This window comes from Pseudomonas abietaniphila (genome assembly GCF_900100795.1).
In the GTDB taxonomy this organism is placed as follows: domain Bacteria; phylum Pseudomonadota; class Gammaproteobacteria; order Pseudomonadales; family Pseudomonadaceae; genus Aquipseudomonas; species Aquipseudomonas abietaniphila.
This window is the reverse complement of the sequence record NZ_FNCO01000011.1, coordinates 1-57,671: the sequence shown is the minus strand read 5'-3', so window position 1 is coordinate 57,671 and position 57,671 is coordinate 1. Positions and strand designations below refer to the sequence as shown.

Sequence of the window (57,671 nt, the reverse complement as noted above, 5' to 3'; positions counted from 1 at the left end):
GCCCGCCGCCGAGCAGGCCGAGAATCAGGGCCGAGAGCAGCTGGGGGAGGAGATCAGGCATGCATGTGGCCCGAAGGTTCTGTAGCGATGACACCGACGCCATCGCGGGCAAGCGCGCTCCTGCAGTTGACGTGCCGTGCGTAGATCCTCGCACCAACACTGATCCCTTGTAGGAGCGCGCTTGCCCGCGAAGAGGCCAGCCGCTGCACCGCAAAACCTGAATTCATCACCCGTTATTCTTCTCGTCCGCTTTCTGACCGTTTTTCCCCGACGCTTCATCCACGCCAGCCTTGTGCCCCGGATCCTGATCATCGAAAAGAATGCTGTGCGCCGGACCGTCGAGGTCGTCGTACTGACCGCTGTCCACGGCCCAGAAGAACACGTAGATCGCCACGGCCACGATCAACAGGGCCACCGGGATCATGATGTATAGCGCGGGCATTGAGCCTCCGAAATCCAGGGCGTGTGGAGCGAGAACGGGTTCATGCCGGCAATGGCCGGTGGCTGTCGACCACCCCGGGCGTGGGCTTGTCGAACTTCGTGCGAGTCAGACGCAGCGCATTGAGCACGACGATCAGCGAACTGACGGACATGCCCGCAGCCGCCCACAGTGGCGTTATCCAGCCCAGCGCGGCGAATGGCAGCATGAGGCCATTGTAGAGCGCCGCCCACCACAGATTCTGCAGGATGACGCGGCGCGTCCGCCGAGCCAGCGTGAACGCCTGAACCAACGCCTGTAAGCGATTGGACAGCAGCACCGCGTCGGCAGTCGTTTTCGCCAGATCAGTGGCAGACCCCATGGCAACGCTGATGTCAGCGGCGGCCAGGACCGGCACGTCGTTGATGCCATCACCCAGCATCAACACCTTGTGCCCCTGAGCCCTGAGCTGTTGCAGGATCTGCAGCTTGTCATCCGGTCGCAGGCTGCCGCGCGCCTCGTCGATCCCCAGCTGTTCGGCCACGCTGGCGACCATCGGCGAGCTGTCCCCGGACAGCAGCAAGGTCTTCCAGCCACGCTGTTTGCAGGCCCGGACCAGGGCCGCCGCGTCATCGCGCAACCGATCATCCAGCACCAGCCAGGCCAGCGCCTGAGTCTCGTCGCCCAGCAACAACCATTGGCCGGGTTCGTCCGGCATGCTCGGCACGGGGCTGTCACTGAGCGCACAGACGAAATCTGCCTGGCCAATGCGCAGTCGTCGCGTTCCGACGCGTCCCTCAAGCCCCAGGCCCGGCGTGCTGAGCACGTCGTCAGCCATCAGCGGCGTGCTGCCAAATGCACGGGCGATAGGGTGTTCTGAGCGGCTTTCGAGCGCCGCCGCCAGGCTCAGACAGTCGTCACTGCCCAGCGGTCCCAGGCTGCGGATTGCCCTGAGCGTCAAACGGCCTTCGGTCAGCGTGCCGGTTTTGTCGAAGATCACCGTATCGATCTGATTAAGCCCTTCCAGCACATGCCCACGTGTCAGCAGCAGCCCGAGGGCGTGCAGCGTGCCGGTGGCGGTGGTCAACGCCGTGGGTGTCGCCAGTGACAGCGCGCACGGGCACGTCGCGACCAGCATGGCCAAAACGATCCAGAATGCCCGGCTGGGGTCCAGTTGCCACCACAGCGCCCCAATGACGGCGGCGGCGATCAGCGAGATCAGCAAGAACCACTGCGCCGCGCGATCAGCGACCTGCGCCAGACGCGGCTTTTGGGACTGGGCACGCTCGAGCAACCGGACGATGGCCGACAGTCGGGTGTCGAGGCCCAGGGCGAGGACTTCGACGGTCAGCACGCTTTCGACGTTCAACGTGCCCGCGGTCACGGCATCGCCGGGGACGCGCGGGTGAGGCAGGTATTCGCCGGTGAGCAGCGATTCATCGATGCTCGATTGACCGTGGACGATACGACCATCGGCGGGCAATACCGCGCCGGGATGCACCAGCACCTTGTCGTTGAGCCGCAGCTCACGGAGCAGAATCCGCTCGCTCTGACCGTCCTCGTTCACACGCAGGCATGACGCCGGCAGCAGATTGATCAATTGTGCGGTGGCGGCGGCGGTGCGTTCCCGAGCGCGCCGTTCCAGGTAGCGTCCGGTCAGCAGGAACAGCGCGAACATGCCCACCGCGTCGAAATACAGCTCGCCGACGCCGGTGATCGCCGTCCAGATGCCCGCCACGTAGGCCAGGCCGATGGCCAGCGACACCGAGACATCCATCGTCAGATGACGTGTGCGCAGGTCTCGAAAGGCGCCTCTGAAAAACGGCGCGCAGCTGTAGAACACGATGGGCGTGGTCAGAAACATCGCCACCCAGCGCAGGATGGTGTGCATTTCAGGGCTGAGGTCGATGTTGAATTCCGGCCACGTCGCCATCGTGGCCATCATGGCCTGAAACCACAGCAGGCCGGCAACTCCCAACTGACGCAGGCTGCGCCGGTTGTCCTGAGCCAACTGTTCGCTGGCCTCGTCGGCTTGCCAGGGATGGCCTGCGTAACCAATGCTGCGCAGTTCATTCAGCACCTGGCTGAGTGGCAGGGAGGCGTCTTTCCAGCGCAGGTAAAGCCGGTGACTGGACAGGTTCAGGCGTGCTTCGACGACGGCAGGCAGCGTGCGCAAATGGCGCTCGATCAACCAGCCACAAGCGGCACAACTGATGCCTTCGATCATCAGCGTGGTTTCGGCCAGGTCCTCGTCGTGATGCACGAAAGGTGCCTGCACGTCGGGCCGGTCGTACAGCGCCTGCTCGTCGAGCAAGTGTGACGGCAAGGCTTGCGGATGGGTCGAGGCTTCGCTGCGGTGGGCGTAATAGCCTTCCAGCCCGCCCGCGACGATGGCCTGTGCCACGGCCTGACAACCGGGGCAGCAGAATTCACGGGCTTGGCCGAGTACGACAGCGGTAAAACGACCTCCAGATGGAACGGGCAGGGCGCAGTGGAAACAAGGCGTTATGACCACGGATCATTCCCACGCGCAGCGTGGTGAAGAGGGTCGTGACGCTCGATGGTCATTCTCACTTCTTTTCCGCACCTTGAATCGGCTCGTCGCCCAGGATCAAGTCCTTGTCGCGGGTAATGGCTTCTTCTTCGAACAGGCGCCAGGTCTGGCTGTTTTCCACGCCCAGCAGTTCGACGAAGCGCCGGCCTTCGACCTTGTCGCTCATTTGTCCGACATAGCGACCCGGCTGGGCAGGGTTGCGCGCGAGCACGATCTTGCGGTCCTTTTCCGGTTGAGTCGGCGAGATCAGGTTCAGGACCAGCGTTTCAGGGCGGCTGTTCCCCGTCAGTCGCAGGTCGGCTTCGCCGGTGACGTCATCGAGGGTGACGGTCGCACGCAGTTTCAGTGTCTGGGCAAGCAGCTCACGGTCCAGCGAGCGGTTGATTCCTTTGCCGGCTTCGTAATAGTTGTCGTTGACCAGGTTGTCAGGGTTGTTGACCGCAATGGTCACCATGGACAGCGTCAGCGTGACCGAGCAGGCCAGAATGCCGATGATGATCCACGGCCAAAGATGCTTGTACCAAGGGCTTGAGGCGGTTGCTGCGGTCATGTCTGACATCTCTTAACGAACGTGTGGGCCGATGAATCGGCTCTTGGCTTGAATTTCGGTGCCGCTGTTTTCAATGTCCTTGAGGGTGAACGTCACCTCGTTGGTGCTCGACGGCAGCTGTTCCGGAGACACCGACAGCTCGACCGGCAGGGTGAAGATTTCACCGGCGGCGACCTTGATCTCGCGTTGCCCTTGCAGTTTCAGGTCCGGCAGGCCAGTCGCGTCGAGGACGTAGGTGTGATCGACCTGATCCTTGTTCATCACCTTCAGGCTGTAGACGTTTTCGATGCGCCCTTCGGCGTTTTCGCGGTACAGCACGCGGTCTTTGCTGACGTCGAAGCCCACCAGCGAGCGCATGAAGAAGGCGCCCGTCAGCGCGCCGATCATCACCACCAGGACCACCGCATAACCGATCAGGCGCGGCCGCAGTGTGTGTGTGGTTTGTCCGGACAGGTTGTGTTCGGTGGTGTAGCTGATCAGGCCGCGAGGGTAGTTCATCTTGTCCATGATGGTGTCGCAGGCATCGATACAGGCGGCGCAGCCGATGCACTCGATCTGCAGGCCGTCGCGGATGTCGATGCCGGTCGGGCAGACCTGCACGCACATCGTGCAATCGATGCAGTCGCCCAGTCCGTTCGCCTTGTAATCCAGCTCCTTTTTGCGCGGGCCGCGTTTCTCACCACGACGCGGGTCGTAGGAGACGATCAGGGTGTCTTTGTCGAACATCACGCTCTGAAAGCGCGCGTATGGGCACATATAGATGCACACCTGTTCGCGCAGCCAGCCAGCGTTGCCATAGGTGGCGAGGGTGAAGAACCCGATCCAGAAATAAGACCAGCCATCGGCCTGACCGGTGAAGAAGTCGACGGTCAGGTCGCGGATGGGTGAGAAATAACCGACGAAGGTCAGGCCTGTGACAAACCCGATCAGCAGCCACAGGCTGTGTTTGGCCAGTTTGCGGGTGAGCTTGTTGGCGCTCATCGGCGCCTTGTCCAGTTTCATGCGCTGGTTGCGGTCGCCCTCGGTGACCTTTTCGCACCACATGAAGATCCAGGTCCACACGCTCTGCGGACAGGTGTAACCGCACCAGACGCGGCCCGCGAACACGGTGATGAAAAACAGCCCGAAGGCGCTGACGATCAGAATGCCGGACAGCAGGATGAAGTCCTGTGGCCAGAACGTGGCTCCGAAAATGTAGAACTTGCGTTCGGGCAAATTCCACCAGACCGCCTGGTGTCCGCCCCAATCGAGCCAGACGGTGCCGAAGTACAACAGAAACAGCACGATCCCGCCGCCGATCCGCAGGTTGCGAAACAGTCCGGTGAACGCCCGGGTGTAGATCTTCTCCCGAGAGGCATAGAGGTCGACGGTGTCATCGTCTTTTTTGGCCGGCGGCGTGACGTTGTGTACCGGAATCTGGTTGCTCATCGCAGCATACTCATCGAGGCGTGCTCATTGAAGCGTTCCACGGCGGTGGCTAAATGCCTCGGTCAGTACGTGCCGGCCGAGGTCATTGGGTGGTGTCATGGCGCACATGATACTCCTGTCACTTTAGATCGTTTTGATGGCCGGGCAGGGGTATCACCGCCAGCTCCTTGCTGTTTTTCCAGTCGTTGTCAGCGACCTTGCTCACCCTGAGATGGCGTGCATCGCGGTCTATCTCGGCGATCAGGTAACTGCGTTGTGAGGCCGAGCCGCTGAGAAACAAAGGCACTGCGCCGAAGTAATCCGCTTCGTAGTAGCGGCCACTGTATCGGTGTAAATGCCCTGCGAAGACGGCCGTCACCTGGTACGTATTGATCATGGCCTTGAAACGCTGGAGATCCTGGGCGCTGGTCTGCCAGCCATTGGGTTTATGCATGTTCAGCAAAATGGTCAGGTTGTCGGCCCTTGCCTGTTTGAGCTGTTCTTCAAGCCAGTCGAGTGAGCTCTTTATCCTGAAATCGTACGTCTTGAACCTTTGTCGTGAGCTGAAACTCGCTTCGTAGGTCGGCTCGTTATTCAACTGAATAAGCTGAACGTCGCCGAATCGTTTGCTGTACGCGAGGCTGCCAACCCACGTCTCGTTCCAGCCGGCTTTCTCGACGTACAGCGCCATCGAATCGACTTTATTCAGCATCCGGTCACGCAGGTCGAACAGGCTGTCCCGGGCGCAGCCGTTGTTGGCGCAGTTGCCGACGTTGTTCTGGTAATCATGATTGCCCAGGCCGAAGTAATAATCACCGCCCAGATGAGCGTCCAGCGTGCGGTACAGATAATCGCGCTGCCAGCCGTGGCCATAGGCGGTCATGTCACCGTTGATCATCACGGGCACGTGCTGATCCGGATGGGCCTTGCGTAAATCGGCGATGCTTGTGTACTGCGCTTCAATCAATTCCCTCGACAGTTGCTGGTTGGTTTTGTCCGGGATGTCCTGTTGGTTGTCGCTGTAAGGGGTCCATGGGTATTGCGGGTCCGAGGCAAAGATCAGCACTGACGGCGTCGCGTGGGCGGTCATGCTCACAAGCCACAGGCTCAACGAGCTGATAAAAAGAGTCCATTTATTCATGTTCGGTACGTCCTTGAGAGAGCGAATGCCAAGTGCGCTTCCTGCGACTTGTGCGTGCAGTCTAGGGACGTAAACGCAAAATCAAGCGTATATAAAGCTCAAATTTCAACCGTCGGATCATCAAATGTAAGTGCGAGTTACCGGTGGCCGTTCTAGAGACCCTCGCCAGGGTGCGCTGGCAAAGGTCCCTCTACGTGAACGGTTTATGGGGCGTCGGCGGGTTTGTCTCCGTGAGACAGGCTGTACACGTAGGCGGCCAGCAAATGCACCTTGTCGTTGCCTTGCAGCAGTTCCTGCGCGGGCATCTGGCCCTGGCGACCGTAGCGGATGGTCTGCTGCAATTGCGCGAAGCTGGAGCCGTAAATGAAGGCGGCCGGGTGGGTCAGGTTCGGCGCACCCAAGGCGGGCGTCCCTTTGCCTTCAGGACCGTGGCAGGCCACGCAGTTGGCGGCGAAGATTTTTTGCCCGGCCACCGGGTCGGCCTTGGCGTCGTCCGGCAGTTTACGGCCATACAGTTGAGTCAGTACGTAGGCGGAGACATCACGCACGCCCTGGTCCAGAATCACTTCACCCCACGCCGGCATGACCGCATGACGGCCGCCCATGATGGTGGTCTTGATGGTCTGCGGCTCACCGCCCCAGCGCCAGTCGGCGTCGGTCAGGTTGGGGAAGCCGTAAGCGCCTTTGGCGTCGGAGCCGTGGCAGACCGAGCAGTTGGTGGCGAACAGGCGACCGCCCATTTTCAGTGCTTGCGGGTCTTTGGCCACGTCCTCGATCGGCATGGCCGCGAACTTGGCGAAGATTGGCCCGAAACGGGCGTCGGAACGGGCCATTTCCTTCTCCCATTCATGGACGCCGGTCCAGCCGGACTGGCCATTGGAGAAGGCGATCTTCTTGTCGTTATCAACGTAGTCGTACCCCGGCAGCAGGCCTTTCCAGTTGCCCAGGCCTGGGTAGAGCACCAGATAGCCCAAAGCGAAGATGATCGTGCCGATGAACAGCATGAACCACCACTTGGGCAGCGGGTTGTCGTACTCCTCAATGCCGTCGAACGAGTGGCCGACGGTCTCGTCGGTGGTGTCGGCGCGTTGGCCCTTGCGGGTCGCCAGCAACAGCCAGGTCAGGCAGAAAATCGTGCCCAGCGACAGCACCGTTACGTACAGGCTCCAAAACGTAGTCATTGTTTGTTGCTCCTGGAAGCTTTTGCTTGCTCGAGGTGCTTGATGGCCTCGGGGTCGTCGGCAAAGGGCAGCAGGGTGGCGTCGTCGAATTCAGCTTTGCGCCGCGGGCTGAAGACCCACAGCGCCAGACCGATGAAGGCCACCATCACGACCACGGTGCCCAGGCCTCGAATCATCCCGATATCCATAGCGATCACCGTTTGCTCTTGATGATGGTGCCCAGGCCCTGAAGGTAGGCGACCAAGGCGTCCATTTCGGTTTTGCCTTTCACGGCGGCGCCTGCACCGGCGATGTCTTCATCGGTGTAAGGGACGCCGAGGCTGCGCAGGACTTCCATCTTGCGACCGGTCAACTTGCCGTCGAGCTTGTTTTCCACCAGGAACGGATAGGCCGGCATGATCGATTCCGGCACCACGTTGCGCGGGTTGTACAGGTGCGCGCGGTGCCAGTCATCGGAGTAGCGACCGCCCACGCGGGCCAGGTCAGGGCCGGTACGCTTGGAACCCCACAGGAACGGGTGATCCCAGACGCTTTCACCGGCCACCGAGTAATGCCCGTAGCGTTCGGTTTCGGCGCGGAACGGTCGGATCATCTGCGAATGGCAGCCGACACAGCCATTGGCGATGAAGACATCGCGACCTTCCAGCTCCAGGGCCGGGCGGGGTTTCATGCCTTCGACCGGTTTGTTGGTCACGTCCTGAAAGAACAGCGGGACGATCTGGGTCAGGCCACCGACCGCAACGGCGATGACCATGAAGATCGACAGCAGGCCGATGTTCTTCTCGAGCATTTCATGTTTGATCATCAGTGGGCTCCCACGACAGCGATCTGGGCGGCTTCTTCGGCTTCCTCGGTGTTCGAGGCACGCACGGTGCGGAACACGTTGTAGGCCATGAACAGCATGCCGCTGGCGAAGAACGCCCCACCGAGGGCGCGCACGATGTAACCCGGATGGCTGGCTTGCAGCGCTTCGACGAAGGAGTAGGTGAGGGTGCCGTCATCGTTGATCGCACGCCACATCAGGCCTTGGGTGATGCCGTTGACCCACATCGATGCGATGTACAGCACGGTGCCGATGGTCGCGAGCCAGAAGTGCGTGTTGATCAGGCCGATGCTGTGCATCTGCGGACGGCCGTAGAGCCGCGGAATCATGTGGTAGACCGCACCGATGGAAATCATCGCCACCCAACCGAGCGCACCGGCGTGTACGTGACCGATGGTCCAGTCGGTGTAGTGCGAGAGCGAGTTGACGGTCTTGATCGCCATCATCGGGCCTTCGAACGTCGACATGCCGTAGAACGCCAGCGACACGACGAGGAAGCGCAGGATCGGGTCCGTGCGCAACTTATGCCAGGCACCGGAGAGCGTCATCATGCCGTTGATCATGCCGCCCCAGCTTGGCGCCAGCAGGATGATCGACATCACCATGCCCAGCGACTGCGCCCAGTCGGGCAGCGCGGTGTAGTGCAAATGGTGCGGGCCGGCCCAGATGTACAGGGTGATCAGTGCCCAGAAGTGCACGATCGACAGGCGATAGGAGTAGATCGGGCGTTCGGCCTGTTTCGGCACGAAGTAGTACATCATCCCGAGAAAGCCGGTGGTCAGGAAAAAGCCCACGGCGTTGTGGCCGTACCACCACTGAATCATCGCGTCGGTTGCACCCGAATACGCCGAGTACGACTTGAACAGGCTCACAGGCAGCGACATGTGGTTGACGATGTGCAGCATCGCCGTGACCACGATGAACGCGCCGTAGAACCAGTTACCGACATAGATGTGCTTGGTCTTGCGCTTGACGATGGTGCCGAAGAACACCGCCGCGTAGGTCACCCAGACGATGGCCAGCAGAATCGCGATCGGCCATTCCAGCTCGGCGTATTCCTTGGTCGTCGTGTAGCCCATGGGCAGCGTGATGAGGGCCCCGATGATCACGGCCTGCCAGCCCCAGAAGTGAAAGGCGGCCATGCCGTCGGAAATCAGTCGCGTCTGGCAGGTTCGTTGCACGACGTAGTAGGAGGTGCCGAACAGCGCGCATCCACCGAAGGCAAAGATCACGAGGTTGGTGTGCAGCGGGCGCAGGCGTCCGAACGTGGTCCAGGGAAGACCGAGGTTCAGGTCAGGCCACACAAGTTGTGAGGCGATGAAGACACCAAGCCCCATGCCAAGGATCCCCCAGACCACCGTCATGATGGCGAACTGGCGGACGACCTTATAGTTATAAGCAGTCGGACTGATTGCTGTGCTCATTCTAAGGTTCCACGGTTTGGGTGTTTTATTAGTGTGGTAACAGCCGCAACATCGAAATAAGCGTAGACCGTTTGCCGCGCAATGAGCGCATGACACGGACGACTGAAACGATAGATGCAGTTTTTTGGCAACCCGCCGCGCACGAGGCACAGCATTGAGTTGCCCGAGTGGGCCGCCAGGACGGGGAACAGGACGAGTGAGGCAGCGCGCGTGAGTGCCGAAAACTGGATACAACCCTGCGGGTGACGAACAGATCGATGCTGTCTGTCTGCAAGAGGGAAGGAGGGTCGAGCACAATCCTTTCACTGGGCCTGTGGCCAGCTGTCGCCGGACCACCATGGCGGCAAGCTTAGACGTGAATGGCCGGCGATGGAAGCCGTAAAAACAACTGCGACACTTGGCCGCGCGGGATTGCCGAGGCGCCGCGCCCCTCGTAAGGGCGCGGCGCACGACGATGTCAGAAGACAGCTGAAACGTTCCTCCCCCTGATCTCCCTGTCCTTTGGTGGAGGGTTTCTACGTCTAAAGTTGTATACAAAAGCCGCTAACGATTGCACTTTTTCACTGCCCAAAAATTTGGCCCGAGCTGGCAGAAAAGTCGGTGATCGTTGCGGTTGATCGACCGAAACCGGACAGAAAGATTGTGCCGTCGATGAAACCGCCCGGTTGTGTGTGGTTTGGGGCGCTCAGCGTGTCGGTGCTTTTGTCCGAAGTGCCACGACAGGGTAAAGAGCGGAAGCTGAACCCTGGCTGTCGTGTGCGGGCATCTTCATGGTGCGCGGAACATTCAGATTGCCCTGCGCGTTGGGCATAATGACGCGCATCAACAGATCAGGGCATGAGGCCAGCATGAGCAAAGAGCACCCGGTAACGCTTGCCGTCGATCACTGTGCGCAACTGGCCAAAGAGCGGGGTTGGTTGTGGCACGCGCCGACGACGCCAAACGTGGCTGCGACGTTGATCCTCGCGCACGGCGCAGGTGCGCCCATGGACAGCGATTTCATGAATGACATGGCGGACCGCCTGGCGGCTTTGGGCATCGGCGTGCTGCGGTTCGAGTTCCCTTACATGGCGCAGCGCCGTATTGATGGCGGTAAGCGTCCCCCCAATCCACAGCCTAAATTGCTCGAATCCTGGCACCAGGTGTACGCCGCCGTTCGTCCCCTTGTCAGCGGGCGTCTGGCCATCGGCGGTAAATCCATGGGAGGGCGCATGGCCAGCCTGATTGCCGATGAGGTCCAGGCCGATGCGCTGGTCTGCCTCGGCTACCCTTTTTACGCGGCGGGCAAGCCTGAAAAGCCGCGGGTCGCACACCTGGCTGAACTGCGCACACCGACCCTGATCATTCAGGGCGAACGGGACGCGCTGGGCAATCGAGAAACGGTGGAAGGTTACACGCTCTCGCGCCAGATCGATGTCCATTGGTTGCCCACCGCCAACCACGACCTGAAACCGTTGAAAGCAGCGGGCGTCAGTTATTCGGCCTGCTTGCAGGACGCCGCAGAACGCATCGCCGGTTTTCTATCTCGGTGACACCAAGCCGTCCTCCTCCCGTGGACACACCACGTCGAATTCGCCCCCGGACACGTCGAAGCCAATGGCCGACATGGCGAACTCGAACGTGCCGCGCAGGCGACCGGTATCAGAATTGAACTCAAGCAGTGTCACGCTCCCGCACTGGAAATCGCGGGAGTGAAAAACCTGCACGACTTGCTTGGGGGTGCGGTGGTAGACCACGGTGATGCGATCGTTGCGCACGAGATCGTAGGTGCCGGGCTCCAGCGTCTGATCGATGAACAGGCCAAGCATTGTCCGATGCCGGGCGACCTGTCCTTCGGCATGAATTTTCCAGATCCGGTGAGTACGCGCGCCAGACAACTCGGGCCGCAGACAGGACAAACCACTCAGGCGAGAGGCCACAAACGGTTTGGTGTTAACGAAGGCCCTGAAGATGTCGGGCCTGGGGCATGTTGGCGATGCAGGTTGATTGCGGGTGTTCATAAAGTGCTCTCCCTGATCGTGCACCTGCCCCGGCTGAATCGGCGTCAGCGAGGGCAGGTGCACGCGTTATGAACATGAAGGGGAACCGGACCCACCTTCAAGGCGGGTCCGGTCGGGTTTCAGCGTTTAATGTCGGTCAGGAAAAGTGCAGCCCGATGCCCAGAACTTTGTTAATGGTGAAGGCGTAGCCCTCTTGGCCGTTGCCAAAGTGTTTAATCGGCGCCTTGGGGAGCTTGGCGCTTGTGGATGCCCAGATATTGGTCTTCTCCAGCGGCCACTTATCGCCGAAGGCGTCGTAGACCTCTCGAAGCTCCTGCATCGTTGGCAAACGAGCGTTGTTGCGTTCCGCATCCCATACCACTTCCTGATACGTGTTGGGCTTGAGTCGGGAGCACTTGATCACGCCGCTGACCGTGACCTGATAGGAAAGCGTGGCCCCGGTGGCGTCGGTCACGCTGATGGTCGCCGTCCCGTTGCCACGTGACCAGACCACGCCATGTTCCTGAACGCGCGCGATCGCCGTGTTGCTGGACGTGTAGGTGTATGGCCTGACTCCCTCTTTGGCCACGCGTTGCGCGGAGTTGTCGGCGGTCCACTTTTGAGAGACATCCGGGTGGGAAATCACCGCATACGTTTTACCTGACAGCCTCAACGCACTGGTGTCGAACGTGAGCGTACTGAGCACCGACAGTTTCAGCTTCACCGATTCGCGTGTGGTGCCTGCGCGCGTGACTTGATAGGTCACCGAGGCCTTGGCGTTCTGCGTCGTCACTATCAACGACTTCGGCACAGTGAACACCAGTTGGTTGCTACCACCGGCCGTTTGCACCGGCGTCTCATACCGGGAAGCGCCCACCCAGATCACCTTGACCTGGTCTCCGCTGCGAATGTCATAGCGCACCCGAACCGTGGCGCCCGATTCCGGGATCAACCCGGGCGTGATCACCCCGTCTCCCCTCACGGTGTCCATCGTTGGCTCTGGCAGCGACAATTCGCCACCTGCCACCATCACCGAGTACCACCGGGAAAACAGCACGGAGCCGGTCGTGCGAATAATGCGATAGGACACCGAGATGTGCTGGCCCAGGTTGGCGTTCACCAAGGCACTGGAGAACACCACCGACAACGATTTGCCCACCTCATTGGCGCCGATGACGTTGTCTTTGTCCTCGTTGCCTTTAGGACTTCTCCAGCTCACCCTGACCTGATCGCCCAGGCGCAAATCGGCCGAGGCATCAACGATCACGGTTGCACCGTAGGGGGTGTTGGCCGGGTCGAGGATGTCGTTGACGGCTTCTTTGATGATGGGGAGGGGCAGCGGAGTGGTTTGGTCCTCGCTCACCGTCAAACGCAACGAAGGTGATTTGAAGAACGCGCGGCTGAAGGTGTTGACGGTGTAATAGACCTCAACCGACCCCCCGGCCAATGCCTTGACTTTTTCGTCTGGAATCAGGAAGTCGACCTGGCTGCCGACATCGCCTTCGGCGACCGTAATAAGCTGGTCGTGCATGACATTGGCGCCGCTACCGGTTTTACCCATCCAGAACAGGTGCACGTCATTGCCTGCTGCCATGAAGTAATACGGGGGCACTTCTGCACGGACATTGCGGGACGCCGGGTTCAGAACGCCATTGTTCTGTTCAGCCACAGGTACACGCGGCAGCGGAAGCTCCATCGGACTGCCCACGATCTTCAGCGGCAGACTCTTCGAACGGAGGGTGTTGCCCGATGGCTTGTTCACCCGGTACTGGAGACGAGCACGCCCTTGCGCCATCGGTAGGAATTGCGTGTTCGGCACCTGAAACTCATAGAAACTGTCCAAAGTGCTGACAGTCTTGATGGCCGTGAAGGTCTCCAGCGGCATGCCTTCGGCGGTATTGCGCTCCATCGACAGCACCAGTTCATCACCCCGCTGGATATCAGGATGGGCAATCACCAGCACCTGAAGATCAGCCGAGCCCAATTGGTCAAGGTTCAGTTCCATCCCCGGTGCCTGCGGGGTGATGGGCGCGGGCAAGCTGGTGTCACCGGCTTCCACTTCCACATGGGTGGGCAGCGACCAACGCGACCAGTTATTCACCACATCGCGAATCTCGTAACGCACTTCCAGCATGTCCGAGTCACCTGCAAGGTCGATGATGTCCTTGCTGACCGGGATGACGACGGGCTTACCCACCTGAGCCTGATCGGTGATTTCGGTGAGGATCAGTTCGCCGTGCCACGACAAGGTGATCTTGTCGCCCACAAACATGTTCAGGTAAGGCGCGATCTCGACACGCACGTTTTCAGGTGAGGTGATGACACCTTCCGGGAACACCTTGGGCTTGGCGAGGCGTTCGTTTTCGAAGGGCGTTGCGGGGTTGGTGTCGGTGCCGCCTGGGAGGGTGAGCTTGACGGGAATGGTGGCTGGAGAGGATTGATTTTTCTGGCCGCCAATGGGTTTGGTGACCTCATACACAAGGGTAATTGCGTCTTGACGGATAAACTTCTGATCAAGCGGCAGAACGACGAAGTTGAAACTTCCGGGCGTCAGGTCTTCGCGTTTTACGGTGTAGTTGATGGCCAGTTGATTGTCGCAGTAAAGATCGATGGCATCGCCTTCACTGATTTCCAGGTAGGGGCCAACACGCACTGAGAGCGGAACCTTTGGATCCAGCGTATCCGCATAACCGATGCCACTGGGATCGTGCAGGTTCTGCATCGCCGGTGCCGGCAGTAACGCTTTAGTTGCACTGTTCATAATGCTGTCTTCCTTGTTTTTGTAGTTTTGGTTGGCGAGCCCGGAGGCTCGCCGTTGGGTCTGCTCAGCAGCCCCCTCCCGGAATGGACATGGTGATGATCACTTGGGTGGTGATCGAGTTGACCATCACGCCACCAGGGCCCTCTACGCGGTAGTAGGCTTCGCCGCGACCCTCGCAGATCAGGCTCAGTTGCTGGGCCGAAACCCGGAAGGCGTAGCCTTGCGCTTGCTCCGAGGCGTCAAGCACATGGGTAAACTCGATGCTGGCGCCAGGTACAGGCGTATCTCCATGGATTCTGTTGTAGCCGTGGAAGACCACGCTGACGCGCGGGTACTTGTCAGCATTGACGTAAGGCGGAATGAAGATCGGCGTGCCATCAGGGCTGTTTACAGGGCTGATCGCATTGAATTGGTTGGCGTTGGTGAACACCGGACCGTCAAGCCCATCTGGCCCGCCAGGCAAATCGCCCTCGGAGGTGACGACCACCGTCTGCGCACCCGACTTCGACGTATTCGGGTTGCCGGCATGGGTCACGGTGTAATACACCTTGATTGCATCGCCCGTGCCTTCGGCGGTGAGCAATGCATTAGGAACACTCAGCACCAGATCGAGACCGATGTCGGGCGAGCGCAGGGTGTAAACAGCCGGTGTACGTTGCGAACCCCAATACACGCTGAGGGTGTCGCCGATGGCAAATTCGTCCTTCCAGCCAATGACCGCTTCGGCATCCAGCAGGAAGTCATCCTTGTCGATGACGTTGTCCTGATTGTCGGGATTATTGCTGGTGCCGCGGATGATCGGCAGGGCCAACGCTTCGTTTTCCGGGGTTTCCGGATCCGGATCCACCGGCCCTGGCAAGGTCAGGTTCACGGTCACAGGCAGCGACAGCGATACGCCCACGAGCACATCGTTGCGGCGAACTTCATACTGCAACTCGACATTACCCTCGCCAGCTTGGGCGATCAGCGCGTAGGGCACATTGAGGGTAAACACCGGATCCGAGGTTTCATCGCCGGACTGCAAAGCGACTTCCGGGAGCGCGGCGCTGCCCCAATACAACGTGATTTTGTCGCCTACCTGAGGGTTGGGGTACTGCGGAATGTCCACGGCCACTTTGGCGCGAGCGTCGGCGTCATCGATCAGCCCGTCGTCAGCCTGTGCACACACAGGCGCGGGGTAGTCGTTCGGAATTTCCGTCAGAAACAGTTGAAACGTCTCCGGGAGCGATGGGATCGAGGTATTTCCCGCTCGGTCGGTGACGGTATAGCTCACTGGCTCTCGAACATCGCCGAGGTTTTCGAGGAACGCGCGCGTGAAGTCGATCATCACGCGGTCCTGAGTCACCTCTGACGGGGTGACCGTATGCTGTGGGCCTGGGACGCTGCCCCAGAAGGTTTCAATCTTGTCGCCCCAGTCCATGCCTGCATAGCCCGGAACCTCGGCGGTGAGCACATCACCCATGGCGGTCAGTTCGTCCGAGGTCAGCGTGCCGTCTTGGGCTTCGGGCGGGAAGACCATTGGGGCCAGAAGGCCACCGCCTGGCGCGGTGAGGTCAACGATCAACGGGATTGTTGGCGAGTAGGCGGTCTGTCCTCCGAGTTCGTTCTTGGCGACGTAGCCGGCCGCATGGACCCCTTCGTTTTCCAGCAAACTGGCCGGAATAGGCAACGTCAATGCATCGCCAGGGATTTCATCGGCAATGTATTTTTTCTCACCCACCACGTCGCCGTTCCAAACCAATTGGTAAGAATGGCCAGGCAAAGACTCTCCCCATGCCACCAGATCCATGGTGACCGGTTGCTGCAGGTCTTCACGGGTCAGCAGGCCGTCCACAGGGTCGGCGACGGGAACGCTCGGTTGCGGCAACGCTCTGTTGTTACCGTGGCGGGTAACCAGTGATTGATGATTTAATTTACACATAGTGCTTCTCCATTAAATAGGCAGCCGGGATCTTTGATTGAAAAGGCCGCCGAGTTTTTTATTAAATTAACAGGGCATGGTGCGCCTGTTGGGTATGGCAGTTAAGGTTATCCGCGTATGTTTAAATTGGCTTTTCTATACGGGATGCAGTTCAACTAATCGTAGTGGGTGTGGCTTGTCAATGGGGGTGTGGTAGGTATTTATATTTTGGCGGGTCTAGATTGCTAAATATTTCAATCGTGTTTAATTAGCTGTGGCGTGGCGGAGCGTCTGTCAATATAAACGTCGCTCTTTAATGACCAGGCGCTGCCATAGTCGTTCTTAATCTGGTAGCGCGCTTCAATTCGCCCGAGGGTAAAATGATCGAGCAGTGTGGACGGGATTTTAAATAGCACGTCGTTGAGGTGGGTGTGTTCATCGACCGTTGCGGACATGCTTATCTCTGTGGCCTTAATGAGTTGCCCGTCAATAAACGCGTCATAACCTTTCAGAGACACTTCGATAAGATCTCCAGCACTCAGGTTGCGATAAGGTTTAACCCATAATGACGTGCCTTCTGTTACCGCAGGCAGTCGCAAGGTGTGGGTGGTGTCGGCGTCCACGAATACGGCACCGGCCAACCCGCACTCACCGCCGGGTAATTGCGCCTGGCTCACCACCCGGACGAGTTGCGTCGAAGAGTGTGAAGTGTTGGGGTTGTCTGTTCGGGTGGCGGTGTAATGCAAAGGAATCGCACGGCCGGTGCCTTCACCGACAATCAGCTTGTTGGGCAGGCAGATCACCAGGTCGGCACCGGCATCGATATCGTTTTGATCAAGTGTACGCATAACCGGGAGCGGCCATGTTCCCCAGAACAGCGCGATCTGATCAAACGCCTTGAAGCCCGTTTGCCAGGGAACGATCACATCCGCGTCGAGGCGGTAATCGTCTTCATCAAGAACGTTGTGCTCACGGTTGGCCTGCTCGCTTCTACCTCGCACCGTAGGCGCTGCCAGTTGCTCGTTGATCAAGGTGGCGGGTGTCGGGTCTTGTGGGCCTGGCAAGGTGACGAAGACGTTCACCTGCGTAGCGGGGGAGGTGCCGCCCAATACCCCATTGCGGTACACCTCATACCGAACCTCAGCGGGCCCGTCTCCGGCGGCCTGCACCGTGGCGTAGGGCACATGCCACGACAGAATCATCGGCTGTAAAACGGACGTGTCGTTCAGCAACTGGCCGTGCAGCGTCACCTTGCCCCAGTGCAGCACGACCTCATCGCCCGGCTGCACATTGCCATAACGGGGAATATCCACCCGTACACCATGGCGAGCGTCGTTGTGGTCCAGCAAGCCGTCGGCGGCGGAAGGCACGACAGGTGGCAGCAATGCCTGCGGCAGGTTACGCAGTTGCAGGCGCAGCAGCGCTGGCTCCGAAACCCTGGAGAGATTACCCGCGCGGTCGGTGACGGTGTAGGTCACCAGGACCTCGCCGTCGTTCAGTTGCGCCAGAAAATCGCGCGTGAAGCTGAACACGATGTTGCCGCCGCCCAGTTCATCCGCCTTGAGGGTGCGCTCCGGCCCTGGCTGCTCGCCCCAGTAGGTGCGCACCACATCGCCCCATTTGGCGTCGAAGTAACTGGGCAGCCGGGCGGTCAACACATCACCCGCCAGCGCCAGCGCCTCTTCGGTCAACGGCTGCTGGTGGGCCTCGAACAACAGCGTTGCCAGCAGATCACCACCGGGCGGGGTGCGGTCGACGATCAACGGGGATACGGCTGAGTAGGCGGTTTGTCCACCCGGTTCATTTTTGGGTCTGTAACCAACGGCATAGGTGCCCTCTTCCTCCAGCAGGCTTGCAGGAATGACCAACGTCAACGGATCGCCGGGACGTTCATCGCGAATGTATTTTTTCTCACCCGCCTCTCTACCGTTCCAAACCAGTTGATAAGAATGGCCAGGCAAGGCCTCTGCCCATGCCACCAGATTGATGATGATCGGCTGTTGCAGGGCCTCCAGGGTCAACAGTCCATCTACCGGGTCGGCTTGAGGGATGAGTGGTGGTTTCAACATATGCTTTGGTCTCTTGTTGGATGATGCAGGTTATATTTTTTTATTGTTGCTTCGTCTTCACAGATGCAGGCGTTTTCCAGCGTGTTGACGCGTCACTAACAGCAGGCTTCATTCACGCGTAAAGCGCGCGGTAGGTGAGTGACACTTTTTAACTAATAGCGGTTTCGTGGGGTTGTCAATGGTGGGCGTGTAAATATAGGGGGGCAGTTTTTTAGTTGGAGTAAAAAGACGCACTCACGAATGATCTGGCTCAGGTCAGTTGCGAGTGGCTCTTCTGATTTAGGGCAGTTGCTGGAATCTATCACGCATAGTGAAAGTCCTCTATTTATCTGAACGGAAATTGTTGCTCACTGGGTCTTGGCTCGGTCACTGGATCGAGTGTTGGTCGAAATGGGTTAGCTTCACCCCTGCGTTCTGAACATCCGGGCAGTCGTCTTGTTTGTTTGCGCGAGACATCACAATAAGCGTTTTTTCCGTAGGAAAGGTATGACACTCATTTGGGAGTGAGTAACTCTGTCCTGTATCCATTTTGATTGCTGGAAGAAAGTCTCTCTGTCGCAGTCTGTCGTTCTTTTAAAAGAAGGACGTATCGCGTGAACGATAAAAGCAGTAGATTTCAGGGCGCAGGCACCCACTGGCAACTTTTGGGGGTGTTATGTGGCATGTCGATCACATTACAGAGCATGGCACAGGAGCAACCTGTCAGGTTATCGCCTGGCGCCGTAACTGTTCCGGCGGGCGCCGTCGAAACGGTTGATCAGGCTACCGGCCTGGAGTATTACCTGAAGACGGGCTCTATGCTGAACTTGCTCGACGGAGGGGTGATCAACAACATTCGAACGGAGTCGTCTGGAAGCGTCGTAAATATCACAGGGGGCGTAGTCGAGCAGACGATCGATGCCCCCGGGATATTGGCCGCCATTTTGGTGAACGCCGGTACGCTGAATGCGACCGATGCGATTGTATGGAGCGATACCAAGACGGCGATAGAGGTCGTTGCTGTCGACGACTCCGGCAGCGCTTTGAACCTGAAAAACAGTTTCGTATCGGGCGCTGGTGACGCGATAAAAGTGGGGAGAAGCGACGCTGTTTTGACTGCTACCCACGTGCTCGGTGTTGCGGTGGCGGGCGTTACCGGGGTAGGCGTGCAGACAGGCGGTTCGAATCTTCGGATTGAAGATAACAGCCTTATCGAGGGTGAACGGGTGGGGCTGACGGTCACCACCTCTGGTCCAATACCTGGTTCCGGCAATCTTCCCCCCCCCCCAGACGTCGTGACGATTGATCACTCCACGGTGGTGGGGCACTTCGGGCCCGCGATAGAGCTTTTTGACAATGTTACTTCGCCCGCCGTTGCCACTATCACGCTGCAAAACAACACCGAACTGGTGGCTGGCAATGGCAATCTGGTGGAGGTCAAGGATAAGGGTCAGCTTGACCTGATCGTCGACGACAGCCGCCTCAAGGGCGATCTGCTGGCTGCAGAGGGCGCTCGTCTTGATGTCGTATTGCAAAACGACGCGCGATTGAGCGGGAATGTGAGTAACGTCAACAGCATGACCATCAACTCCGATGCGCGCTGGAGGTTGCTGGCCGATAACCAGGTGCCTACGTTGAAGATGGGGGCTGGCCGTGTCAGCTTCCGCGGTGAAGCGTTCAATACCCTCACCGTGGGCGAATTGTCTGGCCGCGGTGTATTCGACATGCGCATCAACCTGGACAATGCCACGGGCGACCTGCTGAACGTCACTGGACAGGCCACCGGCTTTCACCACGTGAACGTCGAAAATACCGGAGCAGAAGTCGTGCCTGCGGAGTTCAACGCGTTGCGGATCATTCATACGGAGAGCGGCAACGCGATTTTCGAGCTGGCCGGTGATCGAGGCCGTGCCGACCTCGGCGTTTACTCCTACGCGCTGGAGCAGCAAGGCACCGACTGGTTCATCGTCGGCTCCGGCAAGATCGTCAGCCCGTCGACGCAAAGTGCGTTGGCGTTGTTCAGCGCAGGGCCGACGATCTGGAACAGTGAATTGACCACCTTGCGCAGTCGTATGGGTGAGGTGCGTGGTCAGGAGGAGGGCGGTGGCTGGATTCGCAGTAACGGCAGCCGCTTCAAGGCGTCGCTGGATTCGGGCGTTGATTATCAGCAGAAGCAGCAAGGGCTGTCGTTCGGTGCGGATGCGCCGATTCCGGTCAGCGATGGGCATCTGTTGGTGGGGTTGATGGGGGGTTACAGCAAATCCAATCTGGACATGAGCCGTGGCACCTCGGGTGAGGTGGACAGCTACTACGTCGGCGCTTATGGCACCTGGCTGTCGGACGAGGGTTACTACGTGGATGGCGTGTTGAAGCTGAACCAGTTTCACAACGCGTCCAAGGTGGCGATGAGCGATGGCAGCAAGGCCAAAGGCGACTACAGCAACAAGGCGGTAGGCGGCTCTGTAGAGTTCGGCAAGCACATCAAGCTGCCTGACGATTACTTCGTGGCACCTTATGCCCAGCTGTCGAGCGTGTGGATCGAAGGCGACAGCTACACGCTGGACAATGGCCTGCAGGCCAGGACCCGCCAGACTCAATCGGTACTGGGTAAGGTGGGCAGCACCGTAGGGCGTCAGTTTGCGCTCAAGGACGGTGGTGTCGTTCAACCCTATGTGCGTGTTGCCTTGGCTCATGAGTTCTCCCGTAGCAATGACGTGAGCGTCAACGATCAGCGTTTCGATAACGACCTGTTCGGCTCTCGGGCTGAGCTGGGAGCCGGTGTTTCGGTATCGTTGTCTGAACGTCTGCAGGTGCATGCCGACTTCGATTACATGAAGGGCGAGCATGTCGAGCAGCCATGGGGCGCAAACGTCGGTTTACGCCTTGCGTTCTGATCGTCCGGCACTCGATCGTCTAATCTGATGCGTCTGTTGCTTTTGTTGTAAGCGCCCCGGTTACATCGCTGTAACCGGGGCTTTTTCATGTCCGGCGTCAGCCTTGCTGCGCAGAACCTCTTACGGGTGCGGATTGCCTCGACGAAGCGCGCGGTTGCGGACTGATCGGCGCTTGGCACTGCCCTTCAAAACGACGGTCAGCACCTCGGAAACGCCCACCAGACGCGAGCGACGAACGACTTCGTAGCTGACCTCGACAAAGCCGTTCTTGTAGTCCGCCAGCGCTGCATGGGCCAGATACTGAGTCAAACGCGGTCCATTACGATTTTTCGACTCGCCGACCGTGGTGAGGAAGGTGTTGTAACCCCAGCGCATCTTCAATTGATCACCGGCCCAGAGTTTGGGTGAACGGGGAACCTCAATGAAAATACCGTCGATAAGCTGCTCGCGGGTCACGACTCCGCTCTTGTTGTTGGCGAGGGTGGGGGCTTCAAAGACCGGGGTGGCGTCCATGGACGCTTCATGAGGCTGCCAGGGAAAGCTGGGAATACTGCGCATGTAGTGCTCAAAAATAAGCGCGGTTTCGTTCGCAGTGACCTTGGCAGAGGGCACTGCCTGAAACTCTTCAAAGTGCGGAACCGAAGGCGTGTAACCTGCTCGCTGTTTCGGTTCCTCACTGTTTCCCATTACCGGATTTTCCTTCGGCTCCTTATCGCTGTCGGGTGTGTTTACTTGTGAATCAACGCGTCGCGGGATGTCCATTTCGTCTTCCATGGAAACTCCTTGGGTAGCTGGGTTTGATGATGTTTAAAAGCTCGGGCCTATCAACGAGGCGTGTAGACCGGTCCGCTTTCCGCATATGTTCAGTTGCAAAAAACTTACTGTCAATCAATTCAGATGCAGAGGTTTTGCAGGACTTTTGAAGTGTAAAAAGCCTGTTGAATAGTGGTCGGAAATGTGTGTTTCACGATTTTTTGTCGATTTGTCGGGGTTGAAAATATTTATTTATATACATGCGTCGCAAAAAATCTGCTTGCCTCTCGGAAACTTCCGACAAGCATGTAGGTAATGAGGAAGTAAAAGTGTCGAAAAAAATTGTAACCGTGGGATGTTTTTTTCGAAATTGGCCGGACCTCCACGCAAAAGCGTGGAGGCTTCCTTGTCAGATATCCGGATGGATAGTAAAAATAATCCGTTACAATTGCAGAAAAAGCTCAACAGGCAGGGAAATGATCGATTCGTTACCCGCCCGGTCGGTGACGAGGTACTCGATCGTCACATTTTCGGTCCCGACGCTTTCTAAAAACTCACGCTCGAAGGTGATTTCGATCGGTCGCAGGGTGAGCTCATCGGCTTGGACGACATGCAGCGGGCCATGGGTTTTGTTGCACAAGGTCTGGATGATGTCGCCTTGCTCCATACCTCCGTACCCGGGGACCAGGCCGGTCACTTGGTCGCCGAAGGGTTCGGCGGGGAACACCATCGCTGCGAGAAGCGCTGCGCCAGGAGCGGTGCGATCGATTCGGATTGGGACTGAACCAGAGGTTGCCGAGGCTTGGCCTAGGACATTGGTTGCCTTGTAGGCAACCCCATACACGCCGTCCTGCTCGATGTATTCCAAAGGTACTGTAAGCATCAACTCTGAGCCCTCTTCAGGCACAGGATCTGGAAGCTCCTTAATCGGCCCTACTGGATTGCCGTCAAGCAGCAGTTGATAGGTGTCTCCCGCGTCGGAAGAGGACCAAGTTTCAAGCAGAACAGTAATATCGTGCTGGGAGTCCGCAAGAGAGATCAGGCCGTCCGGTGCGGCAACCGGGACAAAAGGTATTGCTAGTTTTCTATTCATTATTTGGATTCCTTTGTTTCGCTAACAGTGAGTCGCAATTATCCGAATTGAACGCCAGAAGGCATTCGTTAAGAACAAGCGCTCTAGATCAGCGCCAACACCGTCATGGTGTTATTTAATTTCGCTGTCTGAGTTTTAACTAATAGCGATTTGTCTGTTCTGTCAATCCTGCACTCCCTCATAAAACGGCGAAAGTTTGCGAGATGACAAACTTTCGGAAACGTCCTACTTTCCAGCGGCTTATAAAAAAAGCCCCGGTAGCTTCGCTGCCGGGGCTTAGGCAAAACCACGACCTGTTTCACCGTTACGGGCAGCCTTGATAGCAGCGTTGAGGGCCAACATCTCATCTCTGGACGTGCTGCTGGTAATGTGTGGAGCGTTAGAGGTATCCAGCTTTACGTGTGCCTAAGCCATCCCGTCTCCAAAAGCACGGTCATCCTATGCTGCGGATGACCGTGCGCTGCTTGTCTAACTGAACGGGTTAAAGATGACACTCTAGTGTTGCTGTTCGTGGGCTTATTCAGAACATGACGACTCGCACGATGTTCCCTTTGAGCTTGCCTGCTCGGTGAAGGTAATCATCGTTCCAATGAAAGCTGCGATGGGCCGGAAACGATGGATTGATTCCCCGCTCGATCAGTCACCCTGTACTCCATGACAACAGTGTCGGTCGCGGTGCTTTCGAGAAACGTTCGCTGAAAGGTGATTGCGACAGGGTAGAGGTTCAATTCGTCTTCCTGAACCGTGTGAACAGGCCCAGGCACGCCATTGCAACGGGTTTGAATAACATCGCCTCGTTCCATGCCGGCATAGCCTGGGATCAGGCCGGTGACGTGATCGTCGAACGGCGCATCGGGCAAGACCATGGCGGCGAGGAGCGTGGCTCCCGGAGCGGTACGGTCAATTCGAATTTGAGTGGAGATGGAATCGCTCGTCGTGTTTCCAGGGAACGTGGTGAATCGGTAGGCAACCTGATAACTACCACCCACCCGGAACGCTTCTTTTTGGATGACGAACGTTAACATCGTGCCCGGTTTAGGAACGACAGCTTGAACCTCATAGGAAGGCCCTATCAATTCCCCGTTGAGCAGTAGTTGGAAAGTGTCTTTTTCGAAAACGTCAGACGTGATTTCAACCAAAACCTCAATATCTTGCTGGAGGGTATCTAACGTTAAAAGGCCGTCAAATTCGGCGGCGGGAACAATCGGTGCATACGAATCGTTAATGGTCATTACGGTATCCTTTTTTTAATTATTGTAGGTGCGTGAAATTTGTGGCGAGACTTCCACTGTATTTCAATGTCAAAACTTTATTCATTTATAAGGTGGTCGTCCCGCCACGGCCTAAATCATTCGTGTAGTTTAAGCATTGCAGGCGTCGAAATAATCGACTGATTACCTGCGCGGTCCGTCACGAAGTACTCAATCGTGGCCGTTTCAATACCGGCGCTTTCCAGAAGTTCACGTTTAAAGGTGATCTCGATGGGGCGGATAGTCAGTTCGTCAGCCTGGACGACATGAGACGGACCATTGGCTTGATTGCAAAGAGTCTGGATGACGTCGCCTTTGGCCATTCCTGCATAACCAGGCAACAAGCCGGTTAGCTGCTCACCTATCTCCTCGTTGGAGAAAATCATCGGGCCCAGAAGGGCGGCGCCAGGTTTAGAGCGGTCGACTCTCAGGGTGAGCTCGGGGGACGGGGATTGGGATTCGGTGTTCGGGCTGACGGTCATATACCCAAGTTGGTATTCGCCTTCTTCCGATAGCAACTGTTCATCCAGGTGGACCGTGATCATTTCGTATGCAACGTCTTCCTTCGTGATAATCCTTTTATCCCCGACTGTCACACCATTGAGCATCAGTTTAAAGTAATAACCAGGTTCCGCTGCCGGCCAAACCATAACCTGTACTGGAACAGGACCGTTCAATGTAACGGTTTTCAATAGTCCGTCCTCAGGGTCGGCAACCGCTACAATGGGCGGCGTCAGAGGAATCGGATATTTCAGGTTTGCATCGTTCATAAACTTCTCCATGAGGCACTGTCATCCGCATTCAATCGCCGAATGAGCGCTCGCTATTATTAGGTGTGTAGATCAGCGAAAACACCGTCGTGGTGTCATTTATTTATCGCTATCTGATTTTCAACTAATAGCGATTCCAGACTTCTGTCAATCCGACATTCCCCAATAATTCGACGAAAAATGCAGCTGTGTGCAACTTTCGGAAACTTCCTACTTTCTCGCGAACAATAAAAAAGCCCCGGCAGGTTCGCTGCCGGGGCTTGGGGTATTACGTGAAGTTGTTAGCGGTTGAAACGCTCCACCAACGAGTATTGCGTATTGGCGGTGTGGGTCAGTTCGGCGCTGAGGGTGGCGGAGCGGCGGGCTTCGTCGGAGGTCTGGTCGGCCAGGTGGGCGATGGTGCTGATGTTGCGGCTGACTTCCTCGGCCACGGAGCTTTGTTCTTCGGTGGCGGCGGCGATCTGGGTGGCCATGTCGGTGATGTTGGCGACGGCGTCGCTGATACCCACCAGCGCTTTGTCGGCTTCCATGACCTGCTCGACGCCTTCCTCGGCTTGGCGGCGGCCGATTTCCATGGTCTGCACGGCGTTGTTGGCGGTCTGTTGCAGTTTGGCGATGAGCGAGTGGATCTGCCCGGTGGATTCGGTGGTGCGCTGCGCCAGTTGGCGAACTTCGTCGGCGACCACGGCAAAACCACGGCCCATTTCACCGGCACGGGCAGCCTCGATGGCGGCGTTGAGGGCGAGCAGGTTGGTCTGGTCGGCAATGCCTTTGATTACGTCGACCACGCCGCCGATCTCGTCGCTGTCCTTGGCCAGTTGGGTCACGGTGAGGCCGGTTTCACCCACCGAGGCGGACAGGCGCTGAATGGCTTCACGGGTTTCGCTGGCGATGCCGCGGCCGCGACGGGTCAGTTCGTTGGCTTGTTGAGTGGCGTCGGCGGTGCGTTGTACGTGGCTGGCAACTTCCTGGGTGGTCGAGGCCATCTGATTGATCGCCGTGGCGACTTGCTCGGTTTCCACGCGCTGGCGCTCCAGGCCGTTGGAGCTGGCCTGGGCCAGGCTGTCGGACTGCCGTGCTTGTGAATTCAGGTGTTCGGCTGTGTCCTGCAGGCGGGTCAGGCAGGTTTTCAGGCGGGCTTCCTGGCTCAGGATGGACATTTCCAAGCGCGCTTGCGGGCCACGACTGTCGGTGTACATCTGCGCGATCAACGGGTCGGACGTGGTCTGTTCGGCCAGACGCAGCAGGCGTTTGAGGCCCCGTTGCTGCCAGCTCAGACCGAGCAGGCCCAGTGGCACGGAGAGGGCGGCCGCCAGCGCGAAGCCCCAGTGGGAGTTGAGCCACACGCCGATCAGGAAGCTCAATTGGCTGACCATGATGAACGGCAACCAGTCCTGGAGCACCGGCAGCCATTTGTCACGGCCCGGCACAGCGGCCTTGCCGCTGTTCAGGCGCTGATAGAGCGCTTCGGCCCGACGGATTTGTTCGGCGGTAGGCTTGATGCGCACCGATTCGAAACCGACGACCTGCTTGTTCTCGAAAATCGGCGTGACGTAAGCGTTGACCCAGTAATGATCGCCGTTTTTGCAGCGGTTTTTGACAATGCCCATCCACGGCAAGCCCTGTTTGAGGGTGCCCCACATGTGTTCGAACACCGCCGACGGCACGTCAGGGTGGCGCACGGTGTTGTGGGGCGCCTTGATCAGTTCATCGTGGGAAAAGCCACTGATTTCAACGAACGCTTCGTTGCAATAGGTGATCACACCGCGCGCGTCGGTGGTCGAGATCAACCGTTGTTGCGCCGGGAACGTCCGTTCGCGTTGGGTGATGGGCTGGTTATTTCGCATGAGCTGTTCAATCCGGGAAGGCTTTGATGAGTTATCGGCCCGTCAGTCAGGAAATTAAGCGTTTTGTGAACTGCGTCATGGGACGCGTTGTCGCGGCCCCTGCTCAGCGATCGAACATCGGGTAGGTGAACAGGCAGAAATGCGCGAGATTGAGCCCGAAGTGGGTGATGACCGCAGCCGCAAGCCCGCCAAAGCGGTAGGCGATTCCGTAGCCGAGCCCCGCGATGCCCGCCAGCACAGCCCATTGCCAGCCTGCGCCGAGGTGCGACAGACCGAACGCCAGCGAGGCGAGGAGCAGGGCCAGCGTCTGGTGATACGGCACCCGCTTGAGCAAACGAGTCAACCCGCCCTGCAGGTAACCCCGGAAAATCAGCTCTTCGGTGAGGGTGACCAGCAACAGGTTGTTCAGCGCCCAGATGCCGCCTTGATCGGGCCATTTCGGTGTCCAGCCAATCAGGCTCATCGACAGCGCGGTGATCAGGCAGAGCATGGTGGTGACAGGCAGCATCACGGAGGTCGTGATCACGGCGCGGCGCAGGGCAACGGCGGTGAACACCCATGGACAGGCCAGCGCTACCCAGACGCCGATCAAGGGTTTATCGAGGTTGAGGTACATCGAAAAGGGCGCGGCTTCAGGGGTGAAGCGCACGGCCGTGATCACGCGGGCGCTGAAAAAACCGGGTAACCAATGACTGGCCAGGCCCGCAGCGAGTGAAATGAACAGCACATGACCCAGCGTACGTACACCCAAGTGTGTGAAATGGCTGACGCAGATCCCGGCCATGATCAACAGCCCGAAAGTGACGACCACGGGCGTGCTCAGTTGCCCGTAAACCAGCGCGATGCAGTAACCGAGGGTGAGCAGCGTCAGTGTGCTCCAGCGGAGCGCCGGCATGAGGTCGTCCTTGAGGGTGGGATAAGGCCGGCGATTTTAGCGTTGATTAAACGCACATGCTTGTGGGAATCGGCTGAAAGTGAGGGGATGAAAGAGTTTCAAGGGTGGAGGGTGTTTATCGAGAAGGCAGCGTTCAAGGGGGAACCTGTAGGAGCGAGCTTGCTCGCGAATGCATGGGATCAGTGAGCGGGAATGTCTCTGACCTGGCGCCTTCGCGAGCAAGCTCGCTCCCACAGGGTTACGGGTGTCTGCGTCCTCGACTATGAAGCGATCAACTGCCGCAGGACGTAATGCAGAATCCCGCCGGCCTTGAAGTATTCCACTTCGTTCAAGGTGTCGATGCGGCACAGCACCTCGACGTTCTCCTGTTTGCCGTTCTCGCGGGTGATCTGCAGGGTCAGGCTCATGCCCGGTTGCAGCGTGGCGCCGGTCAGGCCGGTGATGTTCAGCACTTCCTTGCCGGTCAGTTCCAGGGTTTTACGGCTTTGGCCGTTCTTGAATTGCAACGGCAATACGCCCATGCCAACGAGGTTGGAGCGGTGGATACGCTCGAAGCTCTCGGCGATTACCGCCTTGACGCCCAGCAGGTTGGTGCCTTTGGCCGCCCAGTCGCGGCTGGAGCCAGTGCCGTATTCCTGACCCGCAACGACCACCAGCGGCGTGCCCTCCTGCTGATAGCGCATGGCGGCGTCGTAGATCGGCAGTTTCTCGTCAGTCGGGACGTGCAACGTGTAGCCGCCTTCTTCGTTACCCAGCATTTCGTTGCGAATGCGGATGTTGGCGAAGGTGCCGCGCATCATCACTTCATGGTTGCCGCGCCGCGAGCCATAGGAGTTGAAGTCTTTCGGTTCCACACCCTTGCTGCGCAGGTAACGGCCCGCCGGGCTGTCGGCCTTGATGTTACCGGCCGGGGAGATGTGGTCGGTGGTCACCGAGTCGCCGAGGATCGCCAGTACGCGAGCCTTCTGCACGTCGGCAATGACCGGCAACGGCCCGGCCACGTCTTCGAAGAACGGTGGATGCTGGATGTAGGTGGAGTCGTCCTGCCAGACGTAGGTCGGGTCTTTGGACACCTGAATCGCCTGCCATTGCTCGTCACCGGCAAACACCTCGGCGTATTCCTTGTGGAACATGCCCGTGCTGACGTTCATCACCGCGTCGGCGATTTCCTTTTGCGTTGGCCAGATGTCGCGCAGGTAGACGGGCTTGCCATCGCTGCCTTCGCCCAGCGGTTCGCTGCTCAGGTCGATGCGCACCGTGCCCGCCAAGGCGTACGCCACCACCAGCGGAGGGGAGGCGAGCCAGTTGGTTTTTACCAGCGGATGCACACGGCCCTCGAAATTGCGGTTCCCTGAAAGGACCGAAGCCACGGTCAGGTCGGATTGCTGAATGGCCTTCTCAATCGGATCGCGCAGCGGGCCGGAGTTGCCGATGCAGGTCGTGCAGCCGTAGCCCACCAGGTCGAAGCCCAGGGCATCGAGGTACTCGGTCAACCCCGCCGCGTTGTAGTAATCGGTCACCACCTTCGAGCCGGGCGCCAGTGAGCTTTTCACCCACGGCTTGCGCTGCAAGCCTTTCTCCACGGCCTTCTTCGCCAGCAGGCCTGCGGCCATCATGACGCTCGGGTTTGACGTGTTGGTGCAGGAGGTAATGGCGGCAATCACCACTGCGCCGTTTTTCAGGCGATAGGTGCTGCCCTCGTATTCATATTCCGCCTCGCCCACCTGTTCGGCGTTACCCACCGCTACGCCGCCGCCGCCTTCACTTTCGAGGCGACCCTCTTCGTGTTTGGTGGGTTTCAGGGCCAGGCCGAGGAAATCGCTGAACGCTTGAGCGACATCCGGCAGCGCAACGCGGTCTTGCGGGCGCTTGGGACCGGCAAGGCTGGCCACCACCGAGCTCATGTCCAGTTCGAGCGCGTCGGTAAACACGGGCTCCTGACCGGGCAGACGCCACAGGCCCTGAGCCTTGCAATAGGCCTCGACCAATTTGACCGTATCGTCCGGGCGTCCCGACAGGCGCAGGTATTCCAGCGTCACGTCATCCACGGGGAAGAAACCGCACGTGGCGCCGTATTCCGGGGCCATGTTGGCAATGGTCGCGCGGTCCGCCAACGGCAGATCGGCCAGGCCGTCGCCGTAGAACTCGACGAATTTGCCGACCACGCCTTTCTTGCGCAGCATCTGGGTCACGGTCAGCACCAGGTCGGTGGCGGTGATGCCTTCCTTGAGCTTGCCGGTCAGCTTGAAGCCGATCACTTCGGGAATCAGCATCGACACCGGCTGGCCCAGCATGGCGGCTTCCGCCTCGATCCCGCCCACGCCCCAGCCCAGTACGCCGAGGCCGTTGATCATGGTGGTGTGGGAGTCGGTGCCCACGAGGGTGTCCGGGAAGGCATAGGTGCGGCCGTCTTCTTCCTTGGTCCACACCGTGCGGCCCAAGTATTCGAGGTTGACCTGGTGGCAGATACCGGTGCCTGGCGGCACCACGCTGAAGTTGTCGAAGGCGCCCTGACCCCAGCGCAGGAACGCATAGCGCTCGCCGTTGCGCTGCATTTCGATGTCGACGTTTTCGCCGAAGGCCTTGTCATCGCCGAACTTGTCGACCATTACCGAGTGGTCGATCACCAGGTCCACCGGCGACAGCGGGTTGATGCGTTGCGGATCGCCGCCAGCCTTGGCGACGGCAGCGCGCATCGCCGCCAGGTCGACCACGGCGGGCACGCCGGTGAAGTCCTGCATCAGCACGCGCGCCGGGCGGTACTGGATTTCCCGGTCGGACTTGCGTTCGGTCAGCCAGGCGGCGATGGATTTCAGGTCTTCACCGGTCACGGTCTTGTTGTCTTCCCAGCGCAGCAGGTTTTCCAGCAGCACCTTGAGCGACATGGGCAATGTGTCCAGGTCACCCAGCGCTTTGGCGGCGTCTGGCAAGCTGAAGTAGTGATACGTCTTGTTGTTGACGTCGAGTGTCTTGAGGCTTTTCAGGCTATCGAGGGAGGGCATGAACTTACTCCTTGACGGGTCCGCACGGTACGGACGGGCGAAACGGACGATTCGGAATGAGCGGTAAGACGGTGTCGTCGAGCGCTCTGGTCGGCGCCTTTTAATGCGCATTGAGTAGTACTGGACCCTGGGGCCAAGCCAGTGGTTCCTGATTCGGCTATCATGCGCCGCTTTCGAGTCATTGAGGTTAATCCTCAAGTATAGGTTGCGGTCGGTCATGGTCCGGCGCGCGAGGAGACCGTCCAGTGAACACCCTTTTCATGCACTGCCGCCCCGGTTTCGAAGGCGAGGTCTGTTCGGAAATCAGCGAGCACGCAGCGCGTCTGAACGTATCGGGTTATGCCAAGGCCAAACCCGGCGCCGCCTGCGCCGAGTTCATCTGCACCGAGCCGGACGGCGCCGAACGCCTGATGAACGGCGTGCGTTTCACCGATTTGATCTTCCCTCGGCAATGGGCCCGCGGCGTGTTCGTCGAGTTGCCGGAAACCGACCGCATCAGCGTCATACTTGAGCACATGGTCGGCTTTGGCACCTGCGGCAGTTTGTGGCTGGAGGTGGTCGACACCAACGACGGCAAGGAGCTTTCGACGTTTTGCCGCAAGTTCGAAGGCCCGCTGCGCAAGGCGCTGGAGAAAGCCGGAAAGCTGGTGGATAACCCGAGCCTGCCGCGCTTGCTGTTGACCTTCAAAAGCGGCCGGGAAGTGTTTCTGGGCCTGGCCGATGCCGACAACTCGGCGATGTGGCCGATGGGTATTCCCCGCCTGAAGTTCCCGCGCGAGGCGCCGAGCCGTTCGACGCTGAAACTGGAAGAGGCCTGGCATCACTTCATTCCCCGTGACCAGTGGGACGAGCGGCTGTCGGGCGACATGACCGGTGTCGACCTCGGTGCAGCGCCCGGTGGCTGGACGTATCAGCTGGTCAGGCGCGGTATGCTGGTGACCGCCATCGACAATGGTCCGATGGCCGAGAGCCTGATGGACACCGGTCTGGTGCAGCACTTGATGGCCGACGGGTTTACCTACAAGCCGCGTCAGCCCGTGGACTGGATGGTGTGCGACATCGTCGAGAAGCCTGCGCGCAACGCCGCCTTGCTGGAGACCTGGCTGGGCGAGGGCCTGTGCCGCGAGGCGGTGGTCAACCTCAAACTGCCGATGAAGCAGCGGTATGCCGAGGTGCGTCGCTTGCTCGATCGCATCGAGGAAGGCTTCAAAGCCCGGGGCGTCAAGGTTTCCATCGGTTGCAAGCAGCTGTACCACGACCGTGAGGAAGTGACCTGCCACCTGCGACGGCTGGATGTGAAGCGCAGAGCCTGAGACAAGGGTCTCAAGCCGTCCGTTGAGGAGTGATCGAGTGCCCAAGGAAAATTCACCCCGCGCCTCGGTGTTGCAACATGTCAGCCTCAATGTGCGGCGTCTGCGACACGAAGCGGACTTGAGTCAGACCGCGCTGTCGGAAAAGTCCGGGGTCAGTCGGCGCATGCTGGTCGCCATTGAGGCGGGTGAGAGGAATGTCAGTCTGGCGACCCTCGACCGGGTGGCCGAGGCCTTGAATGTGGCGTTCAGCGACCTGATCCAGGCACCGGACGAACGGGACCCTAGCCGGATCAACGAAGTCGCCTGGGCCGGTTCGTTGCCGGGGAGCAAGGCTGTTTTGCTGGCCAAGGCGGGCGCGCGGCGGGAAGTGGAACTGTGGGAATTCAGTCTCGCCCCTGGCGAGTCCTATGTTTCCGAGGCCGATCCCGATGGCTGGAGCGAGCAGGTTTACGTGATCGAAGGTCGCCTGACCGTCGCGTTGCCGGAAGAAACCCGACAGGTCGCCGCCAGTGAGTTCTTCATGTTTGCCAGCAACCGGCCCCATGCCTATCGCAACGACGGTGATCAGGTGCTGCGCTTTGTGCGCAATGTGGTGCTGTAGAAGGCCGGTGCATCCCATCACAGCATTCGCCAGCAAGCCGGCTCCTACAGAGTGAGGCCCGCTGCAAATCCACAGAACGCCGCGATACCTGTGGGAGTGAGCTTGCTCACGCTCGCTCCCACAGGTTGAGTGTCCACCGCGAATTCTGGTAACCCCGCACTATTTGTAGGAGACGTCGCAGGTTACGAGGGTATGGGCCGCACTCGGACGAACGCGGTGTGTCATTCAGCATGGATGTCGCTGACCCACCGCTTTCGTCGGAATGCCGCCCAGACCAAGCTCGCTTCGACAGGGATCGCGTTTGGCTTCATGGCTGTTGCAAGCGCAACACCCGATCAACAGTTTGCCCGCGCTGAATCACCCAACCCCGCCAAAACCCGGCATGCGCCGTGCCTTGCATCCTTCGTACCGCAACGGACCGACCAATGTCCTGTTTGATTCCCTTCGCACGCTCTTCATAATCAGGCGTGCGCGCCTGTGCTGATGGCATGGCAATGAGTAACGCGAATAAGGCGAAGAATAATGAGTTCAGAGAACACGCAAGCGGGCGCCGATGTCCTCATCGTCGGTGGCGGCCTGAGCGGCACGATGCTGGCGGTGCAACTGCTGCGTCTGCCAGGCAGGCGCCACGTCGTCATCGTCGAATCGCGAAGCGAACTGGGGCGCGGCGAGGCCTACAGTGCGACCGAACTGGGTCACACGCTGAACGGCAACGCGGCGCGCATGAGTGTCGACCCGGACAACGCGGACGACCTGACCCAGTGGCTCGGTGACTATATTGCCGCAGGCGGCTGGCCCGAGTCGGACGAACAGCATGTGCCGGTGGCCGAACTGTTCCCGCCGCGCGGGATTTTCGGGCTGTATGTGCAGCAGCGTCTGGCCGAAGCCAAGGCTGCCGGAGCGCTGCACGGCTCGACGGTCGAGCATGTGCGTGGCGAGGTGACCGATCTGCAGAGCGATACCTCAGGGGTTGTCCTGACGCTTGCGGACGGCGCACGGTTGCGCGGCGATGTCGGCGTGCTCGCCACCGGCATGTATGCCGCGGCTCGAACGCCGCAACGGGACGCCAACGGGCTCAATGCCGCGGCGGTCGATCCTTGGAATGTCGATGCGATGCGTCACCTGGATCCGGGTGGACGGGTGTTGATTATCGGATCGGGCTTGACCATGGTCGATGCGGTGGTGTCACTGGAGCAGGCTGGGCATCGCGGTCCGATCGACGTGTTTTCTCGCCACGGTTTGTTACCTCACGTGCGCCGTCAGCCGCCGTCCTGGCCGGATTTCCTGGGCGCCGATCACAGCATTCGCAGCACGCGGCAGTTGGTCCGGGCACTGCGCGAGCAATGCGAGCAGGCGATGGCGCAGGGCGTCGACTGGCAGGCGCCGCTGGACACCGTTCGGGTGCACATCGCGCGGTTGTGGAGTCAGGCGAGCGATCTGCAGCGGCGTCAGTTCGTTCGCCATGTGCGGCCTTGGTGGGAAAGCCATCACCATCGCTCGCCACCGCCCAGCGCACGGTTACTGGACCGGCTGGTGGAGGAAGGACGACTGAACGTTCATGCCGCCTCTTTGCTGAGCGTCGAGGAGGCGCACGCGGGGCAGGTGCGGATCAGCGTGCGCTATCGTGGCGATGATCACTCGACGCTCGAAAGCGGCACGGCGTTGATCAATTCGACCGGGATTCAATACGACTGGCGCCGGGTCGACCGTCCCTTGCCTCGCCAGTTGCTGGCGCGCGGCCTTATTCAGCCAGGGCCCTTGGCGCTGGGGATCGCTGCCGATCCAGGCGGCGCGGTCGTGGACGCGCAGGGGCAGGTGTCTTCCCGCCTGTTCGCCATGGGCCCGCCGTTGCGCGGTCTGTGGTGGGAAAGCACCGCCGTGACCGACGTGGCGTTGCAGGCCAAGGCATTGGCGGCGCGGTTGGTGACTGCTATCTGAAGCGCCCTCGCGCATGCGCATGCGGTGTGTATCAGCACGCTCACTGTTGAATGACCCACCGCATGGCCCCCGATTGTGTCGACTTCGACACAAAATTCCGTGTTTGCCCTAAAGCCCTATCCGAACGAGCCGAAAGCCCGATATCGCCCCGGTTTTTCCGTTTGAAGCGCCCGGGTGGATTGATGGGATATCAGGGCTATGGAGGCGTTCATTCATGTTGAGCTTGAATTTCAGGAACCCGGCGGACGCCGCGACGCCGGTGCAGCAAACCCTCATCAAGCATCAGCAGGCTGTCGAAGAAACCGCCACGCCCAGCGCGGCCGACCAAGTGCGCCAGGGCATCGAGGTGTTGTTGTCGCCCGAGGCGCAGCAGGCAGCGAAGACCGGTGACAAAAACGCAGACATCGACGCGACCAACCTGCCCAAGCGCATCAAGGAACAGTTGAAGATGATCCGCTCGATTCAAGAGCGCATCGCCAAACGCATGAAAGACATGCAGGCGTTCATGAAAGACCGTTCGCTGTCGCCGAGGGCGCGTGAAGGCAAGATCCGACAGTTGCAGATGGAAATCATGGCCATGACCAATTCGCTGATTCAGGCGACCAACCAGCTGAATCAGGCCATGCAGCAAATGAAACTGTCATTGGACGACCGTACATTGGCGGCAACGCTGGTCAGTCCGCAGAACCTTCAGTCCTGATCCAGCAGGCGCGGTCCGGCGCCGCTTTCACCCAGGCTGTCGCCCCAGTTGCGCAAGGGGCACGCGTCCATGGACAGGCAGCCACACCCGATGCAGCCGTTGAGTTGATCGCGCAGCGCCGTGAGGCGGTTGATCCGTTCGTCCAGGTCGGCTTTCCAGCATTCTGACAGCCTGTTCCAGTCCTCGGTGGTTGGCGGGCGATCGGCCGGCAATGTGTCCAGGGCCGACTGAATGCTGGCCAGTGGGATTCCCAGACGCTGTGCGGTCTTGATCAGCGCCACCCGACGAAGCATGTCGCGAGGGTATCGGCGTTGATTGCCGGCGTTGCGCTGGCTGCTGATCAGGCCCTTGGCTTCGTAGAAACGCAGCGCGGTAATGGCCACGCCGCTGCGTGCCGCGAGCTGGCCGACTGTGAGTTCGCGGGTGACCAGCGGGGTATCGGCGCTTCGCATGTGGCTGTGGCTCCCTGGTTGATCGCTAAATGACACTTGACCTCTACTTAGGTGGAGGTTTTACCCTTCGTGGCCTTGGTTCGCAACAGGCACTGCCCGCAACCGCCATCCGTAACAGCACCGCAAGATTCGTCGTTCGCACGATCAGGCCATGAAGCATTCTGTTCAGCGACATCCGTCATCAGTGGAGAGCGTTCATGACGTCACAAGACTCAAACCTTCCGTTCAGTCAGTTCGTCGAGTTTATGGTTGATCCGCGTCATCAATCGGGCCTGGTGACGGCGCTCAATGAGCGCTTCGAGCGATTCACCCGCACTTACCCCGGCTTTATCCGCGCCAGTGTGCACGTCAGTGAGGATCAGCAGCGCGTCCTCAGTCATGTGCTGTGGCAGTCCAAATCCGACTGTGAGAAAGCGTTTGAGAATGCCGAGCAGGGCGAGGGTGATCTGTGGGGCCTGATTCGCGCTCATCGCACCACAGCGATGACCTTCAATGCCTATGAGCTGGTCAGCGAAACGGTCGGGCCGCGCTGATCATCGGTGGCAATCACGCTTTCGAGCGTTGCAGCCTGTGGGAGCACGCTCACTGCCACAGCCATGAGGCAAAGCTTCAGGCGATGAGCGTCAAACCGACAATTGCATCATCCGGTCACCCTGAATCTGTTCGCCAGGGCGGCGTTTATTCACGGCCAGCTCGCCAATTTTGATTAACCGTGCGCGAATCACGTTGCGGCTCAAACCCAGCAGCTGCGCGGTATGCACCTGGTTGTAGTGGCTGAAACGATAGGCCGCGCGCAGCAGCGCATCTTCGACCTTCTCGTGCAGCGCACCGGCCTGCTCTTCGAACAGCTTTTGAAACGCCCGGGCGAGTAACGCGTCGGTCGAGTCATCGATGATGGGCGTCGGCTCATCCTGACGTTCCAGCTTGAGGTTCGACAGGCGCAGATCATTGGCTTGAACCACGCCGTTGCGGCAAATCAACAGCGTGTGATGAATGACGTTTTCCAGCTCACGGATGTTGCCAGGCCAGCTGTAGGTGCGTAGCTTGTGCTCGGCCTCGCTGCTGATCTGGATCGGTCCACAGCCCAGACGCTGGCGGTAGACCTCAATGAAGTGGCGGGTTAGCGGCATGATGTCCCCTGGCCGTTCACGCAGCGTATTCAGCTCCAGATTGACCACATTGAGGCGATAGAACAGGTCCTCGCGGAAATGCCCGGCGTTGATGGCGCGTTCCAGTTGAACGTTGGTGGCCGCTAGGACGCGCACGTTGATCGGGGTGCTTTTGCGTGAACCCAGCCGCACCACCTCACGCTCCTGCAACACCCTCAGAAGCTTGACCTGGATCGCCAGCGGCAGGTCGCCGATTTCGTCGAGAAACAGCGTGCCGCCGTTGGCTTCTTCGAACCAGCCGGCCTTGGCGGTCAGCGCCCCGGTGAATGCGCCTTTCTCATGACCGAACAGCTCGGCTTCCACCAGCGATTCAGAGAATGCACCGCAGTTCACCGCCACAAACGGCTGATGACGACGGCTGCTGAGGTTGTGCACGTGACGCGCGACCAGCTCCTTGCCCGTGCCCGTTTCGCCGATGATGAGGACGCTGGCATCACTGGGCGCCACTTGCTGGATATGGGCCAGCAGCGCTTGGGATTTCGGGTCCTCGAACACCTGCGCGATGGCCCGGATCGACGTGGCCAGGGCGGGAGAGGGAGGGAGTGTCAATAGCTGCATGGGGGTCACTTGTATTCGGTTTTACTGATGGCTGTTCTGTAGGAGCGCGTCATGGCTTGGCTATTTCTGCGGCGGCAGGTCGTTGGCGATCATCTCGCCAAACGGGCCCGTCAGGTTGGTGATGCCGCGCCCGGCCAGACTGCGGTAAGGCTCAGGCAGCAACGGGAACACCAGTTCGGCGAAGCGGTACGCTTCCTCCAGATGCGGGTAGCCGGAGAAGATGAAACTCTCGATGCCCAGGTCCGCGTATTCCTTGATGCGGGCCGCGACCTCTTGGGGGTTGCCGACCAGCGCAGTGCCTGCGCCGCCACGGACCAGGCCGACGCCTGCCCACAGGTTCGGAGCGATTTCCAGGTTGTCGCGGCGACCGTCATGCAGCGCGGCCATGCGGCGTTGGCCTTCGGAATCGAAACGGGAGAAGGACTTCTGCGCGGCAGCGATGGTGTCGTCGCTGATGTGCTCGATCAGGGTGTCGGCGGCTTTCCACGCCTCTTCGCTGGTCTCGCGCACAATCACATGCAGGCGAATCCCGAACTTCACGGTACGCCCATTGCGGGCAGCGCGTTCGCGGATGTCAGCCAGTTTTTCGGCGACCGCGGCAGGCGGCTCGCCCCAGGTCAGGTACACGTCCACTTGCTCGGCGGCCAGTTCGTGCGCGGCCTCGGATGAGCCCCCGAAGTACAGCGGCGGGTAGGGCTTCTGAATGGGCGGGTACAGGGCCTTGGCGTTCTGTACCTTCAGGTGCTTGCCTTCGAAATCCACCGCTTCACCTTGCAGCACGCGACGCCAGATCTTGAGGAATTCGTCCGTGACTTCGTAACGCTCGCTGTGGCTCAGGAAGCTGCCGTCGCCACGGTTTTCGTCAGGGTCGCCACCGGTCACCACGTTGATCAGCAAGCGGCCGCCTGACAGACGATCCAGCGTTGCGGCCATGCGTGCCGACACGGTCGGCGAGATGATGCCCGGGCGGATCGCGACCAGATAACGCAGGCGTTCGGTCAGCGGCACCAACGCCGAGGCGATCACCCAGGAGTCTTCACAGGAGCGGCCGGTGGGAATCAGCACGCCGTGATAACCCAGGTCATCGGCGGCCTGGGCCACTTGTTTCAGGTAATTGAGGGTGACGGGACGCGCGCCCTTGGTGGTGCCCAGAAAATGGCCGTCGCCGTGGGTCGGTAGAAACCAGAAAACATCCATGAAGAGTCCTTCGAGCAGAATCGGTGGCTTTTGTCGGGTTCGGCTGTGCAGGCCAAGTGGGGACTATTTATAGAGGTTGCGATTTATTCCGTAAAAGAACTGAATTCCATATTTTTATAACGTAAAGAGATATGCCCGTTTTCAAGTCTTGAAACGATTGTTTCGGGCGCGGTGGTATCCTCAGCCGCACGCCACCTGTAAGCGCGCGGCCCGGAGACCAGCCACGCGCCTACCGGTGAGAAAATCGAAAACCGTGAAAGAAGCCGCATGACCTCAAAAAAAGAAGTGGCGCCACTCCCCGAAGACCTGCGGGTTTTTCTCACCGTGATTCGCAAAGCCGGATTCGCCGCCGCTGCGGACGAACTCGGTCTGTCGCCGGCCTACGTCAGCAAGCGCATTCAGATTCTGGAGTCGACCCTCGCCACGCGCCTGTTGCACCGCACCAGCCGCAAGGTCGCGCTGACCGAAGACGGTGAGCGTGTGCAGCGTTGGGCGGTGCGGATTCTTGAGGACTTCCAGCTGCTGCATGACGAGTTGTCCGACGCGCATTCGGCACCGCGCGGCAAATTGCACCTGTGCAGCTCGTTCGGCTTCGGGCGCAATCACGTGGCGCCCGCCATCTCGAAACTGGCCGAGGCCTACCCCGACCTGGAGGTGCGCCTGGATTTGTTCGACCGGGTGGTGGACATCGTCAGCGAGGGGTTCGACCTGGAAATACGCGTCGGTGATGACATTCCCGGCCAGCACATCGGCCGACAACTGGTCAGCAATCGTCGGGTGCTGTGCGCGGCGCCCGATTACCTGGCGCGCCGGGGCACGCCGCAGCAGCTTGCGGACCTCGAACAGCACGATTGCCTGGTGATCAAGGAGCGCGACAATGCTTTTGGCATCTGGCATGTCGAGCGTGACGGGGTGCAGGAAAGCGTGAGGGTCAGCGGGCCGTTGTCGTCCAACAGCGGCGAAATCGTGCTGCAGTGGGGGCTCGACGGGCGAGGGGTGTTGCAGCGTTCGTTGTGGGACGTCAAACCGTTCCTCGACCAGGGACGGCTGGTGCACGTGCTGCCCGAGTACACCGAGAGCGCCAACGTCTGGGCGGTCTACCCGACGCGGCTGGCCAATTCAGGGAAGCTGCGCGTGTGCGTGGAGTTTCTGCAGGCGCATTTTCGGGGGTTGTCGTTGTAATTCAGCACGACCACCTTGTAGGAGCGTGGCTTGTCCCGCGATCTGGCGCGAAGCGGCAGCAAACCCGGCAAATGCGGTGTGTCAGGTAGGCAAAGGCGCCTGATTTTGCTGCCGGTTCCCGGCAGATCGCGGGACAAGCCACGCTCCTACACGTTTGAGTAACCTGGTGAGCTTCTACAGGTATTCGAGGTGTGTCAGAGCCAGGGATTCTCGGCCAGATGTTTCTGCTGGAACGCCAGTATCTGCTCGCGCTTTTGCAGCGTGCTGCCGATCGCGTCCAGCCCCAGCAAGAGCGCGTTCTTCCTCAGTTCGTCGATCTTGAACGGCATGACCCGGCCGTCTTGTAAACGAATCTCCTGCGCCTGCAGGTCCACTTCAATCTGTGCAGTGTCTTGCTGGCTGATCAGTTTGCCCAACACCTGAACCTGCGGCTCATCCAGCACGATGGTCAGCACGCCGTTGCGCTGGCAGTTGTCGTAGAAAATCCCGGCGAAGCTGCTGCCGATCAACGCTTTGATTCCCATCTGCTTGAGGCCCCAGACCGCGTGCTCGCGGCTGGACCCGCAGCCGAAGTTCGGCCCGGTCACGAGGAACTTCGCGCCTTGCCAGCCCGGCTGGTTGAGGATGAAGTCGGGGTGGGGTTCACCCGACGGCAGAAAGCGCAGGTCGAAGAAAAGGCCGCGGTCCAGCCCGGCCCGGTCAATGCCTTTGAGGAACTGCTTGGGCATGATCACGTCGGTGTCGATATTGGCCGCCAGCATCGGCGCGGCCTTGCCGCTGACTTGGATGAAAGGCTCCATCTCAGAAACTCCCTTGCAGGCTGCGAACGTCGGTCAGGTGACCGGTAATGGCGGCCGCGGCGACCATTGCCGGGCTCATCAAGTGGGTGCGTGCCCCTGCGCCCTGACGGCCTTCGAAATTGCGGTTGGTGCTGGAGGCGCAGCGGTCGCCCGGGGCAAGCACGTCATCGTTCATCGCCAGGCACATGGAGCAACCCGACTGACGCCACTCGAAACCGGCATCGCGGAAAACCGCGGCCAGCCCTTCGGCTTCGGCCTGGTCACGCACGGCGGTGGAACCGGGGACGATCATCGCCCGCACATGGTCGGCGACGTGTTTGCCACGCACCACCTTGGCGGCGTCGCGCAGATCTTCGATCCGGGCGTTGGTGCAGGAGCCGATAAACGCGTGGCTGATGACGATGTCGCTCAGCGGCATGCCGGCCTCAAGGCCCATGTAGGTCAAGGCGCGGCGCATGTCCTGGCGCAGGATCGGGTCGGCGATGGCCTCCGGGTCCGGCACGCTGCCATTGATGGCGCTCGCCTGGTCCGGGCTGGTGCCCCAGGTGACCATCGGTTCGAGGTCACGGGCGTCGAGGTGGATCTCTCGGTCGAACACCGCGTCAGGGTCGCTGTGCAGGTGTTTCCAACGGGCGACGGCACGCTCCCAGAGTTCGCCCTTCGGCGCACGGGGTTTGTCCTTGAGGTAGGCGAAGACTTTGTCGTCCGGCGCCATGAAGGCGCCGCGCGCGCCCGCTTCGACGGCCATGTTGCAGATGGTCATGCGTGCTTCGACGCTCAGCGCCGCAATGGTCGAGCCGGTGAACTCGATGGCGTAGCCGGTGGCGCCCGATGCGCCGATCTTGCCGATCAGCGCCATGATCACGTCCTTCGACGTCAGCCCGCTGGCCAGGCCGCCCTCGACTGTCACACGCAGGGTTTTCAGGCGTTTATAGACCAGTGTCTGCGAGGCCAGCAGGTGCTCGATTTCCGAGGTGCCGATGCCGAAGCCGAACGCACCCAGCGCGCCGTAGGTGGTGGTGTGGCTGTCGCCAGCCGCAATCACCATGCCGGGCAGAATAAAACCCTGCTCAGGGGCGATGACGTGTTCGATGCCCTGACGCTTATCGAGCACGTCGAACAGTTCAATCCCGAATTTTTCGCAGTTGTCGGCCAGGTAGGACACTTGCAGCGCGCCCCCCGGATCGGCCATGGCGGCGACACGTTGCGGCGCGGTGGGGTTGACGTGATCGACCACCGCCAGCGCGGTTTCAGGCCGCCAGACATCCCGGCCCGCTTCGCGCAAACCGCTGAAGGCTTGGGGGCTGGTGTATTCGTTGATCACCTGACGGTCGATGTAGAGCAGGACATGGCCCTGATCATCGAGGGTGCACACGGTGTGCGAGTCGATGTGCTTGTCATACAGGGTTCTTGAGGTCGGTCTTGTTGGCGTCATCGGCAGGCTCACTTGAAAGAAATCACGGCCTTGAAGGCTTGCTGACATCTTAAGCAGGCGAGAGTGGCCATCAATGGTCGAACGGTGAGGGCTTGGAACATGGATCGTGTTTGATGAGCCGGGTCCGCCGCCACGGCGGGTGCGTTCCACCGGGCAAAAAAACAGGCGCCGAAGCGCCTGCGAAGGAGAGCACGTGAAGCGTTGATCATTAGAAAATCTGGGTGAAAAACCAGTACAGCCCGCCTGACAACAGGATGGCGGCCGGCAGGGTCAGGACCCAGGCCATCGCCAGGTTGCGCAGGGTGCGCATCTGCAGGCCGGAGCCGTTGGCGGTCATGCTGCCCGCCACGCCGGAGGACAGGACGTGGGTGGTCGACACCGGTAAGCCGTACATGTCAGCGGCGCCGATGGTCAGCATGGCGACGACTTCCGCCGAGGCCCCTTGGGCGTAGGTCATGTGGGTTTTGCCGATCTTTTCACCGACGGTGACCACGATGCGTTTCCAGCCCACCATGGTGCCCAGGCCCAGCGCGATGGCCACGGCGACCTTGACCCACAGCGGAATGAAGCGCGTGGCGTTGTCGATCTGCTGCTTGAACAGCTGCACCTTGCTCTGGGTGTCCGCGTCGAAATTGCCGACCTTGTTCTTATCCATCAAGCGGATGGCTTCGGACGTCAGGTACATGTCGTTACGCACGTTGGCGGTCGCTTCGGCGGGCACTTTGGACAACGAGCCGTAGCTTGCGACCTGATCGCCGATCTTGCCGGCCATGACCGCCAGCGCCGGAATCAGCTCGGGCGTTGCCTGTTTATCGCGAATGTAGTTGGACAGCGTCTGGCGCGAGTCGGCGGGCGCGGGCAGCGGCGCGGCCTTGGTCAGTGCCTGTTGGGTGACTTGCGCGACCGCGGCGAACTGCACCGACTGATCGGCCGGCATCGCACGGTTCAGCGCGTAGGCCATCGGCAGTGTGCCGACGAGAATCAGCATGATCAGACCCATGCCTTTCTGACCGTCGTTGGAGCCGTGGGCGAACGAGACGCCGGTGCAGGTCAGGATCAGCAGCCCGCGAATCCACATCGGCGGCGGCTGGTTGCCTTCCGGCGCTTTGTACAACGCGCGGTTTTTCACGAACGCGCGCAGTGCCAGCAGCAACAGCGCCGCGCAGGTGAAGCCCACCAGCGGCGACAGCAGCAGCGAGTAGCCGATCTTGGTGGCTTGCGACCAGTCCACGCCACTGGTGCCGTCACGGCCGTGCATCAGCGCGTTGGCAACACCCACGCCGATGATCGAGCCGATCAGCGTGTGCGAAGACGAGGCCGGCAGGCCCAGCCACCAGGTGCCGAGGTTCCACAGGATTGCGGCGATCAGCAGGGCGAAGATCATCGCGTAACCCGCCGAGGATCCGACCTGAAGAATCAGTTCGACCGGCAGCAGGGCGATGATGCCGAACGCCACCGCGCCGCTGGAAAACAGTACGCCGAGGAAGTTGAAGACGCCCGACCAGACCACTGCGATGTTGGGCGGCAGGGAGTGGGTATAGATGACGGTGGCCACCGCGTTGGCGGTGTCGTGGAAACCGTTGACGAATTCGAAGCCCAACGCGATCAACAGCGCAACGCCGAGCAGCAGGAAAGGCGTCCAGGTCAGCACGACCGTGCCCAGTTCATCCATGTCCTGCTTGAGGCTGAACGCCGTGTACAGCAGACCCAGGCCGAGTACGGCGAAGAAGATCACCATCGTCAGAACACCGGGCTTGCGCCCGAATTGAGAACTCAGCCCGGCTCCTTGTTTCAAGGAGCCTTGCGCCAGTGTAGGGGTCGCCATGATTCACAATCCTGTTGAGATGGGATGACAATCATGATCATTTCAAAATGTGACAGAGATGCGACTCAGGTCAGCTTTGTGCCGGATTTGGTGCGCTAAGAGATAGATGGCATTGAAAAAATGGGTTTCGCCCGATCACCTTTGCAAACGCAACCCGCTTTTGATTCTGCCGAGGGCTCCTACAAGGGAGTGCGCCACGCCACGCTCAATAATCCCGGCTCTTGCGAAACGCCCAGCGCCCGGCGATGAACGTGAACGTGGCCACCAGCGCCACCAATACCCAGAACCCATGCGGGTCGCTGGCCAGCGGGATGCCGCCGACGTTCATGCCGAAGAAGCCCGCGACGATGTTGATCGGCAGTGCCAGCACGGTCACGACGGTCAGGGTGAACAGCGTGCGGTTGGTCTGTTCGTTGAGGTTGGCGGCGATTTCTTCCTGCAGCAGTTTGAGGCGTTCGCCCAGCGCCGTGAGGTCGCTGATCACCAGCGCCGACTCTTCGGTGGACTGTCGCAGTTCCTGCAAGTCGTCTTCCAGCAACCAAGTGGGCGGCCGGTGCAGCAAACGCATCAGCGAGCCGGGTTCCAGCGCCAGCAGGCGTTGCAACCTCACCAGCACCCGGCGCATGGTGCCCAGTTCGGTGCGGTTGTTGCTCAGGCGCTGCGAGAGCAGCTGGTCCTCGATCTTGTCGACGCTGATGCTGGTCTTGCGCATGAACTGTGCGAGGACTTCACTCTGATCACGCAGCAGGTGCGCCAGCAGCTCAAGGGGCGAGCGGAAGATTTCCCCGTGTTTGACCGAAGAGCGCAGCTTGTCCACCGAGCGCAACGGCTGATGCCGGGCCGAGATCATCAGGTTGCTGCGTACGCAGACCCACAACGTGGCGATGTCGGTGGACACCCGATTGAAGTCGAACACCACGTCGTTGACCACCGCCAGCAGGGCGGAGTCGACGTGTTCTATGCGCGTCGAGCGCGACCCTTCGTGCAGGGCTTCCAGAAATTCGTCGGGCAATTCGAAGTTGGTTTTCATCCAGCGCTCGCAACTGGCATGGGCCAGGTTCAAGTGCAGCCAGACGAATTCATGAGGGTCGGCGGGGGCGCGCAGGCATTCAAGGGCAGTACTGGAGTCGATTTCTCGACCGGGTTCACCAGGGCGAAAGCGAAAACCGTACAGCAGCCCGAACAGGTCGGATTCCTGATGAGGAGCAATGCGTTGATTCATGAAGGCTCGCAAGCGAAGAGGCCGCTGAAGACAGAGGATCTGAAGCGGCATCATCGCAAGCGGTTTTGACAGTTTTGTGACGGTTTGTGTCAGCGCGTTGCAGCAACGCTTTTGGAGGAGCGCGCTTGCCCGCGATGGCGCCGGCTCAGATACCTTGATGCCGACTGACACGCTGCAATCGCGGGCAAGCGCGCCCCTACAGAAGGTCGGTCATCACACCATCGACAAGTGTTTTTTGCGAATCGGCGCCGGCCACGAGGTGTCGATCAGCAATTCATCCTCGATGCTCAGCTCGATGTCTGCGGCAGCGGCGTTCAACTGAAGGTGCAGGGGATCGACCGCTTTCGGAATCGCGATCACGCCGTCCTGCCTCAGCACCCACGCGAGGCTGATCTGCGCCGGTGTGGCGTCGTGGCGTTCGGCAACTTCGAGGATGGCCGGGTTCATCAGCAGGTTCCCGGCCTGACCGATCGGGCAGTAGGCCATGAGCGGCATGGCGACGTTCTGCATCCAGGGCAGCAGGTCATACTCGACGCCGCGCTCTTCAGGGTTATAGAGCACCTGGTTGGTGGCGCAGTGCGCGTTGTTGAGTTCGAGCATGTCCGACACGTCGAAGTTCGACACGCCCCAGCGCCCGATCTTGCCCGCTTCGCGCAAACGCTCGAAGGCCTCGACGGTTTCTTCAAGCGGATGAGAACCCGGCCAGTGCAGCAGATAGAGGTCGATGTAGTCGGTCTTCATGCGTTGCAGACTGCGTTCGCACGCGGCGGGGATGCCTGTGCGGCTGGCGTTATGCGGGTAGACCTTGCTCACCAGCACGACTTCGTCGCGCCGACCGGCAATCGCTTGACCGACCACTTCTTCCGCGCCGCCTTCGCCGTACATCTCGGCGGTGTCGATCAGGGTCAGGCCCAGGTCGATGCCCCGTTGCAGGGCTGATACTTCCGCCGCGCGCTGGTGCCGATCCTCACCCATGCGCCAGGTGCCCTGACCGATGACGGGGACGGTTTGGTCTGCCAGTTGAAGCGTACGCATGGGATGCCTCCTGCCGATGATGACTGCGTGTGTATAGAGAACTCAGGCAGTGCAGGCGGGCGGCAGTTCAATTCGCAAAGCAGGTTCAGGCTTCACGCCTGAAGCTTCACACGCGACGGAGCGTCCGACGCAAAACCCCCTGTGGGAGCGAATTCATTCGCGAGAGGCCCTCACACTCGACACATTTCCGTCGCCAGGACCTACGGTATCGCGAATGAATTCGCTCCCAGAGTCTGATCTCCATCAGACAGTTATTTCTGTGCCTGCGCCTGTTCCGGGCTCTGCGCCGGCCTGGAATTCTCCCAACCCCCGCCCAACGCCAGGAACAAGTCGATCTGCCCCATCGCCACCTGCGTATTCGCCGCCGCCAGTTGCGCCGTGACGTCGGTGTAGGTGCGTGTGGCTTGCAAGTCCGCCAGGAACGACTCGCGGCCCGCCAGGAAGAAGCGATGGGTCTGGTCCGCCGCCTGTTTTGCCGAGGCTTCGGCATCGGCCAGCGCATCGCGGCGTTCCAACAGGGCGGTGTATTGCGACAGGCCGGTCTGGGCCTCGCGGATGGCGTTGAGCACCACGCCGTCAAAGTGCGCGAGCGCGGCCTGATTCGACGCCTCAGCCATGTGAATGCGGGCGCGGGCGCCGTTGGACGGGATGGTCCAGTTGATCACGCCGCCAAACCCCCAGCGGTTGGTCGAAGGCTCGCCCAGTTCCTTGAGGATACCGACCGTCCCGACCGTCGCCCCGATGCTGATGTCCGGGTACAGCTCGCCGGTGGCCACGCCGATCGCGGCGCTGGAGACGGCCAGGCGACGCTCGGCCTGACGCACATCCGGGCGACGCTTGAGCAGTGCCGCGCCGTCCCCCACGGGCATGACCTGGGCGATGCGTGGCAGCTCGGCACAGTCGGCGACGCCTTGCGGCAGTTGATTCAACGGCCGCGCCAGCAGCATCGACAGGCGATACAGGCCAGCGCGACGTGCCGCTTCATAGCGTGGCAAATCGGCGCGCAGGGATTTGAATTGGGTTTCAGAACGTGTGACCTGGGTTTCGTCACCGCGACCGGCATCGCGCAGGCGTTGGGTCAGCGACAGGCTCTGCTTTTGCAAGTCCAGCGAGTGCAGGGCGATGTCGTGTTCTTCGTTGGCGGCGCAGATTTGCGTGTACGAACGCACCACATCGGCGACCAAGGTGATGCGGGCCGTGTCTGCCGCTGCCTGAGCGGCATCGGCATTTGCCTCGGACGCTTCGATACCGCGCTGCAGAACGCCGAACAAATCGAATTGGTAGGAAGTGGTCAGACCGACATCGCCGACATTCGCCACTGGCACTTTCTCCGGCAGGAGAAAAGCCTGGCCCGATTCCTGAAGGCGTTGCGCGCCCGCCTTGGCGGTGTTGGTGAACCCGCCAGCGGCATCGGCTTCGTTCACCTGATACCGCGCACGCTGCAGGTTGGCGGCGGCCACGCGCAGGTCAGTGCTGGACACCAGCGCCTGAGCCACCAGTTGGTCGAGCGTGGGATCGTTGTACAGGCGCCACCAGTCGGCAGGCACCGGCGCCGACACCACGTTGGCCGAGGTCCCCGCGAGTTCGCCCTGCAAGTCCTGACGATTGACCGCCGCGTCCTTGGGCAGCGAGTAATCCGGTCCGACCACGGTGCAGGCCGAGAGCAACAGGCCCAAACCCACGGTTAACAGGCGCGCGCCGGGTTTCATTGAGCGACTCCTTTATCGGTGGCGTTGGCGTCGGTCTGGCGGGCCGTCGCGTCATCGATGATCGAGACCGTGGCGGTGCGGCCGGCGATCATGCGGAAGTCTTCGGGCACTTCGTCGAACGCGATGCGCACCGGAATCCGCTGCGCCAGACGCACCCAGCTGAACGCCGGGTTGACGTTGGGCAGCAAGTTCGAGCCGCTGCTGCGGTCGCGGTCTTCGATACCGGCCACGATGCTCACCACATGGCCGCGCAGGCGAGCGTTGTCGCCGATCACGCGGATGTCCACCGCCGAGCCAATGTGAATGCCGTCCAGTTTGGTTTCTTCGAAGTAGCCATCCACGTGGTACGACGCGCTGTCGACCACCGACAACACCGGGCGTCCGGCGCTGACGAACTCGCGGTCGCGGGGCGCACGGTCGTTGAGGTAACCGTCGACCGGGCTGCGGATCACCGAACGGTCGAGGTTGAGCTGCGCGGCATCGACCGCCACTTGGGCTTCGTTCATCGCCGAGAGGGCGCGGGCTTCCTTGGACTGGCTTTCTTCCAGTTGTTCGCGAGCGACCAGATTCCCCAGGCCACGGTTACGCTTGTTCTCGCGTTGCGCCTGTTCCCAGGTTTCCTTGCGCTCGGACAAGGTGGCCTGGGCCTGACGCAGCGCCAGGCGGAAGCGCTCCTGATCGATGGTGAACAGCACCTGGCCCTTGCTGATCGCCTGGTTGTCGCTGACCGAGACTTTTTCGATCAGGCCGGACACGTCCGGGGCAATCTGGATCACGTCGGCGCGGATGTGGCCGTCGCGGGTCCAGGGGGCGTACATGTAATACATCACCATGCGCCAGACGACGATCGCGGCGAGGATGACAACCAGCAGTGTCAGGACCACACGGCCCAGCGTCAGTAGAGGTTTTTTCATTTCATCAGGTATCGACTAAGGGTATCCACGACGCCGAGCAGCAGAGCGTATAGACCGACGTTGAACAAAGCCCGGTGCCAGACCAGGCGGTAAAAGTGAACACGCGTGAGCACCGCGTGGACCACCAGAAAAATCACGTAAGCGATGCCCATCAGCACCAGAAAGGTAGGCAGGAAAATCCCGCTGATATCCAGATCACCGATCACAGTGGCGCTCCATCGATGCCGTACGGCGGTTGTTCTGCCTGCTCGGCTTGCACATCGACGATCTCCACGCCCGGCAGCAAGGCCAGACGCAGGCCGCTCAAGGCGTGCAGCAGGTGCAAGCGGGAGGTGTCATCGCCCATCCAGTCATAGGTCAGCGAGCGGCGGGCGCGGTCCATGGTCATCAACAGACCCTTGGGGGCGGGTAAACGCTCACGGGCCTTGAGGCAGGCACGGAAATAATTGCCGACTTCGGTCGCCACCTGGCGCAGCAGCTGGCGCGGCACCGCATCGACCCGTGGCATGTAGGCCAGCAAATCGAGCATGTTCAGCGCCACGCGCACTTCGCGCAGGGCGATGTTGGTGTCTTGTGCGGTGATCGCCAGGCGCGGCAGGTGCTGCATCAGACGGTCAAGCATGCGCACCCCCATCCGACGGTGTTCGGCCAGCGTCGCTTCTTCGCTGAGTGAAACAATGTCGCCCCAACTGAAACGGGTCAGACGCCGCGCAGCGGTTTCAGTGCCGAAAGGCCTGACGATGAGCGTCCACACGAAGGCAAATGCCAAACCTGCCGGGCCGGCCAGGTTGGCGTTCACAAAGTTCAGGAAGTCGGCATCGTAAGCGCTCTGGATGCTGATAAAGGATGAGGTGTTGACGATGGTCAGCAGCGTGCCCAGGTAAAACTTCGGCTGCACGGTCAGGGTGCCGACACAGATGAACGGCACGGCGAACGCCAGCACCAGCATCGGAAAGTCGTGCAGGTTCGGCAGCACCACGAACAGATAAAGGCTGGCGAAGATCACCGACATCATCGTCCAGAAGAAAAAGCGGTAGATCTGCGGCGCAGGGTCGTCCATCGCTGCGAAGAAGCTGCACGAGACCGCCGCCAGCGCCACGGCACTGGCGCCGTCCTGCCAGCCCAGCAAAATCCACAGCACTGACGCGACGATGATTGCGCTGACGGAGGTCGCCACCGAGTACAGCATCATGCCTTTGTCGAGGAATGGCGACAGACGTGCCAGACGCCAGTGGCGATAGACGGCCTTCCAGGGGCGGTGATCGTCGGTCTCGATGGCGCATTGCAAGCTGCGGCAGTCTTGCCACAGGTCAATCCACTCACGCAGGCGATACAGCGCGTTGGACAGCAGCAGTTGGCGACGATCGTCCAGTTGCGCCGGTGTCGGTTGCAGCCGATCCAGTTCGCTGTGCAGCGCTTCCCAATACCGGACCGGTGCGCCCTCGGCGGTTTTTTCCACCCAGTCGCGGCATTCGATGATCAGCGGCGCCAGGTCGGCGACCAGCTCTGGCGTGCGACGCTCCAGCGCCCACAGCGCATCGTCGAGGGCATCGATGACGGGCAGCAGGTGAATCATGCGACCCCGCAGCTCCTTGGCGTTGCGCACGGTCTGGCGATGGGTGCCTTCGTGGGGCAACTGGCCAATCATCAGCTCCAGGCTGTTGAAGGTGCCGACCATGGCCGTGCGCAGCGCGCCGACCGTTTCCGGTGTGGCGCTGCGGGAAAGGAACAGGTCACTGTAGGTCGAGGCGTCCTTGAACCACTTGCCCATTGAATCGACCAGCACCGGCGCCAGGCGACGCGGCCAGAACATGGCGCCCACCACGGCCGCGCAGACGATGCCCAGCAGGATTTCTTCGGTCCGCGACACGGCGATGTCAAACACCGCTTGCGGGTTGTCCACCACCGGAAAGGAAATCAACGGCATGGTGTAACCCGCCAGCATCAGGGCATAACTGTTGGCGGTGCGCAGGTGCAGGGAAAGGAAGAGCAGGGTGCCGGTCCATAGCGCGATGACGACGGCCAGTAAAAACGGCGTCTGCACGAACATCGGCACCACCAGCACCGAAGCGGCCGCGCCAAGAAAAGTCCCGGCCGCGCGGTACAGCGCCTTGGAGCTGGTCGGTGCCACGAACGGGCTGGAGACGATATAAACCGTGGCCATCGCCCAATACGGACGCGGCAATTCGAAGATCAGTGCGATGTACAGCGCGAGCATCGACGCCGCAAAGGTGCGGATGCCGTAAAACCAGTCGCGGGACGGCGGAACACCGTCGAAAAACCCTTTGAATATGCCGTTCAAGATGACAGCTCCGGCCCCACGGGGCTGGCGTTGGCGAAGGCTTTGAAGACCCGCAGCGTGGCTTCCAGGTCGGCCGGATCAATACTGCTGAACACATCACGACGCAGGCGGATCAGTTCTTCTTCTATGGAGTTGGCCAACGCGCGGCCCTCGTTGGTCAGGCTCAGGGCCTTGGCTCGGCGGTCGGTCGGGTCTTCGGTACGCTGCACCAGATTGGCCTTGCCCAGTTGATCGAGCAAACGCACCAGCGAAGGACTTTCCAGGCCACAGGCCTGAGCCACGGTGACCTGACGCACGCCTTCACCGAGCCGCGCGATCATCAACAAAGGGCCTGCGCAGGCTTCGGACACGCCGTAGTTCATCAGCGTGGTCTGACACACGCGGCGCCATTGACGGGACGCCGCGACGACGCCGCCAGTGATGTGCATTTGCAATGAGTCTAGGGTCATGGAGGTGCCACTGGGTTGATTCACGAAAAGGATTTTGGTTAGGCAGTGAATGATTAGTCTCGGTATTATTAGGTTGCTAACTATTAATATCCGGTAACAAAGTTGATTCGTCAAATGAAAAGTGGATGAGCGGTGGGTGAAATCGTTGCGAATGAGATCGCCTGTATTCGTTTCACGGCCTTGCAGTGTTAAAAAAAGAAACCGTCTGTCGGGCTTTTAATCTGAATTTGAACTTAATTTTGGATTTAAGCTCTCGCTTATCCAAAAAAATGGCGGGGCTCTTGAAGAGCGCTGTGTCCAGAAATCGGGACGTTGATCAAATCTTGCTCAATCGCGGATTGAAAATTTTTGATATCTCAATAGTTGCACTGGCGGTTTTTGAGTCTATTTCGGCGGTTTCTTGACTGCGTGGCGGCGTTAAAGAACAACCGATTCAGCCGATAGCAAAGGCGACAGGAAACCGGGCTTGAAACCCTGTTCCAGACACCTCCCTTTGCTGGTGCGCAGTGCGCACCCACGAGTGCAACATGATCGATCTCGCCACCTGGAATCTCTCCGTACCTGTCGGTACGCCCGCCGTCACCGTCGATACCCCAAAATTGGTCGGCGGCTACCAGGACGGTTACTTTCGCTCCGGAGACACCTTGTTCTTCTGGGCACCCGTGACCGGGTCACGGACTGACAACGCTATTTACCCGCGCACGGAATTACGCGAAACCTACGCCAACGGTGCAGTTCACAACTGGACCTACACCCAGGCGGACAATTTCCTGCGCGCGGCGCTGACCGTGGATCAAGTGCCGTCGTCGGGCAAAATCGTCATTGGCCAGATCCACTGCTATGGCAGCACCGAGCCGTTGCTCAAGCTGGAGTATCAGTACAAGGAGAAGACTAAAAACGGCAACATCGTCGCCAAGTTTCGCCTGACGCCGACGTCGGAACCTGAAGTGATTCAGATCGCCACGGGTGTGCTGCTCAAGGAGCGCTTCACGTACACCATTCACCTGACGCCGTCGGGCAACCTGACGGTGAATGCGCATGAGATGCAGTGGGGCAGCAAACTTGATCCGAGCTGGAACGGCAAGCAGCTGTACTTCAAGGCGGGCGTGTATACCCAGGACAACACCGGGTATGCAACAGAGGGCGGCGCGGCGACGTTTTACAAGTTGCAGATTGCGCACGATAAGAAGGCATAAATCCGATGCAGCTCAAATCACTGTAGGAGCCGGCTTGCTGGCGAACGCGGTGGGTCGGTGATGGCGAGGGTGAATGACACCCCGCGTTCGTCCGAAGTGCGGCCCAGACCCTCGTAACCTCGGACGGCTCCTACACGTACTGCATACGCCCGAGCACCTGCGGCAGCCACCATCGGACGATTTATCGAGCAGAGAAGACCAGTGCAAAACAGATCCGGCCAGGGACGGGCTGGCTGACGGTTACTTCGCCCCCGTGCAATTGCATGATCGCGGCGACGATTGCCAGGCCGAGGCCGTTTGAGTCGGAGCTCTGGTGGCGTGAGGCGTCACCCCGGTAGAAGCGGTCAAACAGCTTGCCCAGGGCCGAGTCGCTCAGGACCGGTCCCTGGTTCTCCACCTCGATGCGGCAGGTCTTCTCTGCGTTGACCACGCGGATCTCGATCTCGCTGCTTTCATCGGCATAACGAATCGCGTTGGCCACCAGATTGCTCAAGGCCCTGCGCAACAGCAGGGGATCAGCATTCAACTGACCGCCGCCCTCGGTGCGCAACGTCATCTGTCGCTCCTCGGCCAGCCCTTCGAAATACCCCGTCACCCGCTGCAATTCGTCCTCCAGACACAACGTCTGGCGATTGAGCGCCGCCTGCGCGTCGTCGGCGCGGGCCAGGAACAGAATGCTTTCCACCATCCGCGAGATACGCTCCAGTTCCTCAAGGTTCGAGGCCAGCAGCGCCTGATATTCATCGGCGGTCCGGGGTTGACGCAGGGCGACCTGACAGTGGCCCATCAAGGAGCCTACCGGTGTGCGGATCTCATGCGCCAGATCAGCGGAAAACTGGGTCAGGCGCTGATAACCGTCGGCCAGACGATCGAGCATGCCGTTGTAGGCGTCGCTCAACTGCTGCAACTCCACCGGTGTGTCGCGGTTGTCCATGCGGCTGTCCAGTCGCGCCGGGGTGATGGCGGCGGCGTGATCGGCCATTCTGCGCAGGGGCCGCAAGCCCCGCCGCAGCAACAGGTAACCCAGCAATGCCGTGAGCACGAACGCCAGCGCGACGGCAAACAGAATGCGGTTGCGGAAATTCGCCAGCGTGGCCATTTCCTTGACTGCGAGGTGCGCGGCGGTCAGGTGCACGACTTTGCCGCCGGAGATCGCCTCGACCGTGGCCGCGCGCATGGGCACGTCTGACGCCGATCCGGCGTTAGCCCTGCCGCTGCGCAGAGCATCGGCGCTGAGCGGTGCATTGGCTTTGACCACCGGCATGTCCGGTAACGGCGCATGCAGGGGGTTGACCATGATCACCGGGGACTTGCCAGGCTCGGCAATGATGAAAATATCGTCCTCGCTGTCGAGCATGTTTTCGAACAGTTGAGGGCTGCTGCGCAGTGTGTCGAGCGTCAGGTCGTACTGCAGCAGTTTGCGAAAGTGATCCAGCCGCGCCAGCACCGCGTGGTCGCTGCGGGTCATCACCGACGCTTTCATGGTCTCGTAGAGGTACATGCCGGCGCTGGCCACGGCGAGCATCGCCACCACGGAAAACGCCAGGGTCGAGCGCAGGGTCAGGGAAGGCTGGCGTCGGGCTCGCATGGCCGCACCTCGCAGACGTAACCGATGCCGCGCACGGTGTGAATCAGTTTGACCGGGTAGGGCAGGTCGATCTTGCTGCGCAGGCGTTTGATCGCCACGTCGACCACGTTGGTGTCGCTGTCGAAATTCATGTCCCAGACCTCCGAGGCAATCTGCGCGCGGGACAACACGTCCCCTTCGCGCCGCAGGAACAGATGCAGCAGGGAGAATTCCTTGTTGGTCAAGGTGATCACCTGTTGCTGGCGGGTGACCCGGCGTCGCAGCAGGTCGAGCTCCAGATCGGCGAGATGAAAATGGTCGGCCTCGCGCACCACGCCACGGCGCAGGATCGTGCGGATGCGCAGCAGCAGTTCGGTGAAGGAAAACGGTTTGACCAGGTAATCGTCGGCGCCCAGCTCCAGCCCGCGAATCCGGTCCTGCAGTTGGTCGCGCGCGGTTAGAAACAGCACCGGTACGTCCTGTTTGGCGCGCAGGATTTCAATGATCTGCCAGCCGTCGATGCCCGGCAGCATGACGTCCAGCACCAGCAGGTCGTAGCGCTGCTCCAGCGCCATGTGCAGGCCGTCGGTGCCGTGCTGCGTCCAGTCGACCTTGTAGCCGGACTCGCTGAGGCCCTTCTTGAGGTACTCGCCGGTCTTGGTGTCGTCTTCGATAAGCAGGATGTGCATCGTCTGTCTGGCTCGCTTCACGTCATTGGCGGCGCGGCCGACACGTGGCATCAGGTGGTGATTTGAAGGGCAACGAACGGCTGGACGCCGTGTCGAACGTGAAGTGTAACCAACGGGGGCTGTCCGGTTGGTTACATTTTTGTCATCGGCGCGGCGTTTTTGAACCGTCCTTGGCGAATGACAAAAATGTCATCGGCCGGTCATTGTGCAGTGCCGGTTCGGGGCACAGGATGATCGCCATTCAACCCGCACTACCAATCGACAAGGATCCTCACAATGAAGATGAAGACTGCTCTGTCCACCACCTTCGGCATGCTCATGCTCAGCGCTGCCGTCATGGCCTCGGCCGCCGACATGCCGGTGGTCAAGCCCCTGCGTGGCACGGTCGACAGCGTCGAGAACAACACCTTGAACTTCACCACCCGTTCCGGCGCTCACCAGAGCATTGGCCTGACGGACAAAACGGGCATCCGCTCGGTGTCCAAGACCAGCATTGACACCATCAAGTCGGACAGCTTCATCGGTTCTGCCGCCACGCCGCAGCCGGATGGCACGCTGAAAGCGCTGGAAGTGACCGTGTTCGAAGCGAGCCTCAAAGGCAGCGGCGAAGGTCACTACGGCTGGCAGAACGCCGACGGCAGCACCGGCACCATGACCAACGGCACCGTGGGCAAACTGACCCAGGCCAACGGTCGTACCCTGAGCGTGAGCTACAAAGGCGGTGAGAAGCAGTTGGTCGTGCCGGATGATGTGCCCATCGCTTACGTGCAGGCAGGCAAAGTGGACGAGTTGGTCAAAGGCGCCAAGGTCGTGGTGTTCCCGGCCGAAGACGGCAAGACCGCTCGCGGTGTAGCCGTCGGCAAAGATGGCTTCCAGCCTCCGATGTAAGCGATTGCGGTGTGTCATCAGCACCGCGTTGCGTCCATTGTAGGAGCGCGCTTGCCCGCGATTGCGAGCTGTCTGATACAACTATGTTTCTGACACATTGCAATCGCGGGCAAGCGCGCTCCTACAGGTGCCGGCTTACCGAACTCACCGTGATGAGCCTTTCAAGATGAAAAAAACCAGAATTCACCCGTGGCCCATTCGCCTCACGCACTGGATCAATGCCTTCGGCATGGTCTGCATGTTCATGAGCGGTTGGGGCATCTATAACGCATCGCCGTTGTTTCGTTTCTCATTCCCTCGGGACTTCACTCTGGGTGGCTGGCTCGGCGGCGCGCTGGCCTGGCACTTCGCGGTCATGTGGCTGCTGGTGATCAACGGCCTGATCTACGTGCTGTACAGCCTGTTCAGCAAACACTTCAAACGCGACTTCCTTCCGGTGACGCCGACTGCGGTCAAACGCGACCTGGTCGATGCCGTGCGCTTTCGACTCAAGCACGAGAAGGGCGTGTACAACGCCGTCCAGCGCTTGATGTACTGGCTGGTCCTGGCGGCAGGCGTGTTGATCGTGGTCACGGGGCTCGCGATCTGGAAGCCGATTCAACTGCAGGAATTGACCGCGCTGTTCGGTGGCTATGACTTCGCCCGCTTCGTTCACTTTGCGGCGATGGCGGCGATCGGGGCGTTCGTCGTGGTGCACCTGGCGTTGGTGCTGTTGGTGCCCAAAACCCTGTTGCCGATGATCACCGGTGGCGTCAAAACGGTTGAAAGCGGGAAGGTCGAACATGATTGAGCCGAAGAAACGCGCCATTCAGCGCATCACGCTGGAGCCGGCGCAACAGACCCAGCTAGAAAGCATCCAGCGTCGGAATTTCCTGAGAGGCGGGCTGACCGTGGGCGCGATGGCGATGCTCACCGGCTGCAACCTGCAAGATGACGATCAGGTGGACAAGGTGCTCTGGGCCATGTCGCGCTGGAACGACCGGGTGCAGGCGTGGCTGTTCAGCGGACAGAAGCTGGCGCCGACGTTCCGCAAGGAGCAGATCCGCAACCCGTTTCCGTTCAACGCGTTTTACAGCGAGGACGACATTCCCGATCTGGATGTGGCGGACTGGAAACTCGGCGTCTCGGGGCTGGTGCGCGACAAGGCGCCGTGGACGCTGGATGGCCTGCGAAAACTGCCGCAGCGCACTGACATTACGCGGTTGATCTGTGTCGAAGGCTGGAGCGCGATCGGGCAGTGGGGCGGTGTGCCGCTGCGAACGTTCCTTGAGCATGTGGGCGCGGACACGACGGCGAAGTTTGTGGGATTCAAATGTGCTGACCGGTATTACTCAAGCCTGGACATGCCGACTGCGCTGCACCCCCAGACGTTGCTGGCGCTGGATTTCGGGGAGGTGGCGTTGCCGCCCGACTATGGGTATCCGTTGCGGGTGAGGGTGCCGACCAAGCTGGGGTTCAAGAATCCCAAGCACATCGTCGAGATCTTCGTGACCAATGATTATCCGGGTGGGTATTGGGAGGATCAGGGGTATAACTGGTTTAGTGGGATTTGAGGCTTTTTTGGGCGCTGGGGTGCCCTTAGGTCGAAATGTATATCCATTATTTTGGGTGGCGCCGATTACGGTTCCGCTCTTACAGCGGGTCACTTTTTCCAAGAGCCGAAATGTCGGACCACGAAAAAGTAACCAAAAAGTGAACTGACCCCCGAAAGTTGGACAAACTACAGACTCATTATCTGGCTTCGAAATTGTACCGGACTGAGGCCGTTGAGCTTCATGCTGATCCGCTCGTGGTTGTAGTAATGGATGTACTCGTCGAGCCCGGCTTCTAATTGCTCAAC

The 57,671-nt window shown here is 60.1% G+C and carries 50 protein-coding genes (1 of these 50 running past the window's edge); 12 read left to right on the top strand and 38 right to left on the bottom strand.

Annotation, left to right across the window (positions count from 1 at the left end; translation table 11 throughout):
* The 10 genes from BLS87_RS20550 to ccoN form a co-directional block, all read right to left on the bottom strand.
* A protein-coding gene (locus tag BLS87_RS20550; RefSeq protein WP_074755403.1) for a sulfite exporter TauE/SafE family protein crosses the window boundary here: on the bottom strand, nucleotides 1-61 show its start. It extends 623 nt beyond the left edge of the window; the window shows 61 of its 684 coding nt (coding positions 1-61); the start codon lies at nucleotides 59-61; the stop codon falls past the left edge of the window.
* 165 nt (nucleotides 62-226) lie between these two features.
* Nucleotides 227-442, bottom strand: a complete 216-nt coding sequence (gene ccoS, locus BLS87_RS20545; protein ID WP_074755047.1) for a cbb3-type cytochrome oxidase assembly protein CcoS — start codon at nucleotides 440-442, stop codon at nucleotides 227-229.
* 40 nt (nucleotides 443-482) lie between these two features.
* Nucleotides 483-2,933 carry a heavy metal translocating P-type ATPase gene (locus tag BLS87_RS20540; protein WP_074755045.1) on the bottom strand — a complete coding sequence of 817 codons (2,451 nt, stop codon included), beginning with the start codon at nucleotides 2,931-2,933 and terminating at the stop codon, nucleotides 483-485.
* A 55-nt stretch (nucleotides 2,934-2,988) separates the two neighbouring features.
* A complete protein-coding gene (locus tag BLS87_RS20535) occupies nucleotides 2,989-3,522 on the bottom strand; it encodes a FixH family protein (RefSeq protein WP_074755043.1) in 534 nt (177 codons plus the stop codon).
* A 12-nt stretch (nucleotides 3,523-3,534) separates the two neighbouring features.
* Nucleotides 3,535-4,950, bottom strand: coding sequence for a cytochrome c oxidase accessory protein CcoG (ccoG, locus tag BLS87_RS20530; protein ID WP_074755041.1), 1,416 nt, complete (start codon nucleotides 4,948-4,950; stop codon nucleotides 3,535-3,537).
* A gap of 118 nt (nucleotides 4,951-5,068) precedes the next feature.
* Complete coding sequence (locus BLS87_RS20525; RefSeq protein WP_074755039.1) at nucleotides 5,069-6,070, bottom strand: metallophosphoesterase family protein; 1,002 nt, start codon at nucleotides 6,068-6,070, stop codon at nucleotides 5,069-5,071.
* A gap of 203 nt (nucleotides 6,071-6,273) precedes the next feature.
* On the bottom strand, nucleotides 6,274-7,251 hold the full coding sequence (gene ccoP / locus BLS87_RS20520) for a cytochrome-c oxidase, cbb3-type subunit III (RefSeq protein ID WP_074755037.1): 978 nt from the start codon (nucleotides 7,249-7,251) through the stop codon (nucleotides 6,274-6,276).
* Nucleotides 7,248-7,439 carry a CcoQ/FixQ family Cbb3-type cytochrome c oxidase assembly chaperone gene (locus BLS87_RS20515; RefSeq protein ID WP_074755401.1) on the bottom strand — a complete coding sequence of 64 codons (192 nt, stop codon included), beginning with the start codon at nucleotides 7,437-7,439 and terminating at the stop codon, nucleotides 7,248-7,250. The genes ccoP and BLS87_RS20515 overlap by 4 nt, the downstream gene beginning before the upstream one ends.
* A 5-nt stretch (nucleotides 7,440-7,444) precedes the next feature.
* Entirely contained in the window at nucleotides 7,445-8,056 is a 612-nt protein-coding gene (ccoO, locus tag BLS87_RS20510) for a cytochrome-c oxidase, cbb3-type subunit II (protein ID WP_143024438.1), read from the bottom strand.
* A complete protein-coding gene (ccoN, locus tag BLS87_RS20505; RefSeq protein WP_074755035.1) occupies nucleotides 8,056-9,498 on the bottom strand; it encodes a cytochrome-c oxidase, cbb3-type subunit I in 1,443 nt (480 codons plus the stop codon). Before ccoN ends, ccoO begins: the two co-directional genes overlap by 1 nt.
* Nucleotides 9,499-10,346: 848 nt before the next feature.
* Here ccoN and BLS87_RS20500 point away from each other — a divergent pair.
* A complete protein-coding gene (locus BLS87_RS20500) occupies nucleotides 10,347-11,030 on the top strand; it encodes an alpha/beta family hydrolase (protein WP_074755033.1) in 684 nt (227 codons plus the stop codon).
* Here the strand turns inward: BLS87_RS20500 and BLS87_RS33830 are convergent.
* From BLS87_RS33830 to BLS87_RS34705, 5 genes are all read right to left on the bottom strand, one after another.
* A complete protein-coding gene (locus BLS87_RS33830; protein ID WP_074755031.1) occupies nucleotides 11,019-11,498 on the bottom strand; it encodes a hypothetical protein in 480 nt (159 codons plus the stop codon). The genes BLS87_RS20500 and BLS87_RS33830 overlap by 12 nt on opposite strands.
* A gap of 136 nt (nucleotides 11,499-11,634) precedes the next feature.
* Entirely contained in the window at nucleotides 11,635-14,238 is a 2,604-nt protein-coding gene (locus tag BLS87_RS20490; protein WP_074755029.1) for a hypothetical protein, read from the bottom strand.
* Nucleotides 14,239-14,302: 64 nt separating this feature from the next.
* Nucleotides 14,303-16,159 (bottom strand): hypothetical protein, encoded by a 1,857-nt coding sequence (locus tag BLS87_RS20485; protein ID WP_074755027.1) that lies wholly within the window; start codon nucleotides 16,157-16,159, stop codon nucleotides 14,303-14,305.
* Between the two features lie 233 nt (nucleotides 16,160-16,392).
* Nucleotides 16,393-18,207 (bottom strand): hypothetical protein, encoded by a 1,815-nt coding sequence (locus BLS87_RS20480; protein WP_074755025.1) that lies wholly within the window; start codon nucleotides 18,205-18,207, stop codon nucleotides 16,393-16,395.
* A gap of 707 nt (nucleotides 18,208-18,914) precedes the next feature.
* Nucleotides 18,915-19,721, bottom strand: a complete 807-nt coding sequence (locus tag BLS87_RS34705; protein WP_244165878.1) for a hypothetical protein — start codon at nucleotides 19,719-19,721, stop codon at nucleotides 18,915-18,917.
* 24 nt (nucleotides 19,722-19,745) lie between these two features.
* Here BLS87_RS34705 and BLS87_RS34700 point away from each other — a divergent pair, with 24 nt between their 5' ends.
* On the top strand, nucleotides 19,746-21,080 hold the full coding sequence (locus BLS87_RS34700) for an autotransporter outer membrane beta-barrel domain-containing protein (protein ID WP_244165877.1): 1,335 nt from the start codon (nucleotides 19,746-19,748) through the stop codon (nucleotides 21,078-21,080).
* 120 nt (nucleotides 21,081-21,200) lie between these two features.
* Here the strand turns inward: BLS87_RS34700 and BLS87_RS20470 are convergent, their stop codons facing one another.
* The 7 genes from BLS87_RS20470 to acnA form a co-directional block, all read right to left on the bottom strand.
* Nucleotides 21,201-21,854: a hypothetical protein gene (locus BLS87_RS20470; protein ID WP_074755023.1), complete on the bottom strand. Its 654-nt coding sequence runs from the start codon at nucleotides 21,852-21,854 to the stop codon at nucleotides 21,201-21,203.
* A 421-nt stretch (nucleotides 21,855-22,275) separates the two neighbouring features.
* Nucleotides 22,276-22,926: a hypothetical protein gene (locus BLS87_RS20465; RefSeq protein ID WP_083370724.1), complete on the bottom strand. Its 651-nt coding sequence runs from the start codon at nucleotides 22,924-22,926 to the stop codon at nucleotides 22,276-22,278.
* Between the two features lie 578 nt (nucleotides 22,927-23,504).
* Nucleotides 23,505-24,158 (bottom strand): hypothetical protein, encoded by a 654-nt coding sequence (locus tag BLS87_RS20460; protein ID WP_074755021.1) that lies wholly within the window; start codon nucleotides 24,156-24,158, stop codon nucleotides 23,505-23,507.
* A 116-nt stretch (nucleotides 24,159-24,274) separates the two neighbouring features.
* Nucleotides 24,275-24,946 (bottom strand): hypothetical protein, encoded by a 672-nt coding sequence (locus BLS87_RS20455; protein WP_083370723.1) that lies wholly within the window; start codon nucleotides 24,944-24,946, stop codon nucleotides 24,275-24,277.
* A 281-nt stretch (nucleotides 24,947-25,227) separates the two neighbouring features.
* Nucleotides 25,228-26,793 (bottom strand): methyl-accepting chemotaxis protein, encoded by a 1,566-nt coding sequence (locus BLS87_RS20450; RefSeq protein ID WP_074755019.1) that lies wholly within the window; start codon nucleotides 26,791-26,793, stop codon nucleotides 25,228-25,230.
* A 103-nt stretch (nucleotides 26,794-26,896) separates the two neighbouring features.
* Nucleotides 26,897-27,688 carry a CPBP family intramembrane glutamic endopeptidase gene (locus tag BLS87_RS20445; RefSeq protein ID WP_074755017.1) on the bottom strand — a complete coding sequence of 264 codons (792 nt, stop codon included), beginning with the start codon at nucleotides 27,686-27,688 and terminating at the stop codon, nucleotides 26,897-26,899.
* 260 nt (nucleotides 27,689-27,948) lie between these two features.
* Nucleotides 27,949-30,690: an aconitate hydratase AcnA gene (acnA, locus tag BLS87_RS20440; RefSeq protein WP_074755015.1), complete on the bottom strand. Its 2,742-nt coding sequence runs from the start codon at nucleotides 30,688-30,690 to the stop codon at nucleotides 27,949-27,951.
* A gap of 245 nt (nucleotides 30,691-30,935) precedes the next feature.
* On the opposite strand from acnA, the gene rlmM reads away from it, so the two are divergent.
* From rlmM to BLS87_RS20420, 4 genes are all read left to right on the top strand, one after another.
* Entirely contained in the window at nucleotides 30,936-32,003 is a 1,068-nt protein-coding gene (gene rlmM / locus BLS87_RS20435) for a 23S rRNA (cytidine(2498)-2'-O)-methyltransferase RlmM (protein WP_074755013.1), read from the top strand.
* Nucleotides 32,004-32,040: 37 nt separating this feature from the next.
* On the top strand, nucleotides 32,041-32,604 hold the full coding sequence (locus BLS87_RS20430) for a helix-turn-helix domain-containing protein (protein ID WP_074755011.1): 564 nt from the start codon (nucleotides 32,041-32,043) through the stop codon (nucleotides 32,602-32,604).
* A gap of 522 nt (nucleotides 32,605-33,126) precedes the next feature.
* Nucleotides 33,127-34,542 carry an FAD/NAD(P)-binding protein gene (locus BLS87_RS20425; protein WP_074755009.1) on the top strand — a complete coding sequence of 472 codons (1,416 nt, stop codon included), beginning with the start codon at nucleotides 33,127-33,129 and terminating at the stop codon, nucleotides 34,540-34,542.
* Nucleotides 34,543-34,756: 214 nt separating this feature from the next.
* A complete protein-coding gene (locus tag BLS87_RS20420) occupies nucleotides 34,757-35,242 on the top strand; it encodes a hypothetical protein (RefSeq protein ID WP_074755007.1) in 486 nt (161 codons plus the stop codon).
* On the opposite strand, the gene soxR is transcribed toward BLS87_RS20420, so the two are convergent.
* Entirely contained in the window at nucleotides 35,233-35,694 is a 462-nt protein-coding gene (gene soxR, locus BLS87_RS20415) for a redox-sensitive transcriptional activator SoxR (RefSeq protein WP_143024436.1), read from the bottom strand. The genes BLS87_RS20420 and soxR overlap by 10 nt on opposite strands.
* A gap of 197 nt (nucleotides 35,695-35,891) precedes the next feature.
* Here soxR and BLS87_RS20410 point away from each other — a divergent pair, with 197 nt between their 5' ends.
* Entirely contained in the window at nucleotides 35,892-36,227 is a 336-nt protein-coding gene (locus BLS87_RS20410) for an antibiotic biosynthesis monooxygenase (RefSeq protein WP_074755005.1), read from the top strand.
* Nucleotides 36,228-36,317: 90 nt separating this feature from the next.
* Here BLS87_RS20410 and BLS87_RS20405 read toward each other — a convergent pair whose 3' ends face one another.
* The gene (locus tag BLS87_RS20405; protein WP_074755003.1) at nucleotides 36,318-37,421 is read right to left on the bottom strand and encodes a sigma-54 interaction domain-containing protein; all 1,104 of its coding nucleotides are present in this window, start codon (nucleotides 37,419-37,421) and stop codon (nucleotides 36,318-36,320) included.
* Between the two features lie 60 nt (nucleotides 37,422-37,481).
* On the bottom strand, nucleotides 37,482-38,618 hold the full coding sequence (gene ssuD / locus BLS87_RS20400) for an FMNH2-dependent alkanesulfonate monooxygenase (RefSeq protein WP_074755001.1): 1,137 nt from the start codon (nucleotides 38,616-38,618) through the stop codon (nucleotides 37,482-37,484).
* A 267-nt stretch (nucleotides 38,619-38,885) separates the two neighbouring features.
* Here ssuD and BLS87_RS20395 point away from each other — a divergent pair, with 267 nt between their 5' ends.
* A complete protein-coding gene (locus BLS87_RS20395; protein WP_074754999.1) occupies nucleotides 38,886-39,800 on the top strand; it encodes a LysR substrate-binding domain-containing protein in 915 nt (304 codons plus the stop codon).
* Nucleotides 39,801-39,994: 194 nt separating this feature from the next.
* Here BLS87_RS20395 and leuD read toward each other — a convergent pair whose 3' ends face one another.
* The 10 genes from leuD to BLS87_RS20345 all read right to left on the bottom strand — a co-directional run bounded on the left by leuD (nucleotide 39,995) and on the right by BLS87_RS20345 (nucleotide 51,491).
* The gene (gene leuD / locus BLS87_RS20390) at nucleotides 39,995-40,600 is read right to left on the bottom strand and encodes a 3-isopropylmalate dehydratase small subunit (protein ID WP_074754997.1); all 606 of its coding nucleotides are present in this window, start codon (nucleotides 40,598-40,600) and stop codon (nucleotides 39,995-39,997) included.
* Between the two features lies 1 nt (nucleotide 40,601).
* A complete protein-coding gene (leuC, locus tag BLS87_RS20385; RefSeq protein ID WP_074755389.1) occupies nucleotides 40,602-42,035 on the bottom strand; it encodes a 3-isopropylmalate dehydratase large subunit in 1,434 nt (477 codons plus the stop codon).
* A gap of 208 nt (nucleotides 42,036-42,243) precedes the next feature.
* Nucleotides 42,244-43,860: an inorganic phosphate transporter gene (locus BLS87_RS20380; RefSeq protein WP_074754995.1), complete on the bottom strand. Its 1,617-nt coding sequence runs from the start codon at nucleotides 43,858-43,860 to the stop codon at nucleotides 42,244-42,246.
* Nucleotides 43,861-44,065: 205 nt separating this feature from the next.
* Nucleotides 44,066-45,082, bottom strand: a complete 1,017-nt coding sequence (locus tag BLS87_RS20375) for a transporter (protein WP_074754993.1) — start codon at nucleotides 45,080-45,082, stop codon at nucleotides 44,066-44,068.
* Between the two features lie 213 nt (nucleotides 45,083-45,295).
* The gene (locus BLS87_RS20370) at nucleotides 45,296-46,117 is read right to left on the bottom strand and encodes an aldo/keto reductase (RefSeq protein WP_074754991.1); all 822 of its coding nucleotides are present in this window, start codon (nucleotides 46,115-46,117) and stop codon (nucleotides 45,296-45,298) included.
* Nucleotides 46,118-46,368: 251 nt separating this feature from the next.
* Nucleotides 46,369-47,826 carry an efflux transporter outer membrane subunit gene (locus BLS87_RS20365; RefSeq protein WP_074754990.1) on the bottom strand — a complete coding sequence of 486 codons (1,458 nt, stop codon included), beginning with the start codon at nucleotides 47,824-47,826 and terminating at the stop codon, nucleotides 46,369-46,371.
* Nucleotides 47,823-48,740 carry an efflux RND transporter periplasmic adaptor subunit gene (locus tag BLS87_RS20360; protein ID WP_074754988.1) on the bottom strand — a complete coding sequence of 306 codons (918 nt, stop codon included), beginning with the start codon at nucleotides 48,738-48,740 and terminating at the stop codon, nucleotides 47,823-47,825. The genes BLS87_RS20365 and BLS87_RS20360 overlap by 4 nt, the downstream gene beginning before the upstream one ends.
* On the bottom strand, nucleotides 48,737-48,946 hold the full coding sequence (locus BLS87_RS20355) for a DUF1656 domain-containing protein (protein ID WP_074754986.1): 210 nt from the start codon (nucleotides 48,944-48,946) through the stop codon (nucleotides 48,737-48,739). Before BLS87_RS20355 ends, BLS87_RS20360 begins: the two co-directional genes overlap by 4 nt.
* On the bottom strand, nucleotides 48,943-51,033 hold the full coding sequence (locus BLS87_RS20350) for an FUSC family protein (protein WP_074755387.1): 2,091 nt from the start codon (nucleotides 51,031-51,033) through the stop codon (nucleotides 48,943-48,945). Before BLS87_RS20350 ends, BLS87_RS20355 begins: the two co-directional genes overlap by 4 nt.
* A gap of 5 nt (nucleotides 51,034-51,038) precedes the next feature.
* Complete coding sequence (locus BLS87_RS20345) at nucleotides 51,039-51,491, bottom strand: MarR family winged helix-turn-helix transcriptional regulator (RefSeq protein WP_074754984.1); 453 nt, start codon at nucleotides 51,489-51,491, stop codon at nucleotides 51,039-51,041.
* A 527-nt stretch (nucleotides 51,492-52,018) separates the two neighbouring features.
* On the opposite strand from BLS87_RS20345, the gene BLS87_RS20340 reads away from it, so the two are divergent.
* The gene (locus tag BLS87_RS20340) at nucleotides 52,019-52,687 is read left to right on the top strand and encodes a polysaccharide lyase family 7 protein (RefSeq protein WP_074754982.1); all 669 of its coding nucleotides are present in this window, start codon (nucleotides 52,019-52,021) and stop codon (nucleotides 52,685-52,687) included.
* A gap of 181 nt (nucleotides 52,688-52,868) precedes the next feature.
* On the opposite strand, the gene BLS87_RS20335 is transcribed toward BLS87_RS20340, so the two are convergent.
* Together BLS87_RS20335 and BLS87_RS20330 are read right to left on the bottom strand one after the other, a co-directional pair.
* Nucleotides 52,869-54,275 (bottom strand): heavy metal sensor histidine kinase, encoded by a 1,407-nt coding sequence (locus BLS87_RS20335; RefSeq protein WP_074754980.1) that lies wholly within the window; start codon nucleotides 54,273-54,275, stop codon nucleotides 52,869-52,871.
* Entirely contained in the window at nucleotides 54,248-54,943 is a 696-nt protein-coding gene (locus BLS87_RS20330) for a heavy metal response regulator transcription factor (RefSeq protein WP_074755385.1), read from the bottom strand. Before BLS87_RS20330 ends, BLS87_RS20335 begins: the two co-directional genes overlap by 28 nt.
* Nucleotides 54,944-55,225: 282 nt before the next feature.
* On the opposite strand from BLS87_RS20330, the gene BLS87_RS20325 reads away from it, so the two are divergent.
* From BLS87_RS20325 to BLS87_RS20315, 3 genes are all read left to right on the top strand, one after another.
* On the top strand, nucleotides 55,226-55,831 hold the full coding sequence (locus BLS87_RS20325; protein WP_083370728.1) for a hypothetical protein: 606 nt from the start codon (nucleotides 55,226-55,228) through the stop codon (nucleotides 55,829-55,831).
* A 166-nt stretch (nucleotides 55,832-55,997) separates the two neighbouring features.
* Nucleotides 55,998-56,621 (top strand): cytochrome b/b6 domain-containing protein, encoded by a 624-nt coding sequence (locus BLS87_RS20320; RefSeq protein WP_074754976.1) that lies wholly within the window; start codon nucleotides 55,998-56,000, stop codon nucleotides 56,619-56,621.
* The gene (locus BLS87_RS20315; RefSeq protein ID WP_074754974.1) at nucleotides 56,614-57,384 is read left to right on the top strand and encodes a molybdopterin-dependent oxidoreductase; all 771 of its coding nucleotides are present in this window, start codon (nucleotides 56,614-56,616) and stop codon (nucleotides 57,382-57,384) included. Before BLS87_RS20320 ends, BLS87_RS20315 begins: the two co-directional genes overlap by 8 nt.
* Nucleotides 57,385-57,551: 167 nt before the next feature.
* Here BLS87_RS20315 and BLS87_RS20310 read toward each other — a convergent pair.
* The coding region (locus tag BLS87_RS20310; protein WP_143024435.1) for an IS3 family transposase at nucleotides 57,552-57,671 on the bottom strand (120 nt) is incomplete at its 5' end.

Bases quoted from the DNA above. Each gene is read 5' to 3' on its own strand.
- ccoS (WP_074755047.1), bottom strand. From the start codon at position 442: ATGCCCGCGCTATACATCATGATCCCGGTGGCCCTGTTGATCGTGGCC.
- BLS87_RS20535 (WP_074755043.1), bottom strand. From the start codon at position 3,522: ATGACCGCAGCAACCGCCTCAAGCCCTTGGTACAAGCATCTTTGGCCG.
- ccoG (WP_074755041.1), bottom strand. From the start codon at position 4,950: ATGAGCAACCAGATTCCGGTACACAACGTCACGCCGCCGGCCAAAAAA.
- BLS87_RS20525 (WP_074755039.1), bottom strand. From the start codon at position 6,070: ATGAATAAATGGACTCTTTTTATCAGCTCGTTGAGCCTGTGGCTTGTG.
- ccoP (WP_074755037.1), bottom strand. From the start codon at position 7,251: ATGACTACGTTTTGGAGCCTGTACGTAACGGTGCTGTCGCTGGGCACG.
- BLS87_RS20515 (WP_074755401.1), bottom strand. From the start codon at position 7,439: ATGGATATCGGGATGATTCGAGGCCTGGGCACCGTGGTCGTGATGGTG.
- ccoO (WP_143024438.1), bottom strand. From the start codon at position 8,056: ATGATCAAACATGAAATGCTCGAGAAGAACATCGGCCTGCTGTCGATC.
- ccoN (WP_074755035.1), bottom strand. From the start codon at position 9,498: ATGAGCACAGCAATCAGTCCGACTGCTTATAACTATAAGGTCGTCCGC.
- BLS87_RS20500 (WP_074755033.1), top strand. From the start codon at position 10,347: ATGAGCAAAGAGCACCCGGTAACGCTTGCCGTCGATCACTGTGCGCAA.
- BLS87_RS33830 (WP_074755031.1), bottom strand. From the start codon at position 11,498: ATGAACACCCGCAATCAACCTGCATCGCCAACATGCCCCAGGCCCGAC.
- BLS87_RS20490 (WP_074755029.1), bottom strand. From the start codon at position 14,238: ATGAACAGTGCAACTAAAGCGTTACTGCCGGCACCGGCGATGCAGAAC.
- BLS87_RS20485 (WP_074755027.1), bottom strand. From the start codon at position 16,159: ATGTGTAAATTAAATCATCAATCACTGGTTACCCGCCACGGTAACAAC.
- BLS87_RS20480 (WP_074755025.1), bottom strand. From the start codon at position 18,207: ATGTTGAAACCACCACTCATCCCTCAAGCCGACCCGGTAGATGGACTG.
- BLS87_RS20470 (WP_074755023.1), bottom strand. From the start codon at position 21,854: ATGGAAGACGAAATGGACATCCCGCGACGCGTTGATTCACAAGTAAAC.
- BLS87_RS20465 (WP_083370724.1), bottom strand. From the start codon at position 22,926: ATGAATAGAAAACTAGCAATACCTTTTGTCCCGGTTGCCGCACCGGAC.
- BLS87_RS20460 (WP_074755021.1), bottom strand. From the start codon at position 24,158: ATGACCATTAACGATTCGTATGCACCGATTGTTCCCGCCGCCGAATTT.
- BLS87_RS20455 (WP_083370723.1), bottom strand. From the start codon at position 24,946: ATGAACGATGCAAACCTGAAATATCCGATTCCTCTGACGCCGCCCATT.
- BLS87_RS20450 (WP_074755019.1), bottom strand. From the start codon at position 26,793: ATGCGAAATAACCAGCCCATCACCCAACGCGAACGGACGTTCCCGGCG.
- BLS87_RS20445 (WP_074755017.1), bottom strand. From the start codon at position 27,688: ATGCCGGCGCTCCGCTGGAGCACACTGACGCTGCTCACCCTCGGTTAC.
- acnA (WP_074755015.1), bottom strand. From the start codon at position 30,690: ATGCCCTCCCTCGATAGCCTGAAAAGCCTCAAGACACTCGACGTCAAC.
- BLS87_RS20425 (WP_074755009.1), top strand. From the start codon at position 33,127: ATGAGTTCAGAGAACACGCAAGCGGGCGCCGATGTCCTCATCGTCGGT.
- BLS87_RS20420 (WP_074755007.1), top strand. From the start codon at position 34,757: ATGTTGAGCTTGAATTTCAGGAACCCGGCGGACGCCGCGACGCCGGTG.
- soxR (WP_143024436.1), bottom strand. From the start codon at position 35,694: ATGCGAAGCGCCGATACCCCGCTGGTCACCCGCGAACTCACAGTCGGC.
- BLS87_RS20410 (WP_074755005.1), top strand. From the start codon at position 35,892: ATGACGTCACAAGACTCAAACCTTCCGTTCAGTCAGTTCGTCGAGTTT.
- BLS87_RS20405 (WP_074755003.1), bottom strand. From the start codon at position 37,421: ATGCAGCTATTGACACTCCCTCCCTCTCCCGCCCTGGCCACGTCGATC.
- ssuD (WP_074755001.1), bottom strand. From the start codon at position 38,618: ATGGATGTTTTCTGGTTTCTACCGACCCACGGCGACGGCCATTTTCTG.
- BLS87_RS20395 (WP_074754999.1), top strand. From the start codon at position 38,886: ATGACCTCAAAAAAAGAAGTGGCGCCACTCCCCGAAGACCTGCGGGTT.
- leuD (WP_074754997.1), bottom strand. From the start codon at position 40,600: ATGGAGCCTTTCATCCAAGTCAGCGGCAAGGCCGCGCCGATGCTGGCG.
- leuC (WP_074755389.1), bottom strand. From the start codon at position 42,035: ATGACGCCAACAAGACCGACCTCAAGAACCCTGTATGACAAGCACATC.
- BLS87_RS20380 (WP_074754995.1), bottom strand. From the start codon at position 43,860: ATGGCGACCCCTACACTGGCGCAAGGCTCCTTGAAACAAGGAGCCGGG.
- BLS87_RS20375 (WP_074754993.1), bottom strand. From the start codon at position 45,082: ATGAATCAACGCATTGCTCCTCATCAGGAATCCGACCTGTTCGGGCTG.
- BLS87_RS20370 (WP_074754991.1), bottom strand. From the start codon at position 46,117: ATGCGTACGCTTCAACTGGCAGACCAAACCGTCCCCGTCATCGGTCAG.
- BLS87_RS20365 (WP_074754990.1), bottom strand. From the start codon at position 47,826: ATGAAACCCGGCGCGCGCCTGTTAACCGTGGGTTTGGGCCTGTTGCTC.
- BLS87_RS20360 (WP_074754988.1), bottom strand. From the start codon at position 48,740: ATGAAAAAACCTCTACTGACGCTGGGCCGTGTGGTCCTGACACTGCTG.
- BLS87_RS20345 (WP_074754984.1), bottom strand. From the start codon at position 51,491: ATGACCCTAGACTCATTGCAAATGCACATCACTGGCGGCGTCGTCGCG.
- BLS87_RS20340 (WP_074754982.1), top strand. From the start codon at position 52,019: ATGATCGATCTCGCCACCTGGAATCTCTCCGTACCTGTCGGTACGCCC.
- BLS87_RS20335 (WP_074754980.1), bottom strand. From the start codon at position 54,275: ATGCGAGCCCGACGCCAGCCTTCCCTGACCCTGCGCTCGACCCTGGCG.
- BLS87_RS20330 (WP_074755385.1), bottom strand. From the start codon at position 54,943: ATGCACATCCTGCTTATCGAAGACGACACCAAGACCGGCGAGTACCTC.
- BLS87_RS20325 (WP_083370728.1), top strand. From the start codon at position 55,226: ATGAAGACTGCTCTGTCCACCACCTTCGGCATGCTCATGCTCAGCGCT.
- BLS87_RS20320 (WP_074754976.1), top strand. From the start codon at position 55,998: ATGAAAAAAACCAGAATTCACCCGTGGCCCATTCGCCTCACGCACTGG.
- BLS87_RS20315 (WP_074754974.1), top strand. From the start codon at position 56,614: ATGATTGAGCCGAAGAAACGCGCCATTCAGCGCATCACGCTGGAGCCG.